General features: G+C 72.7%; 56 protein-coding genes (2 of these 56 running past the window's edge). 27 read left to right on the top strand and 29 right to left on the bottom strand.

Translation table 11 applies throughout. The features are described from left to right. The 8 genes from PU704_RS06120 to PU704_RS06085 form a co-directional block, all read right to left on the bottom strand. Nucleotides 1-1266 carry the 5' portion of a TadA family conjugal transfer-associated ATPase gene (locus PU704_RS06120; protein WP_277550662.1) on the bottom strand. Its footprint begins 276 nt before the window's first position, so only the first 1266 of its 1542 coding nucleotides appear in the window; its start codon is at nucleotides 1264-1266; its stop codon lies off the left edge, out of view. Further along, complete coding sequence (locus PU704_RS06115; protein ID WP_277550661.1) at nucleotides 1263-2492, bottom strand: CpaE/TadZ family protein; 1230 nt, start codon at nucleotides 2490-2492, stop codon at nucleotides 1263-1265. Before PU704_RS06115 ends, PU704_RS06120 begins: the two co-directional genes overlap by 4 nt. After that, complete coding sequence (gene cpaB, locus PU704_RS06110; protein ID WP_277550660.1) at nucleotides 2489-3235, bottom strand: Flp pilus assembly protein CpaB; 747 nt, start codon at nucleotides 3233-3235, stop codon at nucleotides 2489-2491. Before cpaB ends, PU704_RS06115 begins: the two co-directional genes overlap by 4 nt. Before the next feature lie 102 nt (nucleotides 3236-3337). After that, a complete protein-coding gene (locus PU704_RS06105) occupies nucleotides 3338-4336 on the bottom strand; it encodes a pilus assembly protein TadG-related protein (protein WP_277550658.1) in 999 nt (332 codons plus the stop codon). Further along, complete coding sequence (locus PU704_RS06100; protein WP_277550657.1) at nucleotides 4324-4695, bottom strand: TadE family protein; 372 nt, start codon at nucleotides 4693-4695, stop codon at nucleotides 4324-4326. Before PU704_RS06100 ends, PU704_RS06105 begins: the two co-directional genes overlap by 13 nt. A 152-nt stretch (nucleotides 4696-4847) precedes the next feature. Continuing rightward, the gene (locus PU704_RS06095) at nucleotides 4848-5063 is read right to left on the bottom strand and encodes a Flp family type IVb pilin (RefSeq protein WP_277550656.1); all 216 of its coding nucleotides are present in this window, start codon (nucleotides 5061-5063) and stop codon (nucleotides 4848-4850) included. Between the two features lie 248 nt (nucleotides 5064-5311). Continuing rightward, nucleotides 5312-6007, bottom strand: a complete 696-nt coding sequence (locus PU704_RS06090; protein ID WP_277550655.1) for a prepilin peptidase — start codon at nucleotides 6005-6007, stop codon at nucleotides 5312-5314. A 258-nt stretch (nucleotides 6008-6265) separates the two neighbouring features. Continuing rightward, nucleotides 6266-7459, bottom strand: a complete 1194-nt coding sequence (locus PU704_RS06085; protein ID WP_277550654.1) for a glycosyltransferase — start codon at nucleotides 7457-7459, stop codon at nucleotides 6266-6268. 201 nt (nucleotides 7460-7660) lie between these two features. On the opposite strand from PU704_RS06085, the gene PU704_RS06080 reads away from it, so the two are divergent. After that, complete coding sequence (locus PU704_RS06080) at nucleotides 7661-8470, top strand: VOC family protein (RefSeq protein WP_277550652.1); 810 nt, start codon at nucleotides 7661-7663, stop codon at nucleotides 8468-8470. Between the two features lie 56 nt (nucleotides 8471-8526). Here the strand turns inward: PU704_RS06080 and PU704_RS06075 are convergent, their stop codons facing one another. From PU704_RS06075 to PU704_RS06060, 4 genes are all read right to left on the bottom strand, one after another. Then, a complete protein-coding gene (locus PU704_RS06075; RefSeq protein ID WP_277550650.1) occupies nucleotides 8527-9723 on the bottom strand; it encodes a glycoside hydrolase family 26 protein in 1197 nt (398 codons plus the stop codon). A gap of 91 nt (nucleotides 9724-9814) precedes the next feature. Further along, entirely contained in the window at nucleotides 9815-10459 is a 645-nt protein-coding gene (locus tag PU704_RS06070; RefSeq protein WP_277550649.1) for a LutC/YkgG family protein, read from the bottom strand. Further along, a complete protein-coding gene (locus PU704_RS06065; RefSeq protein ID WP_277550648.1) occupies nucleotides 10456-12048 on the bottom strand; it encodes a LutB/LldF family L-lactate oxidation iron-sulfur protein in 1593 nt (530 codons plus the stop codon). The genes PU704_RS06070 and PU704_RS06065 overlap by 4 nt, the downstream gene beginning before the upstream one ends. Continuing rightward, complete coding sequence (locus PU704_RS06060) at nucleotides 12045-12917, bottom strand: (Fe-S)-binding protein (RefSeq protein WP_277550647.1); 873 nt, start codon at nucleotides 12915-12917, stop codon at nucleotides 12045-12047. Before PU704_RS06060 ends, PU704_RS06065 begins: the two co-directional genes overlap by 4 nt. A gap of 262 nt (nucleotides 12918-13179) precedes the next feature. On the opposite strand from PU704_RS06060, the gene PU704_RS06055 reads away from it, so the two are divergent. Then, a complete protein-coding gene (locus PU704_RS06055) occupies nucleotides 13180-14832 on the top strand; it encodes an L-lactate permease (RefSeq protein ID WP_380113004.1) in 1653 nt (550 codons plus the stop codon). Between the two features lie 110 nt (nucleotides 14833-14942). Then, complete coding sequence (locus PU704_RS06050; RefSeq protein WP_277550792.1) at nucleotides 14943-15653, top strand: FadR/GntR family transcriptional regulator; 711 nt, start codon at nucleotides 14943-14945, stop codon at nucleotides 15651-15653. A 378-nt stretch (nucleotides 15654-16031) separates the two neighbouring features. Here the strand turns inward: PU704_RS06050 and PU704_RS06045 are convergent, their stop codons facing one another. Then, a complete protein-coding gene (locus PU704_RS06045; RefSeq protein WP_277550644.1) occupies nucleotides 16032-16712 on the bottom strand; it encodes a response regulator transcription factor in 681 nt (226 codons plus the stop codon). Between the two features lie 220 nt (nucleotides 16713-16932). Between PU704_RS06045 and PU704_RS06040 the strand changes: the two genes are divergently transcribed. The 3 genes from PU704_RS06040 to PU704_RS06030 all read left to right on the top strand — a co-directional run bounded on the left by PU704_RS06040 (nucleotide 16933) and on the right by PU704_RS06030 (nucleotide 18706). Then, the gene (locus tag PU704_RS06040; RefSeq protein WP_255396331.1) at nucleotides 16933-17061 is read left to right on the top strand and encodes a hypothetical protein; all 129 of its coding nucleotides are present in this window, start codon (nucleotides 16933-16935) and stop codon (nucleotides 17059-17061) included. 93 nt (nucleotides 17062-17154) lie between these two features. Further along, complete coding sequence (locus tag PU704_RS06035) at nucleotides 17155-18318, top strand: sensor histidine kinase (protein WP_277550643.1); 1164 nt, start codon at nucleotides 17155-17157, stop codon at nucleotides 18316-18318. 46 nt (nucleotides 18319-18364) lie between these two features. Further along, the gene (locus PU704_RS06030; protein WP_277550642.1) at nucleotides 18365-18706 is read left to right on the top strand and encodes an MGMT family protein; all 342 of its coding nucleotides are present in this window, start codon (nucleotides 18365-18367) and stop codon (nucleotides 18704-18706) included. A gap of 51 nt (nucleotides 18707-18757) precedes the next feature. On the opposite strand, the gene PU704_RS06025 is transcribed toward PU704_RS06030, so the two are convergent. Next, nucleotides 18758-19738, bottom strand: coding sequence for a phosphoribosylaminoimidazolesuccinocarboxamide synthase (locus PU704_RS06025; protein WP_277550641.1), 981 nt, complete (start codon nucleotides 19736-19738; stop codon nucleotides 18758-18760). Next, entirely contained in the window at nucleotides 19735-21057 is a 1323-nt protein-coding gene (purD, locus tag PU704_RS06020) for a phosphoribosylamine--glycine ligase (protein ID WP_277550640.1), read from the bottom strand. Before purD ends, PU704_RS06025 begins: the two co-directional genes overlap by 4 nt. Before the next feature lie 169 nt (nucleotides 21058-21226). On the opposite strand from purD, the gene PU704_RS06015 reads away from it, so the two are divergent. The 6 genes from PU704_RS06015 (at nucleotide 21227) to purM (ending at nucleotide 26418) form a co-directional block, all read left to right on the top strand. Further along, nucleotides 21227-21550 carry a hypothetical protein gene (locus PU704_RS06015; RefSeq protein WP_277550639.1) on the top strand — a complete coding sequence of 108 codons (324 nt, stop codon included), beginning with the start codon at nucleotides 21227-21229 and terminating at the stop codon, nucleotides 21548-21550. A gap of 67 nt (nucleotides 21551-21617) precedes the next feature. Then, nucleotides 21618-22649 (top strand): asparaginase, encoded by a 1032-nt coding sequence (locus PU704_RS06010; protein ID WP_047801955.1) that lies wholly within the window; start codon nucleotides 21618-21620, stop codon nucleotides 22647-22649. 4 nt (nucleotides 22650-22653) lie between these two features. Further along, nucleotides 22654-23019 (top strand): sterol carrier family protein, encoded by a 366-nt coding sequence (locus tag PU704_RS06005; protein WP_075872871.1) that lies wholly within the window; start codon nucleotides 22654-22656, stop codon nucleotides 23017-23019. Nucleotides 23020-23029: 10 nt separating this feature from the next. Then, a complete protein-coding gene (locus PU704_RS06000; protein ID WP_277550638.1) occupies nucleotides 23030-23470 on the top strand; it encodes a hypothetical protein in 441 nt (146 codons plus the stop codon). A gap of 15 nt (nucleotides 23471-23485) precedes the next feature. Further along, entirely contained in the window at nucleotides 23486-25255 is a 1770-nt protein-coding gene (gene purF / locus PU704_RS05995) for an amidophosphoribosyltransferase (RefSeq protein WP_277550636.1), read from the top strand. A 2-nt stretch (nucleotides 25256-25257) separates the two neighbouring features. Continuing rightward, a complete protein-coding gene (gene purM, locus PU704_RS05990) occupies nucleotides 25258-26418 on the top strand; it encodes a phosphoribosylformylglycinamidine cyclo-ligase (RefSeq protein WP_277550635.1) in 1161 nt (386 codons plus the stop codon). A gap of 183 nt (nucleotides 26419-26601) precedes the next feature. On the opposite strand, the gene PU704_RS05985 is transcribed toward purM, so the two are convergent. Next, nucleotides 26602-26826: a DUF3073 domain-containing protein gene (locus PU704_RS05985; RefSeq protein ID WP_047801959.1), complete on the bottom strand. Its 225-nt coding sequence runs from the start codon at nucleotides 26824-26826 to the stop codon at nucleotides 26602-26604. Between the two features lie 257 nt (nucleotides 26827-27083). Next, entirely contained in the window at nucleotides 27084-29699 is a 2616-nt protein-coding gene (gene clpB / locus PU704_RS05980) for an ATP-dependent chaperone ClpB (protein WP_277550634.1), read from the bottom strand. 329 nt (nucleotides 29700-30028) lie between these two features. Between clpB and PU704_RS05975 the strand changes: the two genes are divergently transcribed. The 6 genes from PU704_RS05975 to ppgK all read left to right on the top strand — a co-directional run bounded on the left by PU704_RS05975 (nucleotide 30029) and on the right by ppgK (nucleotide 36655). Then, on the top strand, nucleotides 30029-31384 hold the full coding sequence (locus PU704_RS05975) for an MFS transporter (RefSeq protein ID WP_277550633.1): 1356 nt from the start codon (nucleotides 30029-30031) through the stop codon (nucleotides 31382-31384). An 82-nt stretch (nucleotides 31385-31466) separates the two neighbouring features. Then, nucleotides 31467-32384, top strand: coding sequence for a ribonuclease Z (locus tag PU704_RS05970; protein ID WP_277550632.1), 918 nt, complete (start codon nucleotides 31467-31469; stop codon nucleotides 32382-32384). Between the two features lie 45 nt (nucleotides 32385-32429). Further along, nucleotides 32430-32798, top strand: coding sequence for a MerR family transcriptional regulator (locus tag PU704_RS05965; protein ID WP_277550631.1), 369 nt, complete (start codon nucleotides 32430-32432; stop codon nucleotides 32796-32798). 315 nt (nucleotides 32799-33113) lie between these two features. Next, complete coding sequence (locus tag PU704_RS05960; RefSeq protein WP_277550630.1) at nucleotides 33114-34640, top strand: SulP family inorganic anion transporter; 1527 nt, start codon at nucleotides 33114-33116, stop codon at nucleotides 34638-34640. A 598-nt stretch (nucleotides 34641-35238) separates the two neighbouring features. Next, nucleotides 35239-35559, top strand: coding sequence for a hypothetical protein (locus PU704_RS05955; protein ID WP_277550629.1), 321 nt, complete (start codon nucleotides 35239-35241; stop codon nucleotides 35557-35559). Between the two features lie 259 nt (nucleotides 35560-35818). After that, nucleotides 35819-36655 carry a polyphosphate--glucose phosphotransferase gene (gene ppgK / locus PU704_RS05950; RefSeq protein ID WP_277550628.1) on the top strand — a complete coding sequence of 279 codons (837 nt, stop codon included), beginning with the start codon at nucleotides 35819-35821 and terminating at the stop codon, nucleotides 36653-36655. On the opposite strand, the gene PU704_RS05945 is transcribed toward ppgK, so the two are convergent. Beyond that, the gene (locus tag PU704_RS05945; protein WP_277550627.1) at nucleotides 36652-37230 is read right to left on the bottom strand and encodes a CDP-alcohol phosphatidyltransferase family protein; all 579 of its coding nucleotides are present in this window, start codon (nucleotides 37228-37230) and stop codon (nucleotides 36652-36654) included. The genes ppgK and PU704_RS05945 overlap by 4 nt on opposite strands. A gap of 299 nt (nucleotides 37231-37529) precedes the next feature. Here PU704_RS05945 and PU704_RS05940 point away from each other — a divergent pair, with 299 nt between their 5' ends. After that, complete coding sequence (locus tag PU704_RS05940; RefSeq protein ID WP_277550626.1) at nucleotides 37530-37946, top strand: VOC family protein; 417 nt, start codon at nucleotides 37530-37532, stop codon at nucleotides 37944-37946. Between the two features lie 22 nt (nucleotides 37947-37968). Here the strand turns inward: PU704_RS05940 and PU704_RS05935 are convergent, their stop codons facing one another. Together PU704_RS05935 and PU704_RS05930 are read right to left on the bottom strand one after the other, a co-directional pair. Further along, a complete protein-coding gene (locus PU704_RS05935) occupies nucleotides 37969-38520 on the bottom strand; it encodes a DinB family protein (protein ID WP_277550625.1) in 552 nt (183 codons plus the stop codon). 9 nt (nucleotides 38521-38529) lie between these two features. Next, a complete protein-coding gene (locus tag PU704_RS05930; protein ID WP_277550624.1) occupies nucleotides 38530-39729 on the bottom strand; it encodes an MFS transporter in 1200 nt (399 codons plus the stop codon). Between the two features lie 205 nt (nucleotides 39730-39934). Between PU704_RS05930 and PU704_RS05925 the strand changes: the two genes are divergently transcribed. Then, a complete protein-coding gene (locus PU704_RS05925; protein WP_277550623.1) occupies nucleotides 39935-40648 on the top strand; it encodes an HAD family hydrolase in 714 nt (237 codons plus the stop codon). Then, nucleotides 40645-41304: an HAD family hydrolase gene (locus PU704_RS05920; RefSeq protein ID WP_277550622.1), complete on the top strand. Its 660-nt coding sequence runs from the start codon at nucleotides 40645-40647 to the stop codon at nucleotides 41302-41304. The genes PU704_RS05925 and PU704_RS05920 overlap by 4 nt, the downstream gene beginning before the upstream one ends. 130 nt (nucleotides 41305-41434) lie before the next feature. Here the strand turns inward: PU704_RS05920 and PU704_RS05915 are convergent, their stop codons facing one another. From PU704_RS05915 to PU704_RS05905, 3 genes are all read right to left on the bottom strand, one after another. Continuing rightward, a complete protein-coding gene (locus PU704_RS05915; RefSeq protein WP_277550621.1) occupies nucleotides 41435-42979 on the bottom strand; it encodes a DEAD/DEAH box helicase in 1545 nt (514 codons plus the stop codon). Nucleotides 42980-43348: 369 nt separating this feature from the next. Next, nucleotides 43349-44101: an SDR family NAD(P)-dependent oxidoreductase gene (locus tag PU704_RS05910; RefSeq protein ID WP_277550620.1), complete on the bottom strand. Its 753-nt coding sequence runs from the start codon at nucleotides 44099-44101 to the stop codon at nucleotides 43349-43351. 132 nt (nucleotides 44102-44233) lie between these two features. Further along, nucleotides 44234-45013 carry a type 1 glutamine amidotransferase domain-containing protein gene (locus PU704_RS05905; RefSeq protein WP_075873166.1) on the bottom strand — a complete coding sequence of 260 codons (780 nt, stop codon included), beginning with the start codon at nucleotides 45011-45013 and terminating at the stop codon, nucleotides 44234-44236. Nucleotides 45014-45201: 188 nt separating this feature from the next. Here PU704_RS05905 and PU704_RS05900 point away from each other — a divergent pair, with 188 nt between their 5' ends. From PU704_RS05900 to PU704_RS05890, 3 genes are all read left to right on the top strand, one after another. After that, nucleotides 45202-45597, top strand: coding sequence for a hypothetical protein (locus tag PU704_RS05900; protein WP_047804437.1), 396 nt, complete (start codon nucleotides 45202-45204; stop codon nucleotides 45595-45597). A gap of 155 nt (nucleotides 45598-45752) precedes the next feature. Then, nucleotides 45753-46946, top strand: a complete 1194-nt coding sequence (locus PU704_RS05895; protein WP_277550619.1) for a DUF222 domain-containing protein — start codon at nucleotides 45753-45755, stop codon at nucleotides 46944-46946. Next, entirely contained in the window at nucleotides 46940-47362 is a 423-nt protein-coding gene (locus tag PU704_RS05890; protein ID WP_277550618.1) for an HNH endonuclease signature motif containing protein, read from the top strand. Before PU704_RS05895 ends, PU704_RS05890 begins: the two co-directional genes overlap by 7 nt. Nucleotides 47363-47447: 85 nt before the next feature. On the opposite strand, the gene PU704_RS05885 is transcribed toward PU704_RS05890, so the two are convergent. The 3 genes from PU704_RS05885 to PU704_RS05875 all read right to left on the bottom strand — a co-directional run bounded on the left by PU704_RS05885 (nucleotide 47448) and on the right by PU704_RS05875 (nucleotide 51295). Further along, nucleotides 47448-48323 (bottom strand): D-hexose-6-phosphate mutarotase, encoded by an 876-nt coding sequence (locus PU704_RS05885; protein WP_277550617.1) that lies wholly within the window; start codon nucleotides 48321-48323, stop codon nucleotides 47448-47450. Nucleotides 48324-48401: 78 nt separating this feature from the next. Next, nucleotides 48402-49847 carry an alanine/glycine:cation symporter family protein gene (locus PU704_RS05880; RefSeq protein ID WP_277550616.1) on the bottom strand — a complete coding sequence of 482 codons (1446 nt, stop codon included), beginning with the start codon at nucleotides 49845-49847 and terminating at the stop codon, nucleotides 48402-48404. Between the two features lie 131 nt (nucleotides 49848-49978). Further along, on the bottom strand, nucleotides 49979-51295 hold the full coding sequence (locus PU704_RS05875; protein ID WP_277550614.1) for a multidrug effflux MFS transporter: 1317 nt from the start codon (nucleotides 51293-51295) through the stop codon (nucleotides 49979-49981). Nucleotides 51296-51460: 165 nt separating this feature from the next. Here PU704_RS05875 and PU704_RS05870 point away from each other — a divergent pair, with 165 nt between their 5' ends. Genes PU704_RS05870 through PU704_RS05860 form a run of 3 tightly spaced genes read left to right on the top strand, consistent with a single transcriptional unit; the run spans nucleotide 51461 to nucleotide 53476 of the window. Continuing rightward, nucleotides 51461-52075: an LOG family protein gene (locus PU704_RS05870; RefSeq protein ID WP_277550612.1), complete on the top strand. Its 615-nt coding sequence runs from the start codon at nucleotides 51461-51463 to the stop codon at nucleotides 52073-52075. A 4-nt stretch (nucleotides 52076-52079) separates the two neighbouring features. Beyond that, entirely contained in the window at nucleotides 52080-52991 is a 912-nt protein-coding gene (trmB, locus tag PU704_RS05865; RefSeq protein ID WP_277550611.1) for a tRNA (guanosine(46)-N7)-methyltransferase TrmB, read from the top strand. Next, nucleotides 52988-53476, top strand: coding sequence for a GNAT family N-acetyltransferase (locus tag PU704_RS05860; protein ID WP_277550610.1), 489 nt, complete (start codon nucleotides 52988-52990; stop codon nucleotides 53474-53476). The genes trmB and PU704_RS05860 overlap by 4 nt, the downstream gene beginning before the upstream one ends. Nucleotides 53477-53597: 121 nt before the next feature. On the opposite strand, the gene PU704_RS05855 is transcribed toward PU704_RS05860, so the two are convergent. From PU704_RS05855 to PU704_RS05845, 3 genes are all read right to left on the bottom strand, one after another. After that, a complete protein-coding gene (locus PU704_RS05855; protein WP_277550609.1) occupies nucleotides 53598-54038 on the bottom strand; it encodes a heat shock protein transcriptional repressor HspR in 441 nt (146 codons plus the stop codon). Nucleotide 54039: 1 nt separating this feature from the next. After that, the gene (locus PU704_RS05850; protein WP_075873162.1) at nucleotides 54040-55056 is read right to left on the bottom strand and encodes a DnaJ C-terminal domain-containing protein; all 1017 of its coding nucleotides are present in this window, start codon (nucleotides 55054-55056) and stop codon (nucleotides 54040-54042) included. A gap of 155 nt (nucleotides 55057-55211) precedes the next feature. Continuing rightward, nucleotides 55212-55739 carry the 3' portion of a nucleotide exchange factor GrpE gene (locus PU704_RS05845; RefSeq protein WP_047804443.1) on the bottom strand. The gene runs 108 nt beyond the window's last position, so the window shows 528 of its 636 coding nt (coding positions 109-636); the start codon falls outside the window, past its right edge — the gene reads right to left on this strand; the stop codon is at nucleotides 55212-55214.

Below are 55739 nucleotides of genomic sequence, written 5' to 3'. Positions count from 1 at the left end.
CTCACGGATCGCCCGCTGGGGCAGGTCCATGCCTGCCATCATCACCAGGGTCTCCAGCCGCGAGATGGTGTCCCGCGGGGAGTTGGCGTGGATGGTCGAGATCGACCCGTCGTGGCCGGTGTTCATGGCCTGGAGCATGTCCAGCGCCTCGCCGCCGCGGCACTCCCCCACCACGATCCGGTCGGGACGCATGCGCAGGGAGTTCTTGAGCAGGTCGCGGATGGTGATCTCGCCGCGGCCCTCGATGTTGGCCGGCCGCGACTCGAGCTGGACCACGTGCTCCTGCTGCAGCTGCAGCTCCACGGCGTCCTCGATGGTCACGATGCGCTCGCCGTGCGGAATGAACGAGGACATCACGTTGAGCATCGTGGTCTTGCCGGTGCCGGTGCCGCCGGCCACGAGAATGTTGAGGTGCGCCTCGACGCAGGCCCGGAGCAGGTCGGCCATCTGCGGGGAGACCGACCCGAAGCGGATGAGGTCCTCGATGGTCAGCGGGTCCTTGGCGAACTTGCGGATCGTCAGGGACGAACCCTTCACCGCCAGCGGAGGGATGACCGCGTTGACGCGGGAACCGTCGGGCAGGCGCGCGTCGACCAGCGGTGAGGACTCGTCGATGCGCCGGCCCACCTGGGTGACGATCTTCTCGATGACGTGGCGCAGGTCCTGCTCGGAGGCGAAGGTCGACTCGGACAGGGTCACCTTGCCCTTCTGCTCGATGAAGATCTGGTCCGGCCCGTTGACCATGATCTCGGTGACGGAATCGTCGTCGAGCAGCTCCTGCAGCGGGCCGTAGCCGAGCACGTCGTCGCTCACGGAGCGGATCAGGCGGATCCGCTCCTCGGAGGACATCGGCACCTGCTCCTCGGCGACGATGCGCGTGAGCTCCTTGGTGGCGAAGTCCCTGAGCTGGACGTCGCTGAGGCTCGAGTCGGACTGCCGGGAGCCGATGCGGTCCAGCAGTTCCTGCTTGACCCGGTGCTTCAGCCCGGCCAGCGCGTCGAACTTCCCGGGCTGCATCCGCGGGGCCGGCTCGTCCGGCACCCCCAGCACCTCCGGATCCGAGGAGGGGAGCACGAGCGAGCTCAGGGCCGGCGCGTCGCCCACAGCCGGAGGGAAGTCCTCGGCCGTCGACGTGACGGCCTTCGCCTCGAGCCGATCAGCGGAACCATCCTGATTCCCTGCTGCCCCGGAAGGAGGAGCCGGAGCCGTAAAGGGCGGGGGGAGGGTCTCGCCGCGAGCGGCGGCCAGGCGTTCTGCGAGCCTCATGAGCGAACCAGAGCCTTCCGTGACAGGCCCCGGCGTGGAGCGGAACGATCGGGAGCGAAGGAGTCGACGAGAGCCTGCAGCTGCCGGGCGGCCTTGTCCTTGGGTGCGTGCAGCAGCAGGGGCTCGCCACGGTTGGTGGCGTAGGCGGCCATGCGGGAGCGCGGGACCACGTGGTCGACCGAGGCGCGGATCGTGGCCTCGATATCCTGCATCGACAGTCCGGTGTTGCGGTCGGCGGCATTGACCACGACCTGCGCGCGCGGCGGCACGAGGTCGATCTCCCCGAGCAGGTCCATCTGCTTGCGCAGCCCGCGCACCCCGGGAACGTCCATGCCGGTGAGGAAGACGACGTCGGTGGCCGCCTCCAGTGCGGCGAGGGCGTGCTCGCCCATGCCGGGGGCGGTGTCGATGACGACGTACTGGAACTGGCCGGAGAGCTGTTCGAGAAGGTGCGCCACCTGGGCGCCGCCCACGAGCTCACCCTCGGCGGGGTTGGCCGGGGTGCACAGCGCGTAGATCGAGGCGGGGTGGACGGTGAGGAAAGTCTTGAGCACCAGGGCGTCGTCGACGGACGGGCCGCTGACGGCCTCGGTGAGCGAGTGCTCGGGGGCCAGCCGCAGCGAGGCGGCGACGTCCCCGAACTGGACGTCCAGGTCCACGATGACCGTGCTCATGGGTGCGATCCGGCCCAGCCCCACGGCCAGGTTGGTGGCCACGGTGGTCTTGCCGACCCCGCCCTTGGGCGAGGTCACGACGATGGTGCGCGAGTCGTCGCGGCGGGCCGACGGCACGGGGGGCAGGCTCCCGGTGGCCGGCCCTCCGGAGGGGAGCACGCGGCGGCGGGACTCCGCGGCGTCCAGGACGCGGGACAGGGTGCCGAGGATGCCGTCGGGGTCGGCGTCGAGGTCGAGCACGTCGCGGAAGCCGGCGCGCATCGCAGCCACGGCCAGGGACATGTCTCCCGGCACCACCAGGACGAGGGCGACCTCGGGACGCTGGATGTCGAAGACGCCGCCCAGGCGCATGGCCTCGTAGAGGTCCACGCCGGGGCCGATGACGACCACCGAGGGGAGTTCGCCGACGGAGCGACCGAGCAGCTCGTCCGGGGTGGACGGCAGTGCGGTGCCGAGGACGGTCTGCACCTCGCCGGGCAGCCGGCCCTGGACGGCCTGGCGGAAACGGGCGTCGTAGGCGGGATCGCCGGTGAACAGCAACAGGCGGCTCATGAGAAGTCCTCCCGCGTGGCGCCGTTGGCGTTCTCCTCGGCGTCCTCCGGCTCGAGGGAGAGCCAGATCCGGCCGAACTCGGAGGCGTAGACGATCTTCTCGGCGGTGTCGGCGTTGACGGCGAAGGTGACGAGCATCGTGCCCTCCGGAACGGCCGGGGCTCCGGAACCGGTGGTCTCCGCGCCGCTCTCGCCCGCTGCGGGCGCCGCTGAGGAGGGCGCGCCCTGCACCGAGGTGACCAGGACCTTGTCAAGGTCCTTGGCGGTCCGGGACTGGCGGTTGTCGTCACCCTCGAAGGAGACGAAGAAACCGACGCGGTCACCGGCCGCGAGCTGGCCGCCGACCACGCGGGGAGCGTCCAGCTGGACGGTCACCTCCTGCAGCCCCTCCGGCACAGGAACGGTGCCGGGAGCCTCGAGAGCCTGCGGGTCGACCAGGCGGGAGTCGAGCAGCTGCTCTCCCGGCTGCAGGTCGACGCCGGCGACCTTGCCGCTCTGGCCGTCGAGGGAGGACAGCGCCCCGTCCGGCACGACGGCGGCGGGCACCGTGTGCACGGCGATGGACTCGCCGAACTCCTTGACGGGCGTGCCCTCGGGAATCGGTGCGGTGACGAGGTAGACCTCGCGCGGTTCCTGGTCGTTCAAGGCGCGGGCGTCAGCGGCGCCGACGTATGTGGTGACGAGGACCAGGCCGGCGACAGCCAGGACGGCCATCACGAAGCCGGCGAGAATTCGGGTCTTCACGGAAGTGTCATCCTCACGGGTGAGCGGTGCACGAGTGGCTGTGAGCTAGGAGGGCGGCTGAGCGAGGAGAGCCGGTGTGCTCCCTCTGGTCGGCAGTTCATGTCATTCCCGGAGGTCGACGACGGACACACCGAAGGAGGACGGCGGGCCGATGGTGAAGCCCTCGTCGAAGGAGGTGAACCGGACGAATCGTCCGTAGATGCCGTCGCAGCTGCCGTTGCAGAACTGCGTGACCTTCTGGGGTTCCCAGCTGACGTTGCCGGTGAAGGTGTAGCCCTCGATGTGGAAGGCGGCCCACCCGCTGATGTCGTAGTAGCCGTTCTTGCCCTGACCGACCTTGTCGTCGTAGACGGGGATGAGGATGGTTCGGTTCTCCAGCTGTTTCGCAAGAGTGGCATTGCAGTCCTGAGGCAGACTCGTACCTGTGGATTGGATCTGGCTGCCCACGCTCACCTGCTGCGAGCAGGACCCGTCCTTGTCGTCACCGATCCAGCCGAAGCCGCCGGGCGGGTTGAGGTCCCCGCTGGCGTTGTACTTGGAGCACAGAGTCCCGCCCTTTGCGCCGAGCGTCAGTGCCTGGGGCTGGCCCGACAGGTCGAACTCGCACTCCGCGAAGGCCACCGGCCAGATGGCGATGCCGCTGAGCGGAGCTCCCCACGCGGCGGAAGCGGTGGCGGAGACCGTGGCCCGGTCGTCGGCCCCGATGAGAGGAGCAAAGTTCAGAGCCAGCGACCCAGCACCGCTCTTGTCCCGGGTGGTGACCGTGGTCCGTACTGTATTGCCCTCGAACACGGGCGTTGAGGCTGCTGCCTTGCCGTCACCGGCGTTCGCATCGGCCATCTGTTGGGCAATGGGTGCGGCGAGTTCCGGCGTGCAGTTGACTCCCTGCCCGCAGTCGCGAGCGATGGCGAGGGCTGCGGCGTCCGCGCCGGACTGCAGCTCCGCGCGTTCGGCGTAGAGCAGCCCGACATCGACGGCCAGCGCCACGAAGCCGAGAAGTACCACCAGGGTCAGGGCCGTTAGCACGGCGACAGCTCCGCGTTCGCTGGCCTCGCGGTGCGCAGCCGTAGAGCGCTGGAGGTGGATGATCAGCCGCCGCACCGCTGAGTCGCCTTTCCGATGAGGTCCTTGTTCTTGACGATCCCGGTGTAGGAGTCGAACTTGTACGTCACTGTCACGCTGACGGTGGCGCCGGGACTGCACGAGAGCGGATTCCGGTTCAGGGTCACCAAAGATTGTTTAAGCGTGGGCGAGGCCTTGCGTCCGGCGTCCTCGGCCTTGGTCCAATTGCCGGTGATCGACATGGTCCGTGCCGCTTCACGCGCGGCGTGGGTGGCGGAGATCTGGACGTTGAAATAGTGCCCGAACTCGATGATGCCCAGTAGTAGCGCCAAAAGGAGCGGCACGACGAGCGCGAACTCCACAGCCGCAGCACCACGTTCGGAGCGCGTCAGGCTCATGGTCGCACCTTTCCAACTAGGAGCTTTATTCTTTGAATGAGCCGAATGCAATGTCTGGCTCACTTAGCCCTACGCCAAGCACCGCGACGCCCGGTTTTGGGACGCCGCGGTGCAAGCGCGCAACTAGCAATGGTTAAGTGTCGCCACCGGCCTCAGCCGGCCTTGCCCAGTTCGGTGTTCACGTTGCCGAACATTTCGGCAAGTGAATCACCAAGCGTGATGACGGCGGCAATGATGCCGACAGCGATCAGGCCGACGATCAGGCCGTACTCGACGGCGGTGGCGCCCTTCTCCTCGCGGGTCAGGCGGTCCACGATGGAGTTCTTGGCGTCGGCGACGTACTGCAGGGTGACGAGAATGGGCAGCATGATGAGTCCTCAGGGTAAGAGAGAAAAAGGGGGGTGATCGGAGGACGAGCCCTTGGCATTCGCGTCTTGCGGGATCTGTCTGCCGCTTGCCTACCGACCTGTAGAAAAGATAGCGGTAGCGATCGCAAAGACACAAGCATTCGAACGCATGCAGTTTGGGGGACGTCAAACAGCGACGTAATGCCTAGTGGGGAACTACATGCACATGCATGGAGGTGCGCGGCGGACCGCTTGTCCCCCGAACGGCGTCAGTACAGCCCCGGCAGCAGGTATTCCCGGGCCATCCGCTCCCCCACCACCACGGCCAACAGAGCACCGGCCAACATCGAGGGGCCGAACGGGACGTCGCTGCGCAGGCCACCGCGGCGGGACGCCAGCACGGCGAGCCCCACCACCGCGCCGATCACGGACGCCAGGACGGCGCCGACGAACAGCGCGCCCCACCCCTGGTAGCCGAGGAACAGGCCGAGCACGGCGGCGACCTTGACGTCGCCCATGCCGAGGCCGGCCGGCGAGATCAGCGCTAGCACGAGATACAGCACGAACAGCACCAGGGCACCGAGCACGGCCCGAAGCAGGCCGCCCCAGTCGCCCTGACCTGCCGCAGCACAGGCCAGGAGCACGAACCCGACGCCCAGCGCGGGCAGGACCACGGCGTTGGGCAGGAGGTGGTGGCGCAGGTCGATCACGGTGAGCACCACGGCGACGGCGGCGAAGAACAGGTACGCCGGCAGCTCCCACGAAACGCCCAGGACTGCGGCCACCAGAACGAACAGGACCGCCGTGCCTGCGGCGAGCACCAGCCGGGACGGAGCCGGCCGCGGCTCGTCCTCGACGGGGCTGCAGCGGACGACCACCCGGGGCAGGAGCGCTCCGAGCGCCGCGCCGGCCAGACCGGAGCCGAGCAGGAGCCACAGGGGTGCTGCGTTCACGGCGGTCTGCACGGATCGGCCCCTCGGCGTCGTGGGCGCTTCGGCGGTCGCCCGATGGACTGCTGTCCCCACATGCGGGGTGCTGTACGGCTCAGACCCTAACCGAGCACCGGTCTTTTCCGGTGTCGACGCAGGTCACCCGGCATTTCCAGGAAAGCGAATGTCGATATGCAGGAAATGACGCAGCACGCATTCCGCGAAACCGCGCGCCCCGGAAAGGTCGGTGACAAAGGTCGCCGATGACAATCAGTGTTCTGCGCATTTCCCGGTTCAGCACGAGAGCACGATGTCGAGCGCCGTTTGCAGCCCGTGCTCCCGCCGGATCTCCTCCCCCACCCGCTCGGCGGTGGCGGCGCAGGTGAGTGCCTCGACGATCGCCGCCGTGAGCCGCTCCGTGGTGAGCCGCTTCCGGGGAACGGGCGCCGGCGCGAGCCCGAGCCGGTGCAGCTGCCGGCCCCAGAACGGCTGGTCGGCGAGGAAGGGAACGACCACGTGCGGCACGCCGGACCGGGCCACGGTGTGCACGGTCCCGGCTCCGCCGTGGTGCACGGCGAGCGCCGCGCCGGGCAGCCCCGCGTCCAGCGGCACGGACCGGGTGACGTGCACGTCGTCGCCGCGCAGCGCGCCGGGCAGGGCGAGGCCGCCCCAGCCCGTGAGCAGCAGCGTGCGCAGACCGTGGGCGCGGGCGGCCTCCACCACGGCCCTCCCCCGGGCCAGCGGGTCGCCGGCGGCCATGGACCCGAAGCCGGCCACCAGGTAGGCACCGCCCCGCAGGAACCGGGCCACATCAGGATCAAGCTGCGGAGTGTCGGCGTCGTCGTGCCACGCGCCCGTGAGGTGGGTCGTGGCGGGCCAGTCGGCGGGACGCGGCAGCAGCTGCGGGCTGATCGGCACCAGCGACGCCGCCGGCGCCGAGACAGCAGCGTCCGGGGTGAAGCCGGGCAGCTGCGCGCACGCCCGCTCGATGTCACGGCGGAACATCCGCCCGGCGCCGCGGGTGGCCGCGTAGGTGAACCGGTTGAACGGCCCGAGGTCGCGGTTGACCACCCCGGGGGCCGGGAACTCCCGGGTGGGGGTGAGGGCGGGCACGGTCTCCACCACCACGTGCGGGACGCCGAGCGCGTCGGCGACGGCCGGTGCGGTGAGGACCTTGGGGTGGTGCACCACCACGTCGGGCCGGAAGGCCAGGGTCTCGCGGACGGCGGCGGCGAGCATCCGGCGCATGCCGGGGCCGACCTCGGTGCGGTAGTGGCGCACGGCCGTCCACGGCGAGGCGCCCTGCGTGCCGATCAGCCGTTGGAATTCGACCTCCAGGCCCACCGTGTCGAGCCCGGACAGATCGGCCCCCGGGTTCTCGGGTGCGGCCAGCCGGACCTCGTGCCCCTGCGCGGCCGCACGGCGGGCCAGCGCGGCGAACGGCTCCACGTCCCCGCGGGAGCCCGCGGTCAGCAGCATCATCCTCATGGTGCCCCCTCTCCTCGTGCGCACAGCCTAGTTCCGCGTTCTCCCGGGCACGACGACGCCGGGGCGGTGCCGCTCGAGCGCCGGTCGAGCGGCCCGTTAGCGCGTCCGGGGCGGTTCCTAGCATGGGGAGTGTCGGAGGTCACACCGGTCGGTGCGGGTCTCCGGCGCATCCATCCATCGGTTCTGCGAAGGACGATCGTCATGAGCACGCACACGAATCCCTGGCCCGCCGGCACGCCCTGCTGGGTGGACCTCATGGCCTCCGACCTGGAGCGCACCCAGGCCTTCTACCGCGACGTCCTCGGCTGGACGTACTCCAAGTCCCAGCCCGAGTACGGCGGCTACTGCAACGCCCTGCTCGACGGCAGCGGCGGCACCAGCGGCGACGGCGACCCCGTGGCCGGGCTCTCCCCCACCATGGAGGGCATGGAGGACGCCCCGCACGTGTGGTCGGTGTACCTCGCCACCGACGACATCGCCGCCCACGCCGCGAAGGCCACGGACGCCGGGGCCACCCAGGTCTACGAGCCCATGGAGGTCGGCCCCTTCGGATTCATGGGGATGTGGGTCGATCCCACGGGCTCCACCTTCGGGATGTGGCAGGCCAAGGAGCACACCGGCTTCCGCCGGGTCGACGAGCCCGGCACCGCGGCCTGGTGCGACCTCATGACCGGCGACCCCGCCGCCGCCCGGGACTTCTACGGGGGCCTGTTCGGCTACGAGTACCAGGACATCGGCGACGACTCCATGCCATACGCCATGTTCAGCGTCCCGGGCGGAGAGCGGCCCGCCGGCGGGATCGGCGGCCCGGACCCCACCACGGACGGCGCCCAGCAGGGGTGGGGCGTGGCGTTCCAGGTCGAGGACGTCGACGCGGCCGCGGAGCGCGTCCGCAGCGCCGGGGGCTCGATCACCGCGGAGCCGTCCGACTTCGAGTACGGGCGGATGGCCGCGGCGACCGGCCCGGACGGTGAGACCTTCGTGATCATGACGCCGTCCGAGTCGATGTAGCGGACGGGACTGCACCGCGCCCGGTTCCTGAGCCCGGAACAGGACCAGCGCCCGGTTCAGGAACCGGGTGCGGTGCAGCTCTCCTCGGGTCCCCAGCGCAGCCAGTCGGGCAGGTCGGCGGTGAAGGCCTCTCGCACGGCGGCGGTGTTGGTGGTCGTCCAGTCCACGGGCCCGTCGATCTCCACCTCGTGCTTGTTCCACTCGAACCAGCTGATCAGCTTCAGCTGCGGGAAGTCCTGCGGGATCGACGGGTCGAAGACCTGCCCCCACCACGCCTGCTTGATCGCCAGCTCGTCGGCGCCGCCCTCGGCAGGGTTGTACAGCGCGGCGGTCTCCGGGATGGCCACGGGCTTGCCGCGCCGCTCCCCGTACTCGGCGTAGAAGTCGGGCACGGCGCGGTCGTCGCCGCCGGCGCCGTCGTAGGTGCCGGTGAGCTGGGCCGCGAACTTGCCGGGCTCGGGGAGCTCGTTCTCACCCCAGGGGTGGGCGTCGCCCCAGTGGTACAGGGACATCCCCACCCAGTCCACGGCGTCGTCGCCGGGATAGTACGGGGCGTACGGGTCGTCGGCCATGGTGAGCTCGCCGTTGCCGTCGGTGTCCAGGGCGGCGAAATCGGCGGTGCCGGGCTCGGCCTCGTACTGCCCACCGGCGAACGGGTACCCGCCCCCGTAGTTGGGAGCCCACATCATCGCCGAACCGGGGGCCTGTTCGTGCACCGCCTCGGCCACCCGCCGGTAGGCCTCCACGTAGGCGGCCGGCTGCTGACCCCAGGCGTACCAGGAGCCGTTCATCTCGTGGGCGAAGCGCACGATGACCGGCACCCCGGAGTCATTGATCGCGGCGAGGTCGGCCGTCAGCTCCTGCACGGCGTCGTCGGTCACCTCCTCGAGCCCGCCCTCGGGCTCGAGGGTCAGCAGGAGCATCTGGCCGTCGGCGCGGACCTGGTCGGCCGCCATCCGCAGGTAGTCGTGCCCGCGCTCGTCGTAGGGGAAGCCCGTGAAGGACACGGAGACCGCGGGCCGGTGGCCCAGCCGGTCGGCGTAGTCGGCCAGCGGCTTGTCCTCCCAGTCCAGGTTCACGCCGTAGAGGGCCCCGGACCCGGGGGCCAGCTCGGAGCGGTCCAGGACCGTGCAGACCGGCGGGGCCGCCTGGGCCTCCTGCTCGGCGCGGGCGGAGAGCTGAGTGGCGATGGTGCCGCCGCCGAGCGCCAGGGCACCGACGACGACCACGGCGACGAGCGTTGATTCCTTCACGCCGCCAGCTTAGGCATTTCTCCATCGCAAATCATGGAACTGGCCCGAGAACGACACACCGAGCGGGAGGACCGGTCGAGCCCTGTTCCGGTCAGCCGAGCAGCACCACGTCCAGCCGCCGGGGCCCGTGCACACCCTCGACCCGCTCGAGCTCGATGTCCGAGGTCGCCGACGGCCCGGAGATCATCGTGACCGGGGCGGTCGGCTCGACCCGGGCGAGCGCCTCCGGGACCAGCTCGACCACCGTGTCCAGGGCCACCACGCAGATGTGGTGGTCCGGGACCAGGCTGATCGCCCGCCGGCCCTCGTCGGCGCGGCCGGTGAGGAAGATCGTGCCGGTCTCGGCGCAGGAGACCGTGGAGGCGGTGATCACGGCGTCCACCGCGTTGAGCTCGCGCACCCCCAGGGCCGAGGCGGCCCGGGCGTCGTTGGGGTCCACGATCGCCCGCCGCATGCCGGTCTCCTCCGGCAGCCACGACCGGTCCAGGCCCTCGGGCACCACGTAGCGGGAGGACGCGCCCAGCAGCGCGGCGATCCGGTCCGGCAGGGACCCGGCCGTCTCCCGGTGCACGGCGGCCTTGTAGTCGACGAGCCGGTCCTCGAGCATGTCGACGACCTCCGCGCGCGCCCGGCCGGAGGCCCGCCGGTAGGTGCGCTCGACTCCCGGGACCGCCGGGGCGTCGCCCAGCGCGCCGCGGATGCGGGCCAGGATCTCGGTCTTCGCGTCGGTGCTCATGCGGTCCCCTCCTCGTCGGCGGCGGCGCCCGGGATTCCGTCCTGCCGCAGCCGCTGCTCGGTCTCGTCGCCGTGCTTGGCCCACCAGTTGCGGAAGGACTCCTTCGGCGGGGCGGGAATGTCCCGCTGCTCGGTCCAGCCGCTCACCACGCCGGGCAGCCAGGAGATGGCCCGGTCCCGCCCGGCCACGGCCCGCCCCAGCGGCAGGCCCTTCTCGGCCAGCGCCATCCGCGTGCCGGAGGACATCACGAAGGACGCCCCCTTCATCATCAGGTCCATCTGGGACGGGACCTGCGGCCCGCGCCGGGACGGCGCCCCGGCATCGGCGGCGCCGTCGTCGGGCCGTTCGCCGTGGCGGGTGCGCACATCCTCGTCGCGCAGGTGCACGAGGATCTCGGGGATGTTGATCTTCACCGGGCAGACGTCGTAGCAGGCCCCGCACAGCGAGGACGCGTAGGGCAGCGAGGCGTTCTCCGCGGAGGTGATGCCCGTGAGCTGCGGGGAGAGGATCGCGCCGATGGGCCCCGGGTAGGTGGAGCCGTAGGCGTGGCCGCCGGTCTGCTCGTAGACGGGGCAGACGTTCAGGCACGCCGAGCAACGGATGCAGTGCAGCGCCGAGCGTCCCTGGGGGTCGGAGAGCACCGCGGAGCGGCCGTTGTCGAGCAGCACCACGTGCACGTCCTGCGGCCCGTCCCCGGGCGTGACGCCGGTCCACAGGGAGGTGTAGGGGTTCATCCGCTCGCCGGTGGAGGAGCGCGGGAGCAGCTGCAGGAAGACCTCGAAGTCCTGGAAGGTGGGCACGATCTTCTCGATGCCCATCACGGTGATCAGGGTCTCGGGCAGGGTCAGGCACATCCGCCCGTTGCCCTCGGACTCCACCACGGTCAGCGTCCCGGTCTCGGCCACGCCGAAGTTCGCCCCGGAGATCGCCACCGAGGTGGTGAGGAACTTCTCCCGCAGGTGGGACCGGGCCGCCTCGGCCAGATCCCGCGGCTCGGCGGTGAGGCTCTCGTCGGTCTCGGGCATCTCGGCCAGGAAGATGTCGCGGATCTCGTGCCGGTTCTTGTGGATGGCCGGGACAAGGATGTGGGAGGGCTTGTCATGGCCCAGCTGGACGATCAGCTCGGCGAGATCGGTCTCCGTGGCCTCGATCCCGGCCGCGGAGAGATGCTGGTCGAGGCCGATCTCCTGCGTGGCCATGGATTTGATCTTGATGACGTCGGTGGAGCCGGTGGCCTGCACGAGCTCGGTGACGATCCGGTTGGCCTCCTCCGCGTCCCGCGCCCAGTGCACGGTGCCGCCGCGGGCGGTGACGTTGGCCTCGAACTCCTCGAGCAGCTCCGGCAGGTGCGCCATGACGCGCTCCTTGATCGCGGAGCCGGCGGCCCGCAGCTCCTGCCAGTCCGGCAGCTCACCGGCCACCCGGGCACGCTTGCCGCGGATGGTGTGGGTGGCGTGCCGGATGTTGGCGCGCATCTGCGCGTTGCCCAGCTCGTGCTTGGCGGCGGCGGGGAACGCCGTCTCGGCGTGCAGGTTCCCCTGCCCGTGCACGGGACGGACGGCGGGCATTCCCAGGGCGGTGCGGCTCACTGGGCACCTCCTCGGGCGGTGGACGTGGCGGAGTTGACGGACGGGCGCGACGACGGCGCCGCGCGGCGCGCCTTCGGGGACGGGATGGACAGCTCCACCGGCCCGGAGACCTCCAGGGGGTTGCCCCGGGTGGAGGCGAGGATCTCGGCGAAGTGCACCGTGGTCACGCCGGTGTCCCGGCGGGCCATGGCCCCGCCCAGGTGCAGCAGGCAGGAGGCATCGCCCCCGGTGCACAGCTGCGCGCCGGTGGCGACGATGTTGTCGATCTTCTCCTCGGCCATCGCCGCGGAGACCTCGGGGACCTTGAAGGAGAAGGTGCCGCCGAACCCGCAGCACTCCTCGGCGTCGGGCAGGTCCACGAGTTCCAGGTCGGCGACCGAGGCGATCAGGTCCCGCTGCCGGTCGCCCAGGCGCAGCAGGCGCATCCCGTGGCAGGACGGGTGGTAGGTCACCGTGTGCGGGAACCAGGAGCCCAGCTGGGCGGCCGCGTCGGTCACCCCCAGCACATCGGTGAGCAGCTGGGAGAGCTCGTAGGTGTTCGCGGCGACGGCCTCGGCCTGCCGGGCCAGCTCCTCGTCGCCGCCGGCGCGGGCGACCATGGGCTGCTGGTGCCCCAGGGAGGCCACGCAGGAGCCCGAGGGGGCCACGGCCACGTCGTAGTCGGCGGCGGAGAAGGCGTGGACGTGGTTGCGGACCACCGGCAGGGCGTCGTCCATGTAGCCGCTGTTGACGTGCATCTGCGAGCAGCAGCCCTGCCCGGCCGGGAACACCACCTCGTGGCCGAGCCGCTCGAGCACCCGCACGGTGGCCAGCGCGACCCTCGGGTACATCGCGTCCACGATGCACGTGGCGAACAGGGCGATTCTCATGCGGCCTCCGGACGGTGCGGGGAACGGGGGCGACGACGCGCCGCCGCCTGTGGTCTGACCATGCTAGACCGGTGAGGGCGGTCACACAATCGAGCTCGCCCGGCCCGGAGTCGAGCCCGTGTCCGGCTTGGGCGTGTGACCTGGGACATGTACTGTTCGTGCTCGTGCCCCTGTGGTCCGACCATAGGCGGTCCTGCCCACGGGTGCCCCCGGCCCCGCCCACCCTTCGTCCCCCGGAGATCGCGTGACCACCTTCACCTCGATGACCGATGCCGTCGGCGGGAGCGTTGCGCTCTCCGCCCTCGTCGGCACCGTCCCGCTGCTCACCTTCTTCGTCATGCTCCTGGGCGTGAAGGCGCGAGCCCACGTCTCGGGGGCCACGGCCCTGCTGGCGGCGATCGTCGTCGCCGTCCTGGCCTTCGGGATGCCCCTGGGACTGGCCCTGCTCTCGGCGACGCAGGGGGCGGTCTACGGCCTGTTCCCGATCGTGTGGATCGTGGTCATGGCGCTGTGGTTCTACCAGGTGACGGTGCTCAGCGGGCGCTTCGAGGACCTGCGGACGATCTTCGACACCATCGGCGGCGGGGACCTGCGCATCCAGGCGGTGCTCATCGCCTTCTGCTTCGGCGGCCTGCTGGAGGCCCTCGCCGGCTTCGGCGCCCCCGTGGCCATCACGGCCACGATGATCCTGGCGCTGGGACTCAAACCGCTGAAGACGGCCACCGTGGTACTGATCGCCAACACCGCCCCCGTGGCCTTCGGCGCGATCGCCATCCCGATCACCACGGCCGGTGTGCTCACCGGACTGGACCCCGCCCGGATCGGCGCGGTCGTCGGCCATCAGGCGCCGTTCTTCGCGGTGCTCGTCCCCTTCATCCTGCTGTTCATCATCGACGGAGTCCGCGGGCTCCGGGAGGCCTGGCTCGCCGCCCTCGTGATCGGTGTCTCCTTCGCCGTCGCCCAGTGGTGGACCGCCACGTACTTCTCCTACGAGCTCACCGACGTGGTCGCGTCCCTCGTGGGCCTGGCCGCGGCCGTGCTCCTCCTGCGCGTCTGGCGGCCGAAGGGCGCCGACGGCGTCCGGGCCCGCCTCGGCGTGGACAAGCCCCCGGCGCCCGAGGGCCTGACCCCGGCCCGCGTGTGGATGGCCGTGCTGCCCTACGTCCTGGTGGTGGCCGTGTTCGGGGTCGCCAAGCTGTGGACCCTCGGCGCGGACGTGCCGGCCGCACTGGCCGGCACCGACGTGTCGATCCCCTGGCCCGGCCTGGACGGGCGCCTGCTCGACGCCGAGGGCGAGCCGCTCAGCAGCACGGTCTACAAGCTGCAGTGGCTCTCCAGCCCCGGCACGCTGCTGCTGCTCACCGGTCTGCTCGTGGCCGTCGTCTACTCGGTGTTCACCGCCGGCGGCCGCTTCCGGCTGTCGGTCGGCGACGCGGTGGCCGAGATCGGCCGCTCGTTCTGGAAGATGCGCTTCTCCGCCCTGACCATCATGAGCGTGCTCTCACTGGCCTACGTGATGAACACCTCCGGGCAGACCATCTCCATCGGCACCTGGGTGGCCGGCATCGGCGCGGCCTTCGCCTTCTTCTCCCCCGTGCTCGGCTGGCTCGGCACCGCCGTCACCGGCTCGGACACCTCCGCCAACGCACTGTTCTCCAACCTGCAGAAGACCGCCGCCGAGGGCACGGGGCTGGACCCGCACCTGATGACCGCCGCGAACACCTCCGGCGGCGTGGTGGGCAAGATGATCTCCCCGCAGTCCCTCGCCATCGCCGCGACCGCCGTGGGCATGGAGGGCAAGGAGTCCGCGATCTTCCGCTCCGTCATCTGGTGGTCGCTGGGCCTGCTACTCCTGCTGTGCACCCTGGTGTTCCTGCAGTCCAACGTGCTGGCCTGGATGGTCCCCACCTCCTGAGCGCCCACGAGGCCCCGCCGGATCCCGGATCCGGCGGGGCCTCGCCCGTTCCCTAGACTGGGGCGCATCCCGTCCAACGTCAGGAGCAGCCCGTGCCCACGGCCTCGCGCATGTACACCGTCGTCCTCGACTGGCTCGAGGAACGCCTGCGCTCCGGGGAGATCTCGGTGGGCGACAAGCTGCCCGGGGAGCGCCAGCTCGCCGAGGAGTTCGGCATCTCGCGCGCCTCGGTGCGGGAGGCGATCCGCATCCTCGACGCCATGGGCCTCGTGCGGTCCTCGACCGGCTCCGGCCCGGCCGCCGGCGCGGTGGTCATCTCGGAGCCCTCGGCCGCCCTGGGCTGGGCCCTGCGCCTGCACGTGGCCACCCGGTCACTGCCGGTGCGGGACCTGGTGCAGACCCGGCTGCTGCTCGAGACGCAGTCGGCGCTGGATGCGGCCGCCGCCCCGGAGACCCAGGAGCGGGCGGCGGCGCTCGAGCACGCGGCCGAGCTGGTGGCGGCCATGGACGACCCGCATCTGCCCGACGAGCGGTTCCACGCCCACGACGCCGCGTACCACGTCCTGCTCTCCTCGCTGGCGGGCAACGTGGTGGTGGAGACCGTCATGTCCTCGCTGCGCCAGGCCACGATCGGCTACGTCCAGGAGACGGTGGCGGGACTCGAGGACTGGCCGCAGGTGCGCCGCACGCTCCAGCGGCAGCACCACGAGATCCTGCAGGCCTTCCAGGAGCGGCGGGGTCAGGACGCCGCCGCCGCGCTGCGGGAGCACATCACCTGGTTCTTCGGCCACAGCCGCGCCGGCGAGCGCGGACGGGACTGACCACCTCCCCGGACGGGGGCACGAGAACGGCCCCACCGGAACCGGTGGGGCCGTTGCGCTCATCAGCGATGTTGCACGGTAGGGGGCCATCGGCCGCTGGGGATGCAAGGTGATCCAAGCCTTGCGCGGCCGCATCCCGGTCCAGGGGGGACTATCCCGGGGCGGCCCCCTACCGTGAGCAGGTCGGTGGACCGTCCGGTCGGGTGCAGGGCCTCATGGGGGGACGGGCCGGGCACCGTGGGGACGTCTCTCGCTCGTCCACCGACTTCTTTTCTCTGCTCGCACTGACGATTCTGCCGTGTTTGCACATGCAGATGAATGCACTTTCGTCTACATTGCGGCTGGACTTACGGCCCGACCTGAGCTCCGAGCAGCGGCTCAGAGGTCGCGCAGCTGGGGATCCACGAGACCGCTCTGGTACGCCTTGATGAGCGCCTGCACACGGTCGCGCACGCCGAACTTCTCGCACACCCGGCCGAGGTAGGCTTTCACGCTGCCCTCGGAGACGTGCATCTGCTCGGCGATCTCCCGGTTGCTGAGCCCCTGGGCCAGCAGGGTCACGGTCTCCATCTCCCGGTCCGTGAGCAGGGAGCGCAGGGTGTCGTCCGCCGAGCGCGCCTGCTGCTGGTCCGGGACGGAGATCACGTTGTCCGCCAGGGCCCGGGCGATGGCCGGGGAAAGTGCGATCTCGTTGTCGAGGACCTGGTGCACCGCCGTGATGATCTCGTCCGGGCGGGCGTCCTTGACCAGATAGCCGGCGGCGCCCGCACGCAGGGCCGGCACCACGAATTCCAAGGTGGAGAACGTGGTGAGGGCCAGCACCTTGGAGCGGGGGCTGCGGTAGGTGATCTCCCGGGTGGCCTCGATGCCGTCCATCACGGGCATCTTCATGTCCATGAGCACCACGTCCGGATCGGACACCAGACAGCGGTCGACGGCCTCACGCCCGTTGGACGCCGTCCCGATGACGTCGAACCCCGGTTCGGCGGAGAAGAAGGACTTCAGGGCCTCCAGCATCAGCGGCTGGTCGTCCACGACGAGAACTCTGGTATCAGTCACCTGCACAGTCTATTTTTCCCTGTCCCCCAAAGTGCAAAGCGTCATCTTCGACTTAAGTCACAAACACTCTGGACAAAGGTAGATGGACCGCTCCTGTTAACGTTGGCAAAGTTGTTGTTACCAGAGCAGCACACCCCCCTCGCAGCCGGGACATCTCTCCCCCCATCCCGGCCGCATCCCCCCCGATCCGGTGCTGCTCTCGTGATCCAAGGAGCCCCCCATGAAGAAGAAGATCACCAGCGCCCTCGCCGCTACCCTCGTCGCCACGACCCTCGTCGTCGCCCCCGTGGCCCCCGCCAACGCCGCACCGCGCTACGTGGTGTGCAGCTGGTTCCCCGCCATCTGCTGATGCGGTATCACTGTCCTTGTGGCTAATGTAACTGCATCCTTAGAACGAGCACCGCGCACAGCCCGGAAGAGCGATTTCTTCCACGCCGAGCCCATGGCTTGGTGGCTGTCGGCGGTGCTCGTTCTATATGCGTTCGTGTCCCTTCTGGACGACATGGGACACCTGGTCACCGGCTTCACGGGCTCGGTCCCGAGCGAGATTCTGCGGGCATTGGACGGCGTTCTGGCCTACGCCGTCATCGGTCTCGCCGCCTGGCGCGCCACGTGGGCCAGCGTCGTGTCGGTCGGTTGCTTGATCACATCCGTCCTGATCGACAATTTCGGTGCAGTCTTCATGGCGGCAGCCGTGGTGACGGCAGCCGTAGTCGCCAACGCGACGTACCGCTTCATCGCCGCCCATCTACTGGTCTATTTCGTCTGGATATGCATGGCTGCGTTCTTGCGCGAAGGCGGCGTCAGCGGCGAAGTCTTCTGGACCCTTTTCATCCCCGTTCTCGCAGCCGCCCTCATCGGCGCCGGCATCCGCCACTTCCGCTTGCAGCGTCAACGCAGTGAGCAACAGGTGCGGGACCTCGAGATCCTCAACGAACGGCTCCGGGAGGACGAGCGGCAGGCCCTGGCCCGGGACCTGCACGACGTGGTGGCCCACGAGCTCACGCTCATCACGATGCAGACCATGAGCCGGCGCCGCTCCGAGGACGTCGGGGAGCTGCACCAGGTCCTGGAGACCGTGGAGGGCGCGGCACGCTCGGCCCTGCACGAGCTGCGGGTGCTGCTGCGGCTGCTGCGGGACGAGAACGACGGCGACCACCCGCGCGATGTGACGGGCGCGGGCCTGGCCATCGGCAGCCTGGACCAGGTGGTCGCCTCCCTGGCGGCGAGCCTACGGGACCTGCGCTTCGACCCCCAGGTGCAGCTCTCCGGGGACCTCGAGGCCACGCCCACGACCGTGCGCGGCACGGCGGCCCGCATCCTGCAGGAGGCCATCACCAACATCATCAAGTACGCCCCGCGGGGGTCTTTCTGCGTGATCTCCGTGGCGGCCGACGACCACGAGCTGAAGCTGCGGGTCACCAACCCGCTCCCCCGCTCGTCCCCGCACACGACAGACCGGCCCTCCGAGCTGTCCTCGGGGCTGGGCCTGCGCGGGATCGCCGAGCGCGTCTCACTGCTCGGCGGTCACGCCGAGAGCGGCCCCGAAGGCGGGCAGTGGGTGCTCGACGTCTGCCTGCCCGTGGACGGCCGGGAGGCCCTGTGACGGACGGTGTCGCGGTGATCCACGGTGCCCCTGTGCCGGAGGCCCGGTGACCGGGTCCGCCCCCGCCCCGCACCGGCTGGCGCAGCGGGTGGCCGAGGTCGTCGCCGCCATTCCCCCGGGGCGGGTGCTGTCCTACAAGGACGTGGCGGAGCTGGCCGAGTGCCGCTCCCCGCGCGTGATCGGCACGCTCATGGCGCGCAACCCCACCGGAGCGCAGCTGCCGTGGTGGCGGGTGGTGACCGTGCAGGGCACCCTGGCGGACCACCTCCAGACCGAGGCCCGTGAACGGTACCGGGAGGAGGGCACACCCCTGCTCGAGGACGACCGGCATCTCGTGCGCGTGGACATGGCCCGCGCGCTGTGGACCCCGGAGACCCCGGGCGCCTGAGCCCTGGGTGGCTGAGCCCTGGGTGGCTGAGCCCTGGGCGGTTGAGCCGGCTCAGTACTCCGGCGGCCCGGCCACCTCGAAGAAGCCGCCCTCCGGGTCGAAGGACCGGCCGGTGAGCCGCTCGAACGCCTCGACGTAGCGCGCCCGGGTCTTCTCCACGACGTCGTCCGGCAGCTGCGGCACCGGGCCCGCCCCCGTCCACCCGGACTCGTCCGAGCGCAGCCAGTCCCGCACGTACTGCTTGTCGAAGGACGGCTGCGCCTGCCCCGGCGCGTAGGTCTCCGCGTCCCAGAAGCGGGAGGAGTCGGGGGTGAGCACCTCGTCGCCCAGGGTGATGGCGCCGCGGTAGGAGTCCAGGCCGAACTCGACCTTGGTGTCCGCCACGATGATCCCGCGCTCCCGGGCGATCTTCTCGGCGGCGCCGTAGATGGTCAGGGTGAGCTCGCGCAGCCGGTCGGCCACGGCACGGCCCACCACGTCGGCCATCTCCTGGAACGTGACGGGCAGGTCGTGCTCGCCCACCTCCGCCTTACCGGTCGGGGTGAAGATCGGCTCGGTCAGCCGGGAGCCGTCCACGAGACCCTCGGGCAGCCGGATCCCGCAGACCTCCCCGGTCTCCCGGTAGTCCTTGAGCCCCGAGCCGGTCAGGTAGCCGCGGGCGATGCACTCGACCGGGAACATCGAGAGGTTCTTGCAGACCACCGCGCGCCCCCGCACGGGCTCGGGGACATCGGTGGTGAGCACGTGGTTGGGCACCCCCTCGAGCTGCTCGAACCACCACAGGGACAGCTGCGTGAGGATCTTGCCCTTGTCCGGGATCAGTGTGGGGACGACCTCGTCGAACGCGCTGATCCGGTCGGTGGCCACCACCAGGACGGAGCCGGCCCGGTACTCGGCGTTGTCGTGGATGGCCACCCCCGTGGCCCGCAGCCGCGACTCCTCGGGGACGTACAGCTCCCGGACCTTGCCCGAGTAGAGGTGGGTCCACCCGGGGATCTGCGGTGGGGTGGTGACGGTGCTCTGCTCGCTCATGCCTGCTCCTGCCGGGGACGGGGGTCGGGAACGCCGGGGACCGTGATCAGCCCCCGGGCGGCCTTCAGGGCGATGTCGGTGCGGTGCTGGGAGCCCTCCAGCTCGACCAGCCCCACCCCGCGGTAGGCGCGCTCGCGGGCGGCCTCCAGGTCCGCGCCGAGGGCGACGACGGCGAGCACGCGCCCGCCGGCGGAGACGATCCGCCCGGCGTGCGGGCCCTCGGCGGCCACCGCGGTGCCGGCGTGGACCACGTGGACGCCCTCCAGCGCCTCGGCCTGCTCCAGGCCGCCGATCGGGTCGCCCGTGCGGGGGGTGTCCGGGTAGTCCTGCGCGGCGACGACGACCGCGACGGCCGGCTCCGGGCGCCAGCGCAGCCGCTCGGCCTCGTCGAGCCGGCCGGCCGCGGCGTCGAGCAGCAGCCGGCCGAGCGGGGTGGTGAGCCGGGCCAGCACGGCCTGGGTCTCCGGATCGCCGAAGCGGGCGTTGAACTCGATCACGCGCAGCCCGCGGCTGGTCATGGCCAGCCCGCAGTACAGCACGCCCACGAAGGGCGTGCCACGGCGGCGCATCTCGTCGACCGTGGGGCGCGCCACCCGCTCCACGACCTCGTCCACGAAGCCCTCCGGCAGCCACGGCAGCGGCGTGTAGGCGCCCATCCCGCCGGTGTTGGGGCCCTCGTCGTCGTCGCGGATCCGCTTGAAGTCCTGGGCCGGGCTGAGCGGGATCACCCGGGAGCCGTCGGTGAGCACGAACAGGGAGACCTCGGGCCCGTCGAGGAACTCCTCGACCACCACGGACCCTCCCGCCGCGAAGCAGGCGGCGGCGTGCTCGAGGGCCGCCGCGCGGTCGGAGGTGACGACCACGCCCTTGCCGGCGGCGAGCCCGTCGTCCTTGACGACGTAGGGGGCGCCGAAGGTGTCGAGGGCGTCGGCGGCCTCCTCCTCGGTGGTGGCCACCCGGGCCATCGCGGTGGGCACGCCGGCCGCGGCCATGACCTCCTTGGCGAAGGCTTTCGAGCCCTCGAGGCGCGCCGCGGCCTGCGAGGGGCCGAAGACGGGGAAGCCCGCCGCGCGCAGGGCGTCGGCCACACCGGCGACCAGGGGCGCCTCGGGGCCGACCACCACGAGGTCGGCGGAGAGCTCGCGGGCGAGGGCCGTGGCCGCCGCGGGGTCGTTCGCGTCCACGGCGTGGACCGGGACGAGCTGCGCGATGCCGGCGTTGCCCGGTGCGCAGTGCACCTGCGCGACCTCGGGATCTGCCAGCAGTGCGCGGATGATTGCGTGTTCGCGGCCTCCGGGGCCCAGTACCAGAACCTTCACGCCCTCAGGCTAGTGGTCGGCAGCGGCTTCTGACACATCGTCGCCGTCGACGCAAGCCAACCCTCCAGTATAGATAAGTGGCCTGATGTTCGTGTCACGGTTTCCGCATGTCGACGACTTCCTCGGACATCTTCCCTGGTGAGCCAGGTCACAGTTCTACCGTGGAGGCATGAGCACGCAGAGACGACTCACAGCAGCATCCGCCGCCGCGGCCCTCGGTCTCTTCCTGGCCGGCTGCGACAACACCGAGCCGGAGGCACCGGGCGAGTCCGTGCCCGAGAACTCGATGGCGGAGTCCGAGATGGGCGCCGACCCCACCGCCGAGGAGACCGGGGCGGGCACCGAGCCCACGGCCGGGCAGACCGGCATGGGCGACGACGCCACCACCGACACGGGCGCCGAGGGCACCTCGCCCGAGGGCGGCGCGGGCGGCGACGCCGGCGGCGCGGGCACCGGGGCGGACACCGACGCCGAGGCCGGCACCGACAACTGAGCCCGGCGCGCCGGGGCCCTCCCGGGGGCGGCCCGGGCGCGCCCGTCCCGGCTGACATACTGGGCGGATGCAGACCTTCACCTCGGACCGTGCCGTGGACCTCGCGGTGATCGAGCGCAGCGGCTTCGTCGAGTCCCGCCACCGCGGCTCCGCCGCGGTCCTGGACCCGGACGGGAACGTGGCCGTGGAGCTGGGCGACATCGGCACTCCGATCTTCCCCCGCTCCACGCTCAAGCCGTTCCAGACGATCGCCTCGATGAAGGCCGGGGTCCCGCTGCGCGGCGCCCAGGTGGCCATCGCCTCGGCCTCCCACATCGGCTCCTTCGAGCAGCTGGGCGCCGTCAGCTCCATCCTCGAGGCCTCCGGGCTGACCGAGGAGGCGCTGCAGTGCCCGCCGGACTGGCCCGAGGACGAGGAGGTCCGTGCCGAGCTCCTGCGGGCCGGGCGGGGGAAGAGCCGGATCTGCATGAACTGCTCCGGCAAGCACGCCGCGTTCCTGTGGGCGTGCACGGAGAACGACTGGCCCACGGACAGCTACCTGGACCCGGAGCACCCGCTGCAGCGGACCGTGCTCGAGACCGTCGAGGAGTTCTCCGGCGAGCCGGTCGCCCACGTCGGCGTGGACGGTTGCGGCGCGCCCCTGGCGGCGATCTCGCTCACCGGCCTCGCCCGCGCCTACTCGACCCTCGGCCGCGCCGCGGGCAACCTCGACGCCGACGCCCGGGCCGCCACGGTGGCCCAGTGCATGCTCGACTACCCCGAGTTCGTGCACGGGCCCGGTCGGTACAACACCGTGGTCATGGAGGAGCTCGACGTCGTGGCCAAGCTGGGAGCCGAGGGCGTGCTGGCGATCGGCACCCGGGCCGGCTGGTCGGTGGCCCTCAAGGTGCTCGACGGCAGCTCCCGCGCCAACGCGCTCATCGGGCTGAGCCTGCTGGCCCACGCCGGGGCCGTGCCCGTCCCGGCCGCCGCCGCGGTGATCGGCCGGGTGGTGCGCCCGATCATGGGCGCCGCCCGCCCGGTGGGCCGGATCCGGGCGGCCGACCCGCTCCTGGAGCTCCTGGGCCCGGACCTGGCCCGGGCGCTCGGGCAGGAGTAGCGCCGTGGCCCGCCGGCGCATCGAGCCCGCGGACGGGGTCCTCGCCCTGGACGCCTGGCGCGCGGACCCGACCGCCGCCGCCCGGCCCACCGTGGCCACGGCCGTGCGCTACAGCCTCGAGGAGCTGGCCGAGCGCCGCCCCGGCAACAGCGTGGAGGTGCGCGTGCCGCCCTTCGGCGTGACCCAGTGCGTGGCCGGACCCCGGCACACCCGCGGCACCCCGCCCAACGTCGTCGAGACCGACGCCGGGACCTGGCTGGGCCTGGTCACGGGCTCCCTGACCTGGTCCGAGGCCGTGGCCGCGGGAACGGTTGTGGCCTCGGGCACACGGACCGATCTGGCGGACGCCCTCCCCCTCTTTCCCCGGTAGCCTTGAGGGCATGACCTCCGCACCGTCTCCCTCGTCGCGCCCGCCCGCGCGGAAGTGGCCGCGCCGGCGCCGCCGGCAGACGGCCGTGCCGCTCGCCGCGGCCGGCAACCAGCAGATGACGCTGCGCCGCGCACCCAACATCTGGGCGTTCGTGGTGCTCGGCGGTGTCGCCGGCATCGTCGTGGGCGTGCTCGTCGGCCTGGCCGGAGGGGCGAGCGCCCAGTTCACCCAGGGCGCCGTGGTCATGTTCATGGTCTCGGTCTTCGCCGTGGTCGGCCTGGCCGCCGGCGCGGTCGTGGCCCTCGTGCTGGACCGCCTCTCGGTGGCCCGCGCGCGGGCCGTGACGACCGAGGTCGTGGGCGAGGACGACCCCGCGGCCCCGCAGCAGGCGGCCCCGGAAGCTGCGGACCCGGAGGCCGAGGACCCGCGGCCCACCGACCCCCGAGCGTGAGAGAAGCTGATCGACGTGGTTCACCCTGACGGACAACTCAGCCACGACCTGCTCCCCGGAGAGAAGGGCCCCCAGGACGCGTGCGGCGTGTTCGGCGTGTGGGCCCCCGGCGAGGAGGTCGCGAAGCTGGCCTACTACGGCCTCTACGCCCTGCAGCACCGCGGCCAGGAGTCGGCCGGCATCGCCGCCAGCGACGGGCAGCGCATCGCCGTCTACAAGGACATGGGCCTGGTCTCCCAGGTCTTCGACGAGACCACCCTCAACACCCTCACCGGGCACCTGGCCGTGGGCCACTGCCGGTACTCCACCACGGGCGGCTCCCACTGGGCCAACGCGCAGCCCACCCTGGGTGCGACCCCGCACGGGACCGTGGCGCTGGCGCACAACGGCAACCTCACCAACTCGGCAGAGCTCTACGACAAGCTCATCGACAAGTCCGGCTTCCCCTCGCGCGGCGAGATGGCGCAGGGCAACACCACGGACACCGCTCTGGTGACCGCGCTGCTGGCCGAGCACCCGCACGGCTCCCTCGAGGACGCCGCGATGCAGCTGCTCCCCCAGCTCGTGGGCTCCTTCTGCCTGGCGTTCATGGACGAGCACACCCTCTACGCGGCCCGCGACCCGCAGGGCATCCGCCCGCTGGTCCTCGGCCGGCTGGACCGGGGCTGGGTGGTCGCCTCGGAGACCGCCGCCCTGGACATCGTGGGCGCCTCGCTGGTCCGGGAGATCGAGCCCGGCGAGTTCGTGGCCGTCGACGAGCACGGCCTGCGCTCGCAGCGCTTCGCCGAGACCCGCCGCGCGGCGTGCGTGTTCGAGTACGTGTACCTGGCCCGCCCGGACACCACCATCAACGGCCGCTCCGTGTACGAGTCCCGCGTGGAGATGGGCCGCCGGCTGGCCCGGGAGCACCGGGTCGAGGCCGATCTGGTCATGCCGACCCCCGAGTCCGGGACCCCCGCCGCCATCGGCTACGCCGAGGAGTCCGGGATCCCGTTCGGCAACGGCCTGGTCAAGAACGCCTACGTGGGCCGGACCTTCATCCAGCCCTCGGACACCATCCGGCAGCTGGGGATCCGGCTCAAGCTCAACCCGCTGAAGTCGGTGGTCGCGGGCAAGCGCCTGGTCGTCATCGACGACTCGATCGTGCGCGGCAACACCCAGCGCGCGCTCATCCGGATGCTGCGCGAGGCCGGGGCCGCGGAGATCCACGTGCGGATCTCCTCCCCGCCCATCAAGTGGCCGTGCTTCTACGGCATCGACTTCGCCTCGCGCGCGGAGCTGATCGCCAACGGACTGGGGGTCGAGGAGATCCGGGCGTCCCTGGGCGCGGACTCCCTCGGCTACATCTCCGAGGACGGCATGGTCTCGGCCACCCGGCAGGACCGTGCCGAGCTGTGCACGGCCTGCTTCTCCGGGACGTACCCGACCCGCCTGCCGGACGCGGACAAGCTGGGCAAGAACGTCTTCGAGGCCCGCACACCGGTGGACTCCTCGCCCCGGCGGGAGCCGGGCGGGCCGTCCGTGGCCCGGCGGCCCGAGCACGCCTCCGCCGTCTCCATCGACACCCGGCCCTCCTCCGACGACGGCCTGTCCCGGCGGACGGCCGGGCGCACGCGCATCTCCGATCAGGACCCGGGGGTGCAGGACGGGTCCACGGGCTGCGACCCGGGGCCGGACTCCGACCTCGAGGACCTGCTGCTGCCCGAGGACCGGGTGCCGGCCGGGCCCGGGACCCCCTCTGCCGCCCAGCCCGCCACCCAGCCCGAGACCGCGAAGGACGCCTGACCATGGCCCAGCACCCCTCCTCCACGAACCGCACCGTCACCTACGCCAGCGCGGGCGTGGACGTCGAGGCCGGCGACCGCGCCGTCGAGCTCATGAAGAGCGCGGTCCGTGCTACGCACACCCCGAACGTGATCGGCGGGGTCGGGGGATTCGCGGGCCTGTTCGACGTCTCGGAGCTCACGGGCTACCGCAAGCCCTACCTGGCGACCTCCACCGACGGCGTCGGCACGAAGGTCGCGATCGCCCAGACCCTCGACGTGCACGACACCATCGGCTTCGACCTGGTGGGCATGGTCGTCGACGACATCGTGGTGGTGGGCGCCAAGCCGCTGTTCATGACCGACTACATCGCCACGGGCCGGGTGGTGCCCGAGCGGATCGCCGACATCGTGCGCGGCATCGCCGCCGCCTGCGAGCAGGCGGGCACCGCGCTGGTGGGCGGGGAGACCGCCGAGCACCCGGGCCTGCTGCGCCCGGACGAGTACGACGTGGCGGGGGCGGCCACCGGGGTCGTGGAGGCCGACGAGCTGCTGGGCCCGGACCGGGTGCGCGCCGGGGACGTGGTCATCGGCATGGCCTCCTCCGGGCTGCACTCCAACGGTTACTCGCTGGTGCGCAAGGTCATCAACGTGGCCGGCTGGTCCCTGGACCGGCAGGTCACCGAGCTCGGCCGGACCCTGGGCGAGGAGCTGCTCGAGCCCACCCGCGTGTACGCCGCCGACGTCCTGGACCTCGCGGCTGCCTTCCCCGTCAACGGCCCGGACCGCACCACCGGCCACGGCGTGCGCGGCTTCAGCCACGTCACCGGCGGCGGGCTCGCCGCGAACCTCGCCCGGGTGCTGCCCGCGGGCCTGGAGGCGACCGTCGACCGCTCCACCTGGGAGCTGCCCGCCGTCTTCCAGCTGATCGGCCAGCTCGGCAACGTCCCGCTGCCCGATCTCGAGCGGACCCTCAACCTCGGTGTGGGGATGGTCGCGATCGTCGACCCGGCCGTGGCCGAGGACGCCGTCGCCCACCTCACCGCCCGCGGGCTGAGCTCGTGGGTCATGGGCACCGTGGCCGAGATCGACCCGGCAGCCGAGCACGGCGGGCCCGACTGGGTGCAGGGCGCCAAGGGCGTGGACGGCGGCGCGGTGCGCATGGTCAGCGCCTACGCCGGCTGAGCGGTCCCCGCAGCACGCGGCAGGGCCGCCCGGGCGGGTGCTCGGGCGGCCCTGCCGCTCGGATCGTGGTCCCGGGGAATTCTCCCGGGGTGGTCCGGGACGTCCCGGGAACGCAAAGAAGGTGCTCGTCCTGGACGGGCACCTGTTGCGTCATTCGGTTGAGACGAGCGGAGCTCCCGGCACTTACCGGCGGTAGTCCTCGTCGTAGTCGTCGGCGTACTTGTCGACGTAGGCCGAGTAGTCGTCCTCGTCCTCTTCGACCTTCTCCTCGACCGGCTCCCGCAGCGGCGGCATCCGCTCGCTGCCGCGCAGCTCCCGCTGGAGTGCCGTGAGGTCGGTCTGCGGGCTGAAGTACTTCATCTCCCGCGCCTGCCGTGTCGCCTTCGCCTTTTGACGGCCGCGCCCCATGGCGTGACCCCCTCTGTCTCTTGGTCCGGACGGCGGCACTCAGGCACAGAGTACGGCCCCGGAAATGTCGTATGAATGGTTCGTGAGACCAGGGTACATGGTTTGCCGGTCCGTTGCGCCCGCCCCGGCTCGCGCACGGTGGACTGTCGGGAACCTCACGGGAGGGGGGCGGCGCCCGCTCCGGGACCGCGCGGGGCGGGCCGGGACCGGGTCTCCCCCCGGTCCCGGCCCGTGGCCGGAACGGCCGCCCCTCGGGCTCAGCCCGCGGCGTGGGCCTGCTCGCGCACCGCGCTCACGGTCAGCCCGTCCGCCACGACGTCCGCGTTGACGTCCACCCGCACGGTGTCGCCGTCCACGACCGTCCCGGAGAGGATCGCCTTGGCGAGCTTGTCCCCGATCTCGCGCTGCACCAGCCGGCGCAGGGGCCGGGCGCCGTAGGCGGGGTCGTAGCCGGTGATGCCCAGCCACTCGGTCGCCGCCGGGGTGACCTCCAGGCTCAGGCGCCGCTGGCCCAGCCGGTCGGCCAGCTGGGCGACCTGGATGTCCACGATCCTCGACAGGTCGGCCGTGGACAGCGGGTCGAACAGGATGACGTCGTCGAGCCGGTTGAGGAACTCGGGCTTGAACGAGGCGTTGACCACGCTCATCACCGCCTCCCGCTTGGCGTCCTGGTCGATCGTCTGGTCCACCAGGAACTGGCTGCCCAGGTTCGAGGTGAGGATCAGGATGACGTTGCGGAAGTCCACGGTCCGCCCCTGGCCGTCGGTGAGCCGCCCGTCGTCGAGCACCTGCAGGAGGATGTCGAAGACGTCCGGGTGGGCCTTCTCGATCTCGTCGAGCAGGACCACCGAGTACGGCCGGCGCCGCACCGACTCGGTCAGCTGGCCGCCCTCCTCGTAGCCGACGTAGCCCGGAGGGGCCCCGACCAGCCGGGAGACGGTGTGCTTCTCGCCGTACTCGGACATGTCGATCCGCACCAGGGCGCGCTCGTCGTCGAACTGGAACTCCGCCAGCGACTTCGCCAGCTCGGTCTTGCCCACGCCGGTGGGGCCCAGGAACAGGAAGGAGCCGATCGGCCGGTTCGGGTCGGAGATGCCCGCGCGCGAGCGGCGCACGGCGTCCGCGACCGCCTGCACGGCGCGGTGCTGGCCGATGAGCCGCTTGCCGAGCAGCTCCTCCATGTGCATGAGCTTCTCGGTCTCGCCCTGCAGCATGCGCCCGGCGGGGATGCCGGTCCAGGCCGAGATCACCTCGGCCACGTCGTCGGCCGTGACCTCCTCGGAGACCATGGTGTCGTGCGGGGCGGAGGTGTCCTCCTGCTCCTGGGCGACGTCGAGCTCCTTCTGCAGGGCGGGGATCTCCCCGTAGAGCAGCCGGGAGGCCTCGGCGAGGTCGCCCTGGCGCTGGGCCATCTCGGCCTGCGAGCGCAGGTTGTCGATCCGCTCCTTGAGGTCGCCCACGCGGTTCAGGCCGGCCTTCTCGGCCTCCCAGCGGGCGTTGAGGGCGTCCAGCTCGGCCCGCCTGTCGGCCAGCTCCTGGCGCAGCGCGGCCAGCCGCTCGACCGACGCCGGGTCGGTCTCCCGCTCCAGGGCGAGCTCCTCCATGGTCAGCCGGTCGACGGCGCGGCGCAGCTGGTCGATCTCCTCCGGGGCGGAGTCGATCTCCATGCGCAGCCGGGACGCGGCCTCGTCGACCAGGTCGATGGCCTTGTCCGGCAGCTGGCGGCCGGGGATGTACCGGTTGGACAGCGTCGCGGCCGCGACGAGGGCGGAGTCCGCGATCTGGACCTTGTGGTGGGCCTCGTAGCGCTCCTTGAGCCCGCGCAGGATGGCCACGGTGTCCTCCACGGAGGGCTCCCCGACGTAGACCTGCTGGAAGCGGCGCTCCAGGGCGGCGTCCTTCTCGATGTTCTCCCGGTACTCGTCCAGGGTGGTCGCCCCGATCAGGCGCAGCTCGCCGCGGGCGAGCATGGGCTTGAGCATGTTGCCCGCGTCCATCGAGCCCTCGGCGGCGCCCGCGCCGACGACGGTGTGCAGCTCGTCGATGAAGGTGACGACCCGCCCCTCGGACTGCTTGATCTCCTCCAGGACGGCCTTGAGCCGCTCCTCGAACTCGCCGCGGTACTTCGCGCCGGCGACCATGGACCCGAGGTCCAGGGAGATCAGCGTCTTGTCCCGCAGGGACTCGGGGACGTCACCGGCGACCATGCGCTGGGCGAGGCCTTCGACCACGGCGGTCTTGCCGACGCCGGGCTCGCCGATGAGCACGGGATTGTTCTTGGTGCGGCGGGACAGGACCTGGACCACGCGGCGGATCTCGGAGTCCCGCCCGATCACGGGGTCGAGCTTGCCCTCGCGGGCCATGGCGGTCAGGTCGGTGCCGAACTTCTCGAGCGCCTGGAAGGTGCCCTCGGGGTCGGGGGTGGTCACCCGGCGGTCTCCTCTCACGGACGGAATGGTGGTCTTGAGCTGATCGGGGCCGGCGCCGGCGGTGCGCAGGATCTCACCGACCCTTCCCTCCTGCTGGGCGAGGCCGTACAGGAGGTGCTCCGTGGAGATGTACTCGTCCCCCAGGGACGTGGCGAACTGCTCCGCGGCCTGGATGACCTGCAGCGCGCCGCGGTTGAACTGGGCTTGGGCGGTCGAGGCCCCGGACGCCGAGGGCAGGGCCTTGATGGCGGCGCTGGCCTGCGCGGACACGGCGTCGACGTCGGCGCCGGTGGCCTTCAGGACGGCGACGGCCACGCCCTCGCGCTGGTCCATCAGGGCCTTGAGGATGTGGGCGGGCTCGACCTGCGGATTGCCCGCGGTCGAGGCGTTGGTGGAGGCGGCGGCGAGTGCCTCCTGCGACTTGGTGGTGAACTTGGTCTCCACAGCGGCTCCTTGTGCACGATCGGAACGAACCGACCCGGGCGCCTCTCGCCTCGGAGTGCGGTCGGGCAGTTCAGCTAACCTGAGTCTACTTCACTCAACCTGGAGGGGCCAGCACGAATTCCCGCCAGGCGGTCCGGTCCGCCGCAGGACGTCCCGTGGTGGCGCTCACCGACGTGCGCGATGCCTATCACACCCCCGTCGATTTGTCCAAGATCACACGCCGAAACCCTTGGGCGCCGCCGACTTCCTCCGTAGTGTCGGTGCTTCATCCAGTCCGGCTCGACGACGCGCCTTCCTCCCTGTTCCTGTTCCACCCGGAAGGACCCGCCATGTCCGCACCTCGCACTGCGGTGCTCCAGGTCATCAACGCCCCTGGACCCACCGGCACCCGCTTCGCCATCCTCGCCCTCGCCCTCGGAGGCTTCGGCGTGGGCACCACCGAGTTCGCCTCGATGGGCCTGCTGCCCTTCATCGCCGAGGACTTCGGCGCCTCGATCCCCGCCCTGGCCCACTCCATCTCGCTCTACGCCCTGGGCGTGGTGGTCGGCGCGCCGCTGATCACCACTCTGACCTCCCGGGTGGAGCGCAAGACGCTGCTCCTCGGGCTGATGGCGGCCTTCACCGTCGGCAACGCCCTCTCGGCGGCGGCCCCCACCCTCGACTGGCTCTACGTCGCCCGCTTCCTCTCCGGCCTGCCCCACGGGGCCTACTTCGGGGTGGCCGCGGTGGTGGCCTCCTCCCTCGTGCCGCGCGAGCGGCGGGGCACCGCGGTGGCCCGCGTCGCCCTGGGCCTGACGGTGGCCAACATCGCGGGGGTCCCCCTGGCGGCCGCCCTCGGCGGGGCCCTGGGCTGGCGCTCCGGCTACGGCCTCGTGGTGCTGATCGGCCTGCTGACCGTCGCGGCCCTGGCCGTGTTCGTGCCCAGGACCCGGCAGGGCGGCGGCGTCTCCGTCGCCCAGGAGATCCGCGCGCTGGGCCGCCCCCAGGTCACGCTGACACTCATCGCGGGGACCGTGGGCTTCGGCGGCATGTTCGCGGTCTACACCTTCATCTCCCCCACCCTCACCGAGCTCACCGGCCTGAGCATCTCGGCGGTGCCGTGGGTGCTGGCCGTGTTCGGCGTGGGCATGACCCTGGGCTCGCTCCTGGTGGGCCCGCTGGTGGACCGCTCGATCGAGAAGACCGTCCTGGGCGCCGGCGCCGTCTCGGCCGTGGCGCTCGTGTTCTTCGGCCTCTTCGCCCACTCGGCCGTCGCGGCCGTGCTCGGCGTGCTGTGGATCGGCGTCATGGGCTCCGTGTTCACCACGTCCCTGCAGATGCGCCTGCTGCGCGAGGCCAAGGACGCCCCCTCCCTCACCGCCGCCATGAACCACGCGGCCTTCAACCTGGCCAACGCCATGGGCGCCTTCCTCGGCGGGGCCGTGATCTCCGCCGGATGGGGCTACCGCGCCCCGGCCTGGGTGGGTGTGGGCCTGGCCCTGGTCGGCCTCCTCATCCTGGCCTACGCCGTGCGGATCCAGCGCTCCGGCGCCGCTCCGGCGAGGATCCCGGCACGGACCGTCTCCGCCTGGCCCGCCCGGACCTTCGGGACGCTCGTGGTGCTCCTGCCCGAGACCGCGCAGCCGGGCCCGGTCCCGGCGAGCAGCTCCCGCACCGCCTCCTGGAGCGAGCTCGTCCCCCAGTGATCCCCGGGCGACGGTCCCGGGGGCGGCCGACGCCGCCCCCGGGACCGCCCCGCACCCGCCGCACGGTGGCACACTCGGTGCCATGCGTGAGCTCGTCGTCCTCGGCACCGCCTCCCAGGTGCCCACCCGCACCCGCAACCACAACGGCTATCTGCTGCGCTGGGACGGGGCGGGCCTGCTCTTCGACCCCGGGGAGGGGACGCAGCGGCAGATGACCCACGCGGGCGTCTCCGCCGCGCAGGTGACGAGGATCTGCCTCACCCACGTCCACGGTGACCACTGCTACGGACTGCCCGGCGTGCTCTCGCGCATGGTCCTCGACGGCGTGGAGCACCCCGTGGACCTGCACTACCCGGCCTCCGGCGAGGAGGTGGTCCGGGCCCTCGTCTCCCTCGCGACCCCCGGCCTCGACCTGCGGCTGCACCCCCACGGAGGCCCGGGGGCCGTGGCCGCGGACCTGGAGGTGCGCCCCCTGCACCACCGCGTGGAGACCTACGGGTACCGGCTCACCGAACCGGACGGCCGCACGATGGTCCCGGAGCGGCTCGCGGCGGCCGGGATCGCCGGCCCGGACGTCGGCCGGCTGCAGCGCGAGGGCCGGCTGCGCGGCGTGGACCTCGAGGACGTGAGCGTCCCCCGGCCCGGCCGGCGCGTCGCCGTGGTCATGGACACGGCGCCGTGCCCGGGCGCGGAGGAGCTCGCCGAGCGCGCCGACCTGCTCCTGGCCGAGTCCACGTTCGCCGACGACGACGCCGCTCTCGCCGCGCGCTACCTCCACCTCACCGCCGGGCAGGCCGGGTCGCTTGCGGCCGCCGGGGGCGCAGGGACGCTGGTCCTCACCCACTTCTCGTCGCGCTATCCCGACGTCGCCCCGCTCGTGGAGCAGGCACGCCGGCGCGCCGGGGCCGCCACCGTGCTGGCGGCCCAGGACCTCGAGCGGTTCCCCCTGCCGCCGCGACGCCCCGGCCGCCCCGGCGGCGGCACTCCGGGGCACCCCTGACAGATTGCTAGACTCGGGGGTCCCGCACTTCCTGGAGGTCACCCCATGCCGCACCGTGTCCGCGGAGGCACCATGCAGATCGGCGAGCTCGCCGAGCGCACCGGCCTGTCCCTGCGCACGATCCGTCACTACGACGACGTGGGCCTGCTGCCGGCCTCCCGCACGGAGGGCGGCTTCCGCGTGTACACCGAGCAGGACGTGGAGCGGCTGCTGGTCGTCCGGCAGATGAAGCCGCTGGGGTTCACCCTGGAGGAGATGGCCGAGCTCCTGGAGCTGCTCGGGGCCGAGCCGGCCTCCCCGGAACGGCTCGCGGACTACCTGGAGCGCGCGCGGCCGGAGCGGGACAAGCTGGCCCGCAAGCTGGCCCAGGCCGACGAGTTCATCACCATGCTGGAGCACCGCCTCGGCCGGTGACGGCCTCCGCCGTCGGGCCGCTCCGCCCCCCACCGGATATGCGATCGGTCACGTCGGGCGGCCCGGGGCTCACCCTACCCTTACGCTAGGTTAGGGTTGCACGGGCACGGGCACGGGCACGGGCACGGGCACGGGCGCGGACACGGGCGACGGGCGCCGGACCGCGCCGTGCCCGGCTGCCGCCGCTGCGCACCCCCCTCCCCGTGGCCGCACGCCACCCGGGGACCCGCGCGCCCTCGCCCGCTCCGCCCCCGCGCCCTTCCGCTCTGCCGCCCTCACGAACCGCCCTCCTGCCCTCACGAACGGAGCCTTCCCATGGCCACGACGACCGCCGACCCCGCCCCGGCGCTGACCCCCGAGCAGCGCCAGTCCGTCCGTCGCACCCTCCGCTCCCCCCGCCACCTCAAGACCGAGGTCCTGGCCGGACTCGTGGTCGCCCTGGCCCTGATCCCGGAGGCGATCGCGTTCTCGATCATCGCCGGGGTCGATCCGCGGGTGGGCCTGTTCGCCTCCTTCACCATGGCCGTCACCACCGCGGTCCTCGGCGGCCGCCCGGCGATGATCTCCGCCGCCACCGGCGCGGTGGCCCTGGTCATCGCCCCGCTGATGGCCTCCCACGGCATCGACCACTTCATCGCCGCCGTGATCCTGGCCGGCCTCTTCCAGGTGGTCCTGGCCCTGATCGGCGCGGCGCGGCTCATGCGCTTCATCCCCCGCTCGGTCATGGTCGGCTTCGTCAACGCCCTGGCCATCCTGATCTTCAGCTCGCAGATCCCGGAGCTGATCGGCGTGCCCTGGGCGGTGTATCCCCTCACGCTGCTCGGCCTGGCGATCGTGTTCCTCTTCCCCCGGATCACCCGGGCGGTGCCGGCGCCGCTGGTGGCCATCGTGGTGATCACCGTCCTCGTCGTCTCCTTCGGCACCGAGGTCCCCACGGTGGGCGACAAGGGCGCGCTCCCCGAGTCCCTGCCCTCGCTGTTCTTCCCCGACGTCCCGCTGAACCTCGAGACCCTGCGGATCATCGCCCCGTACGCGCTGACCATGGCCGTGGTGGGGCTGCTGGAGTCGCTGATGACGGCCAAGCTCGTCGACGACATCACCGACACGCCCTCGCCCAAGACCCGCGAGTCCTGGGCCCAGGGCGTGGCCAACGTGGTCTCGGGCCTCTTCGGCGGGATGGGCGGCTGCGCGATGATCGGCCAGACCATGATCAACGTCAAGGCCTCCGGCGCCCGCACCCGGATCTCCACGTTCCTCGCCGGGGTGTTCCTGCTGATCCTCGTCGTCACCCTCGGTCAGGTCGTCGCGGTGATCCCGATGGCCGCACTGGTGGCGATCATGATCTTCGTGTCGTGGGCCACCTTCGACTGGCACTCCGTCCGCCCGGCGACCCTGTCCCGGATGCCGCTGCCGGAGACCCTCGTGATGGTCTCGACCGTGGTCGTGACCGTGTGGACCCACAATCTCGCCCTGGGCGTGGTCGTGGGGGTGCTCGTCGCCATGGTCGCCTTCGCCCGCCGGGTCGCCCACTTCGTGAGCGTGGACCGGGAGCTCGAGCAGCGCAGCGGCCGGGAGACGGCCGTCTACACGGTGCACGGGGAGCTGTTCTTCGCGTCCTCCAACGACCTGTACACGATGTTCGACTACGCGGGGGACCCCGGGCACGTGGTCATCGATCTGTCGGACTCCCACCTGTGGGACGCGTCCACCGTCGCGGCCCTGGACTCGGTGACCGACAAGTACGCCCACTACGGCAAGCAGGTCCGGGTCGTGGGCCTGAACCAGGCCAGCCGCCGGATGCGCGTGCGCCTGGGCGGGATGCTCAACGGCGGCGGGCACTGAGCACCGCCTGAGGGGCAGCTATTTGCAATGACAACCCTTTGTGTCTGCATGTGAACCAGCTCACATCGAGGCTCTTGCCGAGTGACCGGGAAGCGAGCATCCTTGCTTCTCACGAGGGGATTCTGTGGTCGGTACAGGACCATCCCCCGGCTCCCACAGCGTCGACCGGTGGGGCGCCCCGGATCCGGAAGGTCCGTGGCGTCGTCAAGACCCGGTCCGCGGAGGGGAGCAGCAGGGAGCGGGGCAGGCTGGGGGGCCGCCCCGCTCCCCCTGTTGCGGGGCCGTTGCCGGGCCCGGACGCACGGCCCGGGACGGCGCCCGCCCCGGGCCGGCTGTCACCGCGGGGTTCCGGTGACGGCCTCCCCGTGTCCGCGGGTCCGGGCGCTCCCCGTGCTGCAAGTGGTGCGCGTGATCCCAGGAGAGCACCCCCGGTCCGGAAAACGCACCGCTGCCGGGAGGATGGTGGCGACCCCGTGGAACGCCGGTGACGATGGATCGCGGCGGTGCCGATGCACCGCCGCCGAGACGGCCCGGGCCGCTGCGCAGCGTGGCGCCCGGCCCGGGGCCGTCTCCGAGACGACCACGCCAAGGGGGTTCCATGCACGACGACACCGCCGCAGCCGTGCAGGCGCGCCTGGCCCACCGGGCCGCCGAGCAGGCCGGCCTGACCACGGACCAGGTGTGGTGGCAGTACTTCGAGCTCGGCGGTGAGGTCGGGGCCCTGGAGATCGAGGCGTATCTGCACGAGTGCCTGGAGCTGCCGCCCGGACACCGGGACCTGATCACCTGCGCGGTCAACGAGCTGGCCGGCGGCACGGCCGCCGCCCGGGCGCCCTTCTCCTGGGAGCTCGAGAGCTCACGAGGCGACGCCGGGTCACCCGGGACCGGCCGGAGGCCGGGCCCCGGACCCCTTTCCTGAGAGCCCCCAGGCCGAAAATCCCGGGTCTGCGGATCCCGGGACTGCCGATCCAGGGGCGGCGAATGCCGAGGCTGCGGAGCCCGGAGTCCTGGACCCGGCGGCCCGCGACCGGGACGGGGTCGCCCGGGTGCCGTGCGGAGGCAGTGGCAGAATGGGCCGGGTGCCGCCACGTCGGCGGCCCGCCCCCGGCGGAGCGCGTCGAACCGCTCGGCACGGTCCGTCGCCGCCGTGTGCTCCCACCTCGACCCTAGGATGTCGGATGGCCCGTTCCTCGCCCCGTTCCGCCCTCAGGCCCGCTTCGACCGGCTGGTCGACCCTGCACCGCCACCACATCGGCGTGGACGTCGGCGGCACCCGGATCAAGTACTCCGCCGTGGACATGGCCGACGGCTCGCTGACCACCCCGGTGCTCCAGCGCCCCACTCCGGGGCCCGCCACCCCGGAGGCCGTCGCCGCGCAGCTCGAGCTCGTCGTGGCGGAGCTGTCCGGGACGGCGAGCGCACCGGATCCCGAGGCCAGCGTGGGGGTGGCGCTGCCCACGATCCTCCGCCAGGGGGTGGCGTGCTCGGCCGCGAACATCGACGACGCCTGGATCGGGCTCGACGTCCGCCGCTTCCTCACGGGAGCCCTGGGCCGCACCGTGCAGGTCATCAACGACGCCGACGCCGCGGGGCTCGCCGAGGTCCGCTACGGCGCCGGCCGCGGGAGCGCCGGCACGGTCCTGCTCATCACCCTGGGCACCGGGATCGGCTCCGCACTGATCGTGGACGGGAAGCTGGTGCCCAACCTGGAGCTGGGCCACCTGGAGCTGCGGGGCGTGGACGCCGAGGTGCGCGCCTCCGCCCTGGCCCGCGAGCGCGAGGGACTGGACTGGCCCGTCTACGCCGAGCGTCTCCAGGAGTACCTGGCCCACCTCGAGTTCCTCTTCTCGCCCGACCTGATCATCGTCGGCGGCGCCATCTCCGCCCAGCACGAGCTGTTCCTCCCGCTGCTGCGCCTGGACGCGCGCGTGGTGCCGGCCGAGCTGCGGGACGCGGCCGGCATCATCGGCGCCGCCCGCCACGCCTACCTGGCCCTGCCGCCCGCGGAGGCCTAGCCCCGGAGGGCCTGGCGGAAGTACTGGATCCCCGCCAGGGCGTGCAGGACCGCGGCGATCTGGACCAGCACCCGGCCCACGTCGGTGACCTCGGGGCTGGACCACGCCGGTCCCGCCAGCACGAGCACGGTCCCGACCATGAGCAGGGCGGTCTTGGCCTTCCCGGCCGTGGTGACCCGCAGCGCGCCGAGGGATCCGCGCGCCAGCGTGGCGATGCCCACCACGACGTCCACCACCGCGATGACCACCAGCACCCACCAGGGAAAGAGCCCGACGACGCCGGCGGCCACCGCGATCGCCACGGTCCCCAGCCGGTCCGCGAGGGGGTCCATCACCTCTCCGACCCGGCTGCGCTGCCGCAGCGCCCGGGCCAGGGTGCCGTCGACCCAGTCGGTCAGGGAGAATACGGCGACCAGGACCAGCGCCAGGACCGGTCGCTCGTCGATGTCCAGCACGGCCAGCACGGCCGGGACGATGAGTGCGAAGCGGACCACCGAGACCACGTTGGGCACCGTGACGACGCGGTCGTAGTACGGCGACTCCGCGGGCTCCACCTCGTCCTGGTGCTGTGCCATCCGGCCTCCCGTCCGTCCGTCGCCCGGCACGGGCGGGCCGGGCCCGCCCGTGCTGCTTCCGAGGGTAGCCCGTCCCGGTCCCGGCACGGCACCGCGGCGACACCGCCCCGTCTCCTCCCGGGCCCTCGGAGCGATCGGCGACGTCGAGGTCCGCCGGGGCCCGGACCGCCTGAGGTCCACCTGCGGGGCCGCCCTAGGGACCGACGCGGCGCGACGGCTGCGGGCTACGCTGGGCGGGTGAGGCGGAGCCCGCCCCGGACTGCGCCCCGGACCCCGAGGAGACTCCCGTGGACCCGCGCGTGCACTTCGTAACCCTGGCCACCCCGGACCTCGACGCCGCGCGGCGGTTCTACGTGCACGGTCTCGGCTGGGAGCCGCTGCTCGACGTCCCGGGGGAGATCCTCTTCTTCCAGACGGCCCCCGGCACGGTGCTGGGCCTTTTCGACGCCGCGTCCTTCGCGCAGGACCTCGGCCGCACGGGCACGCCGTCCGCACAGGGCGTGACGCTCTCGCACAACGTGGACGGCGAGGACGAGGTGCGCGCGGCCGTCGCGGCGATGACGGCCGCCGGCGGGACCGTGCTGACGAGCCCGCGCCAGGGGCCCTTCGGGGGCGTCTTCCACGCGCACGTGTCGGACCCGAACGGCGTGGTGTGGGAGATCGCGCACAACCCCGGATGGCGGATCGAGGACGACGGGACCGTGCGCCTGGGCTGAGCCCGGCGCCCGGCCGGGGCGGTCAGCCGCGGACGTCGGCGCGCAGGTGGTGCTCGACGTCGTGCCGGAAGTACACCGCGAGGCGTGCCACGGTGAACTCCGTGCCGTCCCCGCGGCGGCCGGTCCGGGCCCACTGCTCCCCCGCCACCGCGTCGAAGGCGTCCGCCGTGGCGCGCAGCTCCTGGGCGATCTCCCCGGAGGCCTCGTACGGGTCCTGCTCGTTGTAGCGCTCCTGGACCGCGACGGCGTCCTGGTCCCAGTCGGGGAAGACCGGGTGCTCCTCGTCGAGCATGAGCCGCAGGCGCTCGCGGAAGACCCGGCAGAGGTCCCGGACGTGGCACGCGTACTCGAGCGGGGACCAGGTGCCCGGACGCGGCCGCTCGGTGATCCGGGGGCGCTCGAGGACGGCGACCCACCGCTCGACCGTGTCCCGCACCAGTTCGCCGGTGGCGGAGACTTCCAGGTGCGGGTCGAAGCCGCACTCGCCACATCCCTGGTCGATCACCACGGTCCAGTCCTTGGTCTCGGGCGGGACCGGGGAGATGTCGGGGGCCTCGGGGCGCTCGGCGGTCATGCGGCCAATCTACCCGGGGCTCCGGTGCGGGGCGAGGACCCAGCGCGGACGGGGCATCCCGGAGACCGCGGCCAGCACGGAGGCGACGGCCATCAGGGCCGCGCTGAGCAGGAAGGACTGCCGGCCGTCCAGGTAGCCGGAGCCCGCCGCCCCCACCGCCGCCCCGATCTGCCCGGCGGTCGCCATCCACGAGTACACCTCGGTCCGCCGGCTCTCCGGTGCCCGGGCGGCCGCGAGGCCGTACTGCGCGGTGATGACGACCGCCAGGCCCAGCCCCGCCACGGTCAGGGCCACCGCGGACCACACGAGCCCGCCGCGCCACGCCCCCAGCAGGCAGCCCAGCACCCACGCGGCCGCCGCCGCGTGGATGTGGGCGATCCGGGAGCCGGGCGGGTCGGTGCGCCCGTAGACGAGCCCGCCGAGGATCGAGCCCGCCGAGAGCAGGGCCACGAGGAGCCCGGCCTGGGCCTCCCGTCCGGCCTCGTCGGCGACGCCCACCGCAGCCATCTCCGCGGTGGTGATGGCCCCCACGCTCCCGCCCGCGAGGGCGACGACGGGCAGCAGCCGCAGCGGCAGGGGGTGCGGCGCCGTCGGACGCACCGGGATCCGCCAGTGGGCCCCCGCGGCGCGGGCCAGCAGCACGGACGTGGCCGCCCCGAGCACCGCGACCACGAGCAGCGCGTGCCGGGGCGCAGTCCATCCCGCCACGGCGGCTACGGCGGCGGGGCCGAGGATGAAGACCACGTCCAGGGTCACGGACTCCCAGGCCTGGGCCGCGTGCCCGAACGACGACGACGGGGCGCGCATGCTCCACAGGCTGCGCAGCACCGAGGTGCCCGGGGCGGTGAGGGCGCCGGTCAGGGCGGCGCAGAGCAGGACCACCGCCGTGGGGGCCTCGGCCAGGGAGGCCCAGAGCCCCAGCAGGGCGGCGGCCTGCGCCAGGCCCAGGACGCTCATCGCCGTGCGCGGCCCCGAGCGGTCCACCCACCGGCCCCGGGCGGGACCCGTCACCGCGAGGGCCAGGGCGAGCACCGCCGCGGACCAGCCGGCCAGCTCACGCCCGTGCACGGCGTTGACGCTGAGCACGAGGGCCAGCGAGACCATCGCCATGGGCAGCTTGGCCACCAGGCCGAGCAGCATCAGGGACCGGGACCAAGGGTGGCGGAGCATCTGCGCGTAGGACCCGGCCAGGCGGTCGGCCCGGCTCACGAGTCCCGCCGCCCCGGGATCCCGCCCGGGGTCCTGCCCGTGACCCCGGCCGGGGCTGGCGCTCCGCCGAGCAGGAGAGCGCCCGGAGACGGCGGAGCGGGGTCGAGGGCGTGCGGCACGCGCGCCAGTCTATGCACGCGGCCGGCTCCGCCCGCACCGCCGCCCGCCCCGGGAGCGCCGGCGGCATCCCGGTAGGCTGGTGCGCATGTCCTCCCCCGGTTTCCCGCACGCCGTCCTCTTCGACCACGACGGGACGCTCGTCGACACCGAGCCCCTGTGGGACCGGGCCAAGCAGGACCTCGCCGCCGAGCACGGCCGGATCTGGACCCCGCAGGACACCGACGACACCCTGGGCCGCCCGGTGGCCGCCACGATCGACCGCATGCGGCGGATCGGGGTGCCGCTCGACGACGACCAGATGTTCCGGGCGATCTTCGAGCACAGCGTGCGGGTGCTGGAGGGGACGGAGCTGACCTTCATCGACGGGATCGGGGAGTTGCTCACGGAGCTGGCGGACGCGGGGGTCCCCGCGGCGATCGTCACCAACGCGAGCTCCGCGCTGGCCCGGCACACCGCCGCCGCGGCCCCGCCGGGCCTCGTCAGGACCACCGTGGGCACGGACGACTACGCCCGCGGCGTGCGCCCCAAGCCGGACCCGGACGCCTACCTCACGGCGGCGCGCCGGCTCGGGGTGGACCCGGCGCGGTGCGTGGTGGTGGAGGACTCCCCCGCGGGAGCGGCCGCCGGGGTCGCCGCGGGCATGCCCACGGTGGTCGTGCCCGGGGAGAAGGCGGTGGAGCCCGGTCCGGGGCTGCTGCACCTGCGCTCCCACCGGGAGCTGACCCTGGCGCTGCTGCGCTCGCTGGACCCGCAGTCCCCGTCGTCGCCCTTCCACCCCGCCCAGGAGGCCCGCCCGTGAGCTCCCCCGCCTTTCCCGCCGCCGTGCTCTTCGACCACGACGGCACCCTCGTGAACTCGGAGCCCCAGTGGGCCGTGGCCAAGCGGGCGGTGGCCGCCCGGTACGGCGTGGGGTGGAGCACCGAGGACGACCACGCCACGCTGGGCCGGACCGTGCCCGCCTCGGCGCGGCTGATGGTCGAGCGCGGGGCCGCCGGCACCGTGGAGGACATCACCGCGGAGCTCGGCCAGGAGGTGGCCGACTCCCTCACGGGCGAGGTCCCGTTCCTGCCCGGCATGCGTGCGCTGCTGGACGAGCTGGAGCGGGCCGGCATTCCCGGGGCCGTCGTGACCAACGCGCTGACCGTGGTGGCGCAGGGCACCGCGTCCGGGGCCCCGGACGTGCTGCGGGTGGTCGTGTCCCAGGAGGACGTGGAGCACGCGAAGCCGCACCCGGAGCCCTATCTGCTCGCGGCCCGGCGGCTGGGCGTGGACCCCGCGCAGTGCGTGGCGGTCGAGGACTCGCAGACCGGGGCCGCCAGCGCGGCGGCCGCCGGGATGCCGGTGGTCGTGGTGCCCGGGGAGCTGCCCGTGGAGGCCGCGCCAGGCTTCGTCCCCGTGGACGCCCACACCGACGTCACCCTGGCGTTCCTGCGCGGGCTCGCCCCGTCCGTCTGACGTTCCGCCGGAACGTCAGACGGACGTTCCGACGGACGACGACGAGGGCCCGTTCCCTGCTGCTCCGCGGATTGCGGTACAGCGGGGAACGGGCCCTCGTGGACGGTGCCGGGGCTGAGCGGGCTGCGGCTCAGCGGGTCGCGGTGCCCTGCGGGGAGGACGCGCGGCGGGGGCTGCGGCTGCGGCGGCGCGCGGCGGCCTGCGTCGCCCGGTCCGGTGCGGACTCGGTGGAGTACGCGGGCGCGGCGGAGCGCGTGGGCGCGGCCGAGCGAGCCGGTGCCGCCGAGCGGGAGGCCGAGCCGTTGCCCGGCCGGGACCCGGCGCGCCCGCCGGTCTCGGGGCGCTGGTCGCGGGAGCCGCCGCGCGGCTGCTCGGAGCGGTTCTGCCCGCCGCGGCCGCGGTTGCCGCCGGAGCGGCCGCCGGACCGGCCGGCGCCGGAGCGCTGACCGCCCGCCGGACGGCCCTGGGCCTGGACGGGCTGCGGCACGTAGGCGACCTTCTCGGCGCGCTCGCCCACGAGCTCGGTCACGGCCGGGGAGCCGACGGTCACGGTGTCGAAGTTCGCGGTGACGCCCGCGGCCTTCATCAGCTGGGTGACCTCGCGGCGCTCCTCCTTGGTGGCCACCGTGACCACGGAGCCGGAGGCGCCGGCGCGGGCGGTGCGCCCGGAGCGGTGCAGGTAGGACTTGTGCTCGGTGGGCGGGTCGATGTGCACGACCAGCTCGACCTCGTCCACGTGCACGCCGCGGGCGGCGACGTCGGTGGCCACGAGCACCCGCACGTCACCGGCGGAGAACTGCGCCAGGTTCCGGTCGCGGGCGTTCTGCGAGAGGTTGCCGTGCAGGTCCACCGCCGGGATGCCCATCTGGGTGAGCTTGCGGGCCATCTTCTTGGCGCGGTGCTTGGTGCGCGTGAACATCACGCGGCGCCCGGTGCCGGAGGCCAGGGCCTCGATGAGCTCCTGCTTCTCGTCGGCGTCGACCACGAGGACGTGGTGGTCCATGGTGGACACGGCCGCCTGCGGGGCGTCCACGGAGTGCTTGACCGGGTTGGACAGGAACTGCTTGACGAGCTTGTCCACGCCGCCGTCGAGGGTCGCCGAGAACAGCAGTCGCTGCCCGCCCTGCGGGGTGCGCTTGAGGATGCGGGTGACCACGGGCAGGAAGCCCATGTCGGCCATGTGGTCGGCCTCGTCGATGACCGTCACCCGGACGTCGTCCAGCGTGAGGATGTTCTGCTTGAGCAGGTCCTCGAGCCGGCCGGGGCAGGCGATGACGATGTCGGCGCCCTTGGCCAGCGCCTTCTCCTGGTTCTTCTGCGAGACGCCGCCGAAGATCACGGTGGTGGTCAGCCCGGCGGCCTCGGCGATCGGGGCCACGGTGCGGTCGATCTGCGTGGCCAGCTCGCGGGTCGGGGCCAGGACCAGGCCGGTGGGCCGGTTGGCGCGGCGGGCCGCACGGGCACCGTTGCCGCTCAGTCCGGCGAGCCGGGACACGAGCGGCAGCGCGAACGCCACGGTCTTGCCCGAGCCGGTCTTGCCGCGGCCGAGCACGTCGCGGCCGGCCAGCGAGTCGGGGAGGGTCTTCTCCTGGATGGGGAACGCCTGCTCGATGCCCTGCTGGGCGAGGACGGCGGAGAGGGCCTTGGGCACGCCAAGGTCGGTGAAAGTAGCCAAAACTGGGATACGTCTTTCGATCGGATGTCCCGGCAAGGGGGTAGCGCGCCGGGTTGCGCCGAATGACTCCTGGAGCCCCTGCGAGCGGGCTGAGACCGTCTGGAACGGTGCCACGCTGGAAGAAGAACGGGGTGCTCGACGCCTGCCTGCTCACCCGGGGACGGGGAGCAGTGCCATATGCAATACGACTCACCCTACAGCACGGGCGTTCCGCCACCACCCGGATGTGGCGGAGGGCACGTCCGCGGCCGCCCGTCGCTCCCGCCGCGGCGGCCACCACGGTCGGGTGCGGCGGTCGGGCGCGTCGGGCGGGAGCGGCGGGCGGGAGCGGCGGGCGGGAACAGCTCGCGGGAGCGGCGGGTGGTCCGGCTACAGCGCGGTGTAGCCGCCGTCGACCAGGTAGTAGCCGCCGGTCATGAACGAGGCGGCGTCCGAGAGCAGGAACGTGGTCAGGGCGGCGACCTCCTCGGGGCGGCCGAGCCGGCCCAGCGGGTGCTTGGCGGCGAGGCCCTGGAGCACCTCCGGAGGCGCGCTGTTCAGCAGCGGGGTCTCGATGTAGGCGGGACCGACCGCGTTGACGCGCACCCCGCGCTGCCCGTACTCCACCCCGGCCTGCTTGGTCAGGCCGACCACCCCGTGCTTGGCCGCGGTGTAGGCGCTGTTGCCCGCGGCCGTGGCCACGGTGCCGTGGATGGAGGCCATGTTGACGATCGCCCCGCCGCCCGCCTGCTCGATGGCCGGCAGTTGGTAGCGCATGCCGAACATCACCGCGTGCAGGTCGATCTGCACGGTGCGCACCCAGGCGTCGAGGTCCGATTCGCCGACGGCGTCCGTGGACCCGCCCACACCGGCGTTGTTCACCGCCAGGTGCAGGCCGCCGTAGGTCTGCTGGGCGAACTCGACCGCGGCCTCGCAGTCCTCGGGCTTCGCCACGTCCTGCCGGAAGCCGGTGGCGTTGCCGCCGGCGGCCATGATCGCCTGGACGACGTCGTCGATCCTCCGGGTGTCGATGTCCGTGACGACGACCTTGGCGCCCCGCGCCGCGAGGTCCTTGGCGCAGGCCTCGCCGATGCCGGAGGCGGCGCCGGTGACGAGCGCGACCTTGTTCCTGAGGTCAGTCATGTGCTTCTCCTGCCGTGTGTCCGCTGGGCCGGACCGGGTGGGCCGGCGTCCCCAGTCTCTCCGGGAACGGCGGGGTGCGCGAGGAGGACGGGGGCGCGTTCGCGCCGCCCGCCCGTCCCGGACGGCCGGGGCTCAGGCCTCGCCGTCGTCCTCGGCCTTCTCGGCGTCGCGCGCCTGGCGCAGCGCGGCGGAGTCCGCCTCCTGGGCGGCCTTCTGCTCGCGCACCACCTCGGTCAGGAGCTTGGTCATCTCCTTGGCCACACCGGCCGCGGACTGGGGGTTCTGCCCGGTGACGAGGCGGTCGTCCACCACGACGTGCTCGGTCCAGTTCGGCGCCGTGCGCACGTCCGCGCCCTGCTCGACGAGCTTGTCCTCGAGCAGGAAGGGAACCACGTCCGACTTGCCGACCTCGTCCTCCTCGGCGTTGGTGAACGCGGCCACCCGGCGTCCCTCGACGATGCGCAGTCCGGTGGAGAGCTCCACGTCGACGAGTCCGGCCGGTCCGTGACAGACGGCGCCGACGATCCCCCCGGCGTCGTGCACGGCGGCCACCAGCGACTGCAGGTCGGGATTGCCGGCGAAGTCCCACATGGTGCCGTGCCCGCCCACGAGGTAGACGGCGTCGTACTGGGCGGGGTCGACCACGCTGATCCGCGGCGTGTTGTACAGGGAGGCCCGCACGGTCTCGTCCTCGAGGTACTGCTGCTGGACCTCGTCGTCCTCGTCCTTGCCGTCCTGCGGAGGCTGTCCGCCGGCGATCGAGGCGAAGTCGACGACGTAACCGGCGTCGCGGAAGACCTTCCACGGGTGGGCCGCCTCGCCGACGTAGTAGCCGGTGGGCTCCCCGGTGTCACCGAGGGTGTCGTGGCTGGTGAGAACGAGCAGAACCTTCTTCATGGTCTCGATGTCCATGTCTGTCCTTCCGTCGGGTGGCAGGACGCGAAGGGCGTCCCGCGGGCGGATGGCCAGCCTAGGCGCCGCCGGGAATCCCGGGGCGGGGTGTACGCTGCGGGCCGATTCCGCCCGGAGGGCGCGGAGCCGCCCCTGATAGGGTCATTGACGACTCAATGACCCTGTTCCCCACCCCGAAAGGACCGACCATGAGCCTCTCCAACGCGATCCTGCGCGGCGTCTCCGGCGCCTACCTGCTGCAGTCCGGCTACGGCAAGAAGGACCTCCCCACGGAGGCCGCCGCAGGTCTCCAGCAGTTCGCCGCCACCGGCGTCCCCCAGTTCAAGGAGTGGGACGCCGACGCCTTCGGCAAGTTCGTGGCCTACTCCGAGATGGGCATCGGCGCCGCCCTGCTGACGCCGTTCGTCAACAAGCGCCTCGCGGGCCTGGCCCTCGGCGCCTTCTCCGCCGGCCTGCTCGCGATGTACTTCCGCAACCCGGACATGACCCAGGAGGACGGCATCCGCCCGACCGAGGCCGGCACCGGCCTTTCGAAGGACGCCTTCCTGGCCGCGATCGCCGCGGCCCTGGTGGTCTCCAAGTAGTCACGGCCCCTCAGGGACCCCGCGGGTGCCGCACGTCCGGACGGACGGGCGGCACCCGTTTCACATCTCCCTCCGGAGGCGGGGCGCCGCGTCTTCCCCGGACGGGGGCGCCGCGCAGTCCTTAGGCCGTCCGAGGCGGCCGGGACAATGACGTCATGACGACGACGTCGCACCGCCGGTCCCGTCCTGTTCCGGGCCCGCGCGGCACCGCTCCCGCCGGGGAGCGGGTGCTGGACACCGACGTCCGGGCCGAGGTGCGGGCGGTCGTCGGGCAGCTCGTGGACTCCGCGGCCGCCCAGGCACGGGAGGCGGGGCGCGAGCTGCGCTGCATCTACCGTCTGTGGCTGCTGGCCTGGGAGGACCGTGAGATCGACTGGGTCTCCTCCGCGGGGCTGATGCCGTCCGCGGCCGACGACCTCGTGTGCTCCCTCCTGGAGACCGAGGACCAGCTGGTGCGCGACGTCGCCGACGAGATCGGCCCGGCGCTCCACCTGCCGGCGGGCACGGCGCTCGACCGCGTTCGCGAGGCCCTCGTGCTGGGGCTGCACCTGCCCGGAGCCCTCGAGGCGCTGGAGGCGGGCCGCTTCAGCGCCCGCCATGCCTCGGTGATCGCCGACCAGTGGCGGGAGCTGGTCGAGGACGCTCCGCCGGGTCAGGAGGCACCCCCGGCCCTCGTGCGGCGGCTCGCCGACGACCTGGTGGAACGGGCTCCGCACTGCACGGTGGCGCAGCTGCGCGCGTGGTCGCGACGCCGCCGCGCGGCGCTGCTGGCGGAGACCCACGAGGCCAGGCACCGGGCGGCCCGTGCAGGACGCCGCGTGTGGATCGAGCACGGCGAGGACGGCATGGCCTTCCTCCACGCGCTGCTCGACGCGCCCACGGCACTCGCGGTGCAGGACCGGCTCGACGCCTTCGTGGCGCTCCTCGGCCCCCAGGAGGCGGCCGCGGCGGCATCCGGCCCGGCAGGCTCCGGGCCGGCACAGCCGGGCGGGCAGGGGCGGCCCGGCGAACACCTCTCGTTCGCGGACATCGCCGAGGCACCGGGCGCCGCGGACCACGCCGGCGGCACCGGGCGGCACGCGGCCGGCCGGACCGAGGCCCAGCTTCGCGCGGACGTCCTCGCCGATCTCCTGCTGGCCGGAGAGGTCTCCGACGACCCCTCGTTCCCGCGCGACGTGCGCGGCCAGGTGTGCGTGACGGTCCCGGTGCTCACCCTGCTGGGACCACGTCCCGGCGGCCCTGCCGAGGGGGTGCCCGACGACGCGCCGGTGCTCGCCGCCACGGCCCGATCAGCGCGGAGGCGGCCCGCGAGCTCGCCGCGGGCGCATCGTCGTGGCAGCGCGTGCTGACGCACCCCCTCACGGGCGCCGTCCTCGACCACGACCGCACCAGCTACGCCGTGCCCGCCGATCTGCGCCGCCTGCTGCGGCTGCGCGACGGGACCTGCCGCTTCCCCGGAGGCCGTCGGCGGGTCGAGCGGTGCGACCTCGACCACACGGTGGCGTGGCAGGACGGAGGGCGGACCGCCGCGGACAACCTCGCCCACCTGTGCCGCCACCACCATCTGGTCAAGCACCGCCACGGTGCGCTCGGCCGCTGGTCGGTGCGGCACCTGGGGCCGGCGCGCTCCGGTGGAGCGCTCGAGTGGACGTCGCCTGCCGGGCGGACGTACCGGACCGTCCCGGACCCGTCGGCCGGATGGTCGTGGACCGGGACCTCCGCCGCGGCGTGGGCGCCGGAGGCGGCAGACCCTCCCCCGTTCTGACCGTCGGGTGCCCGAGGTGCGCCTCAGTGCCGTGTGAGCACCGGCCCCCTCCCGACGGCGTCGTCGATCCCAGGGCTCCTGCTTCTCAGGCGGGGGACCGGCCCGGGTCCTGCTCGGTGGCCTCGACCGCCACCCGGTAGGCCATGGTGTGGGTCTCGTCCGGTTCCAGGTGCACGGCCTCGGCCTGGACGTTGGCCCCCTCGACGCACACGAAGTCGGTCCAGCCGTCCGCGCCGATGTCGGACATGGCGGCCGCCTGCTCCGCCCACGGGTTCCACACCACGGTGTTCCGCGAGTTCTCCTTGCGGATGCGCAGGACGCGCCCCAGGACGGGATCCACCACGGAGACCTCCGCGTCCGAGCGGTAGACGCGGTCCGTCTCGCCCTCGAGGTGGAGTGCGCCCTCCTGGACGCAGTCGTCGCGGTCCAGCACCTTGTCCCGGTAGCCGGCGCCGTCGAGGCCGTCCACCCGGATCTTCCGCACGTCCCCGACCACCAGGTAGGCGTGCAGGGCCTCCTCGACGTCGAAGGCCCGGTCGTCGGTGTTCGTGATGCTCAGCTCCAGGGACAGCTCGGTCCCGAAACGCACCACGTAGTACGCCTCGAAGCGGTAGGGGAACTGCTCGCGGTGGGCCGGATCGGTGACGTCCTCGTCGGTGAGCCGGTAGACGACCACGGCCTCGTGGTCGGAGGACTCCCGCGACTCGACGTGCCACGGGAGCGTGCGCGCGAAGCCGTGCTTCGGCGCACGGCCGCCCGCGGCCCCGTCGGCGAACCACGGGAAGCAGATCGGGACGCCGCCGCGCACCGGGGTGCCTGTCTCCAGTGCCGTGCTCGGGGACAGCCACAGCACCGGTGCCTGCCCACGGGGGATCCAGTCGGTCACGTGGGCGCCCTGGTCGTAGACCGCGCCGGTGGCGGCCGCGCAGGAGAACGGGCGAGGGTCGGGAAGTCGGCTCATGCCCTCAGGCTAGACCGAGGGCCCGACCCCCGTCAGGACGTCGGGCCCTCGGGCGCCGGCGTGCCGGGCGCCGGTGCGTCAGACGCCGGTGCGCTCGTAGGAGTCGATCGCGCCGGGACGGCCCTCCATGAACGCGTCGATCTGCTGCCGGTTCGCCCGCAGCTGCGGGTCGTGGTCCAGGTAGTGCTTGGTCTCCCGGGCGATCAGGCCGGACAGGATGAGCAGGCCCACCAGGTTGGGGATCGCCATCAGCCCGTTCATGACGTCGGCGAAGTTCCACACCACGGCCAGCGGCACCGTGCAGCCGACGAAGACCACCGCGGAGAACACCAGGCGGTAGGGCATCACCGCGGCGACGCCGAAGAGCCGCTCCATGCAGCGCTCGCCGTAGTACGCCCAGCCGAGGATCGTGGAGTAGGCGAACAGGACCAGGCCGACGGTGACCACGATGTGCCCCCACTGCCCGGGCAGGCCCTGGCTGAACGCGTCGCCGGTCATGGTGGCGGCGAAGTCCGCGCCCTGCTCCCACACCCCCGTGGTGATGAGCACGAGACCGGTGCAGGTGACCACGATGATGGTGTCGATGAAGGTCTGCGTCATGGACACCAGACCCTGCCGGACCGGGTGGGTGGTCCGGGCGGCCGCCGCGGCGATCGCGGCCGAGCCCATGCCGGACTCGTTCGAGAAGATGCCGCGGGCCACGCCCATCTGCACGGCCAGCATGATGGCCGACCCGGCGAAGCCGCCGACCGCCGCCGTGCCGGTGAAGGCGTCCGTGAAGATCAGGACGACGGCCTGCGGGATGGCGGCGACGTTCACGATCAGGATGAAGAGCGCGCCCAGCACGTAGAACAGGATCATGAACGGCACGAACCCCGCCGTCACCTTGCCGATGGACTTGATGCCGCCCACGAGCACGGCCAGGGTCAGGGCCGCGAGCACCACGCCGGTGATCCAGGTCGGCACGCCGAAGGAGCTCTCGACGTTGGAGGCGATCGAGTTGCCCTGCGTCATGTTGCCGATCCCGAACGCGGCCAGGGCGGCGGCGATCGCGAAGAAGATCGCCAGGAACTTGCCGAACCCGGAGCGGATGCCCCGCTCCAGGTAGTACTGGGGGCCGCCGGAGATCTCACCCTTGGCGTCCTTGGTGCGGAACCGCACGGCCAGGAAGGCCTCGGAGTACTTGGACGCCATGCCGAGCAGGCCGGTGACCCACATCCAGAACAGCGCGCCGGGGCCGCCGATCGAGATGGCGGTGGCCACGCCCACGATGTTGCCGGTGCCCACGGTCGCCGCGAGCGCCGTGGTCAGCGCCTGGAACTGGGAGACGTCGCCGCCGTGGGCGTCCTCGTCCTTGCGCTCGAACAGCGCCAGGCGCAGCGCGGATCCGAGCCGTTGGAACTGCAGCCCGCCCAGCCGGACCGTGAGGTACAGGCCGGTGAGGAGCAGCAGAGGGATGAGGACGTACGGCCCCCAGATGATGCCGCCCAGCGTGCCGAGGGCAGTCTCGATGGATTGGAGCATGTGTTCTCCCGTGGGTGTCGGGTGGGTGGTCGAGCGGAGACCGGTCGAGGGTGTGATCTCCGTCTCTGCAGGAGGCATCTAATCACAGGTCCGGCGGTCCGCAGGTCAAGGGCCGGAAGGCCGGCTGCCGGTCACGGATCCGGAGGCCCTCCGCCATGTGGTCCCGGCCCGCCTCTCCCCGGAAACGGGCCGGAGGAGGGGCTCGGTGCTCCCGGCGGCCGGCGGGAGCACCGAGCCGCGAGCAGCACGGCACCCACGGCCAGCAGGGAGCACACCGCCATGGACACGGCCATGGGCACCGCGCTGTGCTGCCCGGCCAGACCGGTCAGCGGGCTCACGAGACCGCCGATGAGGAACTGGACCAGCCCGAGCACCGCCGAGCCGGCGCCCGCCCGGCCGGGCACCCGCGACTGGGCCAGCGCCACGGCGTTGCCGAGGATGAACCCGATGCAGGTCTGGCTCACGAACAGGTGGGCCAGCGTGGTCCACCCGGTGATGCCCGCGAGGACCAGGACGAGCCCCACCACGTTGACCGTTCCCATGACCACGAGGGCGGTGCGCAGGACCGGCCCGGGCTCCGTCCTGCCGACGAGCCGGGTGTTGACGAGGGCCCCCAGGATCGAGCCGCAGGCGTTGACCGCGAAGATCACGGAGTAGCCCAGCGCCGAGTAGCCGAGCACGTTCTGCACCACGAAAGAGGAGGCGGAGATGTAGGAGAACAGCGCCCCGAACGCCGCTCCGAAGGCCAGCGCGTAGCCCATGAAGGACGGGGTGCGCAGCACGCGCCAGGAGCCGCCGACGACGGCCCCGACGCCGCCTCGGTGCCGCCGGTGCGGCGGCAGGGTCTCCGGGACCACGAGGACCGAGCACGCGAGCATCAGCAGCCCGAACGCGGCGAGCGCCCAGAACACGGTCTGCCACGGAGCCACGGTGGCGATCACCCCGCCCAGCAGAGGGGCCACGACCGGGGCCAGGGAGGTGATGGTGGCGAGCACCGAGAAGAGCTGGGCGGCCCGGCGTCCGGAGGCGATGTCCGAGACCACGGCCCGGGCAATCACCACGCCCGCCGCTCCGGCGGCGCCCTGCACCGCGCGCAGCGCGATCACCGTGCCGACGCCGGGTGCGAGGACCACGGCCACGGAGCTGAGCAGGAACAGCACGTTGCCGGCGACCATGAGCCGGTGCCTCCCGAGCACGTCGGAGACCGGGCCCAGCAGGAACTGCCCCAGGGCCATGCCGATCATGTAGCTGGTGAGGGTCAGCTGCACCGCGGAGGTCGAGGCGCCGAAGTGCGCGGCCATGGCCGGCATGGACGCGAGGTACATGTCCGTGGCCATGGGGCTGACCGCGCTGAGGATGCCCAGTGCCGCCACCAGCACGACCCGGTCCGCCCTGCCGCTGAGACGCAGACGGGAACGGACCGGCTGGCCGGGGGTGGGTGAGCTCATGGTGGGTCGGTCCTCGGGAAGGGGCGTGCAGGGGCGGGTGCGGGTGGTGATGGTGGGTGCGGGGGCGGAGCGGGGACGGGGCGGCGGGCGCCGCTGTGGATGCGTGGCAGGGCGCGGGTGCAGCCCGGTTCATGCTATCGGCGCCGGTGCGGCGAGAATGTCCTCATGAGACTCGCCGTGTACACCGGGGCATCCCTGGGCTCCGATCCCCTGTTCGCCGAGGCCGCCGCGGCCTTCGCCACCGAGCTCGCCCGCCGCGGGGTGGGCGTGGTCTACGGCGGCGGCCACGTGGGACTGATGGGCGTCGTCGCCGACGCCGCCCTGGCCGCCGGCGGCGAGGTGATCGGGGTGATGCCGCGCTCCCTCGTCGAGGACGAGACGGCCCACACCGGCCTGACCGAGCTGCGCGTCGTCGAGACGATGCACGAGCGCAAGGCGGAGATGGCCCGCCTCGCGGACGGGTTCGTGGCCCTGCCCGGAGGGCTCGGCACCCTGGAGGAGATCTTCGAGGCGTGGACCTGGCTGCAGGTGGGGGTGCACGCCAAGCCGGTCGGCTTCCTCGACGTCTCCGGGTTCTGGGGGCCCCTGCTGGACGCGGTCGCGGCGATGTCCGCCGCGGGGCTGGTGCGCCCGGACTACCGTGACGCCGCCGTGGTCGCCCAGGACGCGGACGAGCTGCTGGCCCGCTTCGCGGTGTGGGAGGCGCCTCGCCGGCGCTGGGCCGAACCGCTCCTGCCGGACAGCGCCACCGGACCGGTCCGGCCTGCGCCTAGGATGTAGGGCGATGACCGAGCACACTCCCTCCCCCGCCGACACCCCCGCCGAGCCGCCTGCCGACGAGGCCGCTGACGTGAGCGCCGAAGAGGGCGCCGCAGGAAGCGCCGAGACGACGTCCGAGGATCCTGCCGAGGAGGCCGCCGGAGAGCACGCCGGGGGCACCGGCCAGGGCCCCGTCCCGGCGGCCTTCCACCGCCGGCCGTACTCCTTCGTGCGCCGCGGTGACCGTCTGACCGCCCGCCGCCAGAAGGCGTGGGACGACTGGGCGCCCACGCGCGTCCTGGACGTCCCGCGCGTGCGCACCGACACCTCCGTGCACCCCGACCACGAGTTCGACGCGGCCGCGGCCTTCGGGCGCGAGGCTCCTCTGGTCGTGGAGGTCGGCTCCGGGCTGGGCGAGGCCGTCGTGCACGCCGCCGCCCAGGATCCCGCTCGCGACTACCTCGCCGTCGAGGTGTACAAGCCGGGGATCGCGGACCTGCTGCTCAAGGCGGGCCAGGCCGGCGTGGACAACGTCCGGGTGGTCCAGGCCAACGCCCCCGAGGTCCTGGAGCACATGCTGGCCCCCGCCTCGGTCGACGAGCTGTGGGTGTTCTTCCCGGACCCGTGGCACAAGACCCGCCACCACAAGCGGCGCCTCGTCTCCCCCGCCTTCGCCGATCTGGCCGCACGGGTGCTCGTCCCGGGCGGGCTGTGGCGTCTGGCCACGGACTGGCAGGAGTACGCGCTCGTGATGCGCGAGGTCCTGGACGCCGCCCCCCGGTTCGAGAACCTGCACCCGGGTCCGCTCGCCGACGACGAGCACCCGGACGTGGGCTGGGCCCCCCGCTGGGAGGGCCGGGTCCTGACGAGCTTCGAGCGCAAGGCACAGGAGGCGGGACGCGTGCCGCGCGACCTGACCTACCGCCGGCTTCCGTGAGCGTGGCAACCTCCCCGGACGGCTTCGTCGTCGTGCCCCCGGGAGATCCCCGCACGCGGCCGCTGCTGGAAGGCCTGCACCGGGAGTACGTGGCGCGCTACGGCCCGTCGATCGGCGCGGAGGAGATGGAGCACCACCCCGTCGACGAGTTCCGGCCCCCCACCGGAGGCCTCGTGCTGCTGCTCGAGGGCGGGCTGACGGTGGCCGGCGGCGCCTTCCGGCGGCACGACGACGCCACGGCCGAGCTCAAGCGCATCTGGACGGATCCCGCTCACCGCCGGCGGGGGTACTCCCGGCGGGTGCTGGCCGAGCTCGAGCGGCTCGCCGCCGCCGCCGGCTACCGGCGGATCTACCTCACCACCGGCAACCGCCAGCCCGAGGCCTCCGCCCTCTACCGGAGCACCGGGTACGTCCCGCTTCCCGGTGTCGCCCACAGCTACACGGACGGCGTGTACGACGTGGGCTTCGAGAAGCACCTGCGCTGAGCAGCTTCTGCGCGGCCCAGTACCTGCGCCGAGCAGCACCTGCGCCGAGCAGCACCTGCGCTGAGCGGCGCCGGGGCGCGGACGCACGGAGCGCCCGCCGTCCGCGCCGCCGGCGGGCGGCTCAGCGCTCCTGCTGCCGCGGCGGCCGGTAGAGCACCACGGCCTGGGAGATCTTGCGGGCCCGCGGGCGCGAGCCGCGGGCCATCCGCACCACGTCCCCGCCGATCCCGGCGGCGAAGATCCGTGAGGACTCCTCGGCCCGCTCCCGGGCCTCGTCGAGCTCCTGGGACAGCTCCGCCACCCTCGACTGCAGGGCCGCGACCTGGTTCTCCAGCTGCAGGATGCGCCGGATGCCCTCCAGGGACACGCCCTGCTGGGAGAGCACCTGGATCTGCTGCAGCTTCTCGATGTCCCGCTGGGAGTAGCGCCGCGCCCGGCCCGGAGCGCGGGAGGGCTTGACCAGCCCGAGCCGGTCGTACTGGCGCAGCGTCTGCGGATGCATCTCCGCGATCTCCGCGGCCACGGAGATCACGAAGAGCGGCTGGTCGGCGTCGAGAGCCATCTCAGACCCGTGCCTTCGTGGCCAGGCCCGCCCGAGGGTCGTCGTCGGCGGTCGCCTCCGCGAACGCGCGGACCGCGGCCTCGGCCGCCTCGTCCAGGTGGGCGGGCACGTGCACCTCCACGGTCACGATCAGGTTCCCCGTGCCCTTGGCCGTGCTGAACCCGCGGCCCTTGACGCGGAAGCGCCGGCCCGAGGAGGTCCCGGCGGGCACCTTCAGCCGCACCGTGCCGCCGTCCAGGGTGGGCACGTCCACGGTGGCGCCCAGGGCCGCCTCGGGGAAGCTGATCGGCACGGTGACCTCGACGTCGTCCGTGCCGTCCACGCGGGTGAAGAACGGGTGCGAGCCCACGTGCACGGTGACGTAGAGGTCGCCGGGTCCGCCGGGGCCGGAGTGGCCCTTGCCGGCGAGCTTCAGCTTCTGCCCGTCGCGCACCCCGGCCGGGACGCGCACCGTGGTCTCCTGGCCGTTGCCGCGGCGCAGCTTCACGGTGGTGCCCTGCACCGAGGAGCGGAACGGGATGGAGGTCTCCGTGCGGATGTCCTCCCCGCGGGCGGGCGGGGCCTGGTAGCCGGCCCCGGGGGCGCCGTAGCCGCCCGGGCCGCCGAACTGCGAGAACAGGTCCTCGAAGCCGCCGGCCCCGCCGAAGCCGGCACCGCCGGTGGAGTAGCTGGTCCGCCGGCGACGGCCACCGCCGCCGGCGCCGAAGATGTCCCCGAAAAGGTCCTCGAAGTTCGCCGAGCCGCCCGCGCCGGCCGGGCCGCCGGCCGTGAAGCGGGCACCGGAGCCCATGGCCCGGATCGCGTCGTACTGCTTGCGCTCCTCCGGGTCGGAGAGCACGGAGTTCGCCTCGGTGATGTCCTTGAATCGCTGCTCGGCCTCCGCGTCCCCGGGGTTCTGGTCGGGGTGGTACTGGCGGGCGAGCTTGCGGTAGGCCTTCTTGATGTCCGCCTCGGACGCGTCCTTGGAGACGCCGAGAATGCTGTAGAAGTCCTTGTCGATCCAGTCCTGGCTGGCCATGACGCCTCCTTTCTCTGGGGCCGGTGGGGGGTCCTGACGAGCAGCACCCGGTGGAAGTCCTGGGGTCGCCCCGGCGCGGTGCCGTGGCTGGGGGGACGGGAGGGGAGGCCCGTGGACGGGCCTCCCCTCCCGCGCCGGTCAGGCCGGGCCCGGCCTCACTCGGCGACGGCGACGGCCACCTGGGCCGGCCGCACGACGCGCTCGCCGATCCGGAAGCCGGAGCGCAGCACCATCGAGACCTGGTCGGGCTCGACCTCGCTGGTGGGCTGCTGGAGCACCGCCTCGTGGACGTTCGGGTCGAACGTCTCGCCGACCGCCCCGATGCGGGTCAGTCCCTGCCGGACGAGGATCTCCTCCAGCTTGTTCGCGATCGACGCGAACGGGCCGTCGGTGAGGTCCCCGGCCTGGCGGGCCGCGTCGATGTCGTCGAACACCGGCAGCAGGGTCTGCAGGAGGTCGCCGGTCACGAACGTGCGCAGCTGCTCCTTCTCACGGGCCGTGCGGTGCTTGAAGTTCACGAACTCGGCCTGCAGCCGGCGCAGCTCCTCGAGCCGCTCGGCGGCCAGCGCCGCGGACGGGTCCTCCTCCGCGGCCGCACCTGCGTCGGCGGAGCCGGCGTCGGTGGACTGCGGGGTCGAGAGGATGTCGTCCACGGTCAGGCCCTCCGGCCCGGCCTCCTCGGG

The organism is Kocuria oceani, from assembly GCF_029524215.1.
Classification (GTDB): Bacteria; Actinomycetota; Actinomycetes; order Actinomycetales; family Micrococcaceae; genus Kocuria; species Kocuria oceani.
This window is presented reverse-complemented; position numbering and strand designations above follow the sequence as displayed.

Bases quoted from the DNA above. Each gene is read 5' to 3' on its own strand.
- PU704_RS05965 (WP_277550631.1), top strand. From the start codon at position 32,430: ATGCCGCACCGTGTCCGCGGAGGCACCATGCAGATCGGCGAGCTCGCC.
- PU704_RS05985 (WP_047801959.1), bottom strand. From the start codon at position 26,826: ATGGGGCGCGGCCGTCAAAAGGCGAAGGCGACACGGCAGGCGCGGGAG.
- purM (WP_277550635.1), top strand. From the start codon at position 25,258: ATGGCCCAGCACCCCTCCTCCACGAACCGCACCGTCACCTACGCCAGC.
- PU704_RS05875 (WP_277550614.1), bottom strand. From the start codon at position 51,295: ATGAGCTCACCCACCCCCGGCCAGCCGGTCCGTTCCCGTCTGCGTCTC.
- PU704_RS05945 (WP_277550627.1), bottom strand. From the start codon at position 37,230: ATGGCACAGCACCAGGACGAGGTGGAGCCCGCGGAGTCGCCGTACTAC.
- PU704_RS06010 (WP_047801955.1), top strand. From the start codon at position 21,618: ATGCAGACCTTCACCTCGGACCGTGCCGTGGACCTCGCGGTGATCGAG.
- PU704_RS06085 (WP_277550654.1), bottom strand. From the start codon at position 7,459: ATGAGGATGATGCTGCTGACCGCGGGCTCCCGCGGGGACGTGGAGCCG.
- trmB (WP_277550611.1), top strand. From the start codon at position 52,080: ATGACCGAGCACACTCCCTCCCCCGCCGACACCCCCGCCGAGCCGCCT.
- PU704_RS06035 (WP_277550643.1), top strand. From the start codon at position 17,155: ATGGCTTGGTGGCTGTCGGCGGTGCTCGTTCTATATGCGTTCGTGTCC.
- PU704_RS06100 (WP_277550657.1), bottom strand. From the start codon at position 4,695: ATGAGCCTGACGCGCTCCGAACGTGGTGCTGCGGCTGTGGAGTTCGCG.
- PU704_RS06015 (WP_277550639.1), top strand. From the start codon at position 21,227: ATGAGCACGCAGAGACGACTCACAGCAGCATCCGCCGCCGCGGCCCTC.
- PU704_RS05850 (WP_075873162.1), bottom strand. From the start codon at position 55,056: ATGGCCAGCCAGGACTGGATCGACAAGGACTTCTACAGCATTCTCGGC.
- PU704_RS05895 (WP_277550619.1), top strand. From the start codon at position 45,753: ATGACGACGACGTCGCACCGCCGGTCCCGTCCTGTTCCGGGCCCGCGC.
- PU704_RS05910 (WP_277550620.1), bottom strand. From the start codon at position 44,101: ATGACTGACCTCAGGAACAAGGTCGCGCTCGTCACCGGCGCCGCCTCC.
- PU704_RS05855 (WP_277550609.1), bottom strand. From the start codon at position 54,038: ATGGCTCTCGACGCCGACCAGCCGCTCTTCGTGATCTCCGTGGCCGCG.
- PU704_RS05925 (WP_277550623.1), top strand. From the start codon at position 39,935: ATGTCCTCCCCCGGTTTCCCGCACGCCGTCCTCTTCGACCACGACGGG.
- PU704_RS06095 (WP_277550656.1), bottom strand. From the start codon at position 5,063: ATGCTGCCCATTCTCGTCACCCTGCAGTACGTCGCCGACGCCAAGAAC.
- PU704_RS06000 (WP_277550638.1), top strand. From the start codon at position 23,030: ATGACCTCCGCACCGTCTCCCTCGTCGCGCCCGCCCGCGCGGAAGTGG.
- PU704_RS06050 (WP_277550792.1), top strand. From the start codon at position 14,943: ATGTACACCGTCGTCCTCGACTGGCTCGAGGAACGCCTGCGCTCCGGG.
- PU704_RS06115 (WP_277550661.1), bottom strand. From the start codon at position 2,492: ATGAGCCGCCTGTTGCTGTTCACCGGCGATCCCGCCTACGACGCCCGT.
- PU704_RS05970 (WP_277550632.1), top strand. From the start codon at position 31,467: ATGCGTGAGCTCGTCGTCCTCGGCACCGCCTCCCAGGTGCCCACCCGC.
- PU704_RS06070 (WP_277550649.1), bottom strand. From the start codon at position 10,459: ATGAGCACCGACGCGAAGACCGAGATCCTGGCCCGCATCCGCGGCGCG.
- PU704_RS05880 (WP_277550616.1), bottom strand. From the start codon at position 49,847: ATGCTCCAATCCATCGAGACTGCCCTCGGCACGCTGGGCGGCATCATC.
- PU704_RS05975 (WP_277550633.1), top strand. From the start codon at position 30,029: ATGTCCGCACCTCGCACTGCGGTGCTCCAGGTCATCAACGCCCCTGGA.
- PU704_RS05900 (WP_047804437.1), top strand. From the start codon at position 45,202: ATGAGCCTCTCCAACGCGATCCTGCGCGGCGTCTCCGGCGCCTACCTG.
- PU704_RS06040 (WP_255396331.1), top strand. From the start codon at position 16,933: ATGAAGAAGAAGATCACCAGCGCCCTCGCCGCTACCCTCGTCGCCACG.
- PU704_RS05885 (WP_277550617.1), bottom strand. From the start codon at position 48,323: ATGAGCCGACTTCCCGACCCTCGCCCGTTCTCCTGCGCGGCCGCCACC.
- PU704_RS06055 (WP_380113004.1), top strand. From the start codon at position 13,180: ATGACCGATGCCGTCGGCGGGAGCGTTGCGCTCTCCGCCCTCGTCGGC.
- PU704_RS06080 (WP_277550652.1), top strand. From the start codon at position 7,661: ATGAGCACGCACACGAATCCCTGGCCCGCCGGCACGCCCTGCTGGGTG.
- PU704_RS06060 (WP_277550647.1), bottom strand. From the start codon at position 12,917: ATGAGAATCGCCCTGTTCGCCACGTGCATCGTGGACGCGATGTACCCG.
- ppgK (WP_277550628.1), top strand. From the start codon at position 35,819: ATGGCCCGTTCCTCGCCCCGTTCCGCCCTCAGGCCCGCTTCGACCGGC.
- PU704_RS06025 (WP_277550641.1), bottom strand. From the start codon at position 19,738: ATGAGCGAGCAGAGCACCGTCACCACCCCACCGCAGATCCCCGGGTGG.
- PU704_RS05870 (WP_277550612.1), top strand. From the start codon at position 51,461: ATGAGACTCGCCGTGTACACCGGGGCATCCCTGGGCTCCGATCCCCTG.
- PU704_RS05955 (WP_277550629.1), top strand. From the start codon at position 35,239: ATGCACGACGACACCGCCGCAGCCGTGCAGGCGCGCCTGGCCCACCGG.
- PU704_RS05935 (WP_277550625.1), bottom strand. From the start codon at position 38,520: ATGACCGCCGAGCGCCCCGAGGCCCCCGACATCTCCCCGGTCCCGCCC.
- PU704_RS05905 (WP_075873166.1), bottom strand. From the start codon at position 45,013: ATGGACATCGAGACCATGAAGAAGGTTCTGCTCGTTCTCACCAGCCAC.
- PU704_RS05960 (WP_277550630.1), top strand. From the start codon at position 33,114: ATGGCCACGACGACCGCCGACCCCGCCCCGGCGCTGACCCCCGAGCAG.